The sequence below is a fragment of the Hymenobacter sp. genome (assembly GCF_035709525.1).
In the GTDB taxonomy this organism is placed as follows: Bacteria; Bacteroidota; Bacteroidia; order Cytophagales; family Hymenobacteraceae; genus Hymenobacter.
The window spans coordinates 1-57,671 of the sequence record NZ_DASTEP010000027.1 but is presented as its reverse complement, the minus strand read 5'-3'; the positions used below and the strand labels follow the sequence as shown (position 1 = coordinate 57,671).

The 57,671-nt window shown below is 62.7% G+C and carries 42 protein-coding genes (1 of these 42 running past the window's edge); 22 read left to right on the top strand and 20 right to left on the bottom strand.

Features of this window, described 5'->3' with window-relative positions:
- The 4 genes from VFO93_RS02570 to VFO93_RS02555 form a co-directional block, all read left to right on the top strand.
- Positions 1-357, top strand: the 3' end of a protein-coding gene (locus VFO93_RS02570; RefSeq protein WP_325132749.1) for a PAS domain S-box protein. 3,249 nt of this gene lie to the left of the window's left edge; only the last 357 of its 3,606 coding nucleotides appear in the window; the start codon falls outside the window, past its left edge; the stop codon is at positions 355-357.
- Between the two features lie 201 nt (positions 358-558).
- Positions 559-747, top strand: coding sequence for a hypothetical protein (locus VFO93_RS02565; protein ID WP_325132748.1), 189 nt, complete (start codon positions 559-561; stop codon positions 745-747).
- A gap of 154 nt (positions 748-901) precedes the next feature.
- Entirely contained in the window at positions 902-6,286 is a 5,385-nt protein-coding gene (locus VFO93_RS02560) for a hypothetical protein (RefSeq protein ID WP_325132747.1), read from the top strand.
- 65 nt (positions 6,287-6,351) lie between these two features.
- Positions 6,352-7,431: an MraY family glycosyltransferase gene (locus VFO93_RS02555; protein WP_325132746.1), complete on the top strand. Its 1,080-nt coding sequence runs from the start codon at positions 6,352-6,354 to the stop codon at positions 7,429-7,431.
- A 100-nt stretch (positions 7,432-7,531) separates the two neighbouring features.
- On the opposite strand, the gene VFO93_RS02550 is transcribed toward VFO93_RS02555, so the two are convergent.
- Complete coding sequence (locus VFO93_RS02550; protein WP_325132745.1) at positions 7,532-7,882, bottom strand: DNA-directed RNA polymerase subunit alpha C-terminal domain-containing protein; 351 nt, start codon at positions 7,880-7,882, stop codon at positions 7,532-7,534.
- Positions 7,883-8,387: 505 nt separating this feature from the next.
- On the opposite strand from VFO93_RS02550, the gene VFO93_RS02545 reads away from it, so the two are divergent.
- From VFO93_RS02545 to VFO93_RS02510, 8 genes are all read left to right on the top strand, one after another.
- The gene (locus VFO93_RS02545; RefSeq protein WP_325132744.1) at positions 8,388-10,631 is read left to right on the top strand and encodes a tail fiber domain-containing protein; all 2,244 of its coding nucleotides are present in this window, start codon (positions 8,388-8,390) and stop codon (positions 10,629-10,631) included.
- An 80-nt stretch (positions 10,632-10,711) separates the two neighbouring features.
- Positions 10,712-12,202, top strand: a complete 1,491-nt coding sequence (locus VFO93_RS02540) for a T9SS type A sorting domain-containing protein (RefSeq protein WP_325132743.1) — start codon at positions 10,712-10,714, stop codon at positions 12,200-12,202.
- A 410-nt stretch (positions 12,203-12,612) separates the two neighbouring features.
- On the top strand, positions 12,613-14,292 hold the full coding sequence (locus tag VFO93_RS02535; RefSeq protein WP_325132742.1) for a family 43 glycosylhydrolase: 1,680 nt from the start codon (positions 12,613-12,615) through the stop codon (positions 14,290-14,292).
- Between the two features lie 183 nt (positions 14,293-14,475).
- On the top strand, positions 14,476-15,528 hold the full coding sequence (locus tag VFO93_RS02530; RefSeq protein WP_325132760.1) for an aldose epimerase family protein: 1,053 nt from the start codon (positions 14,476-14,478) through the stop codon (positions 15,526-15,528).
- Between the two features lie 132 nt (positions 15,529-15,660).
- Complete coding sequence (locus tag VFO93_RS02525) at positions 15,661-17,385, top strand: ribulokinase (RefSeq protein WP_325132741.1); 1,725 nt, start codon at positions 15,661-15,663, stop codon at positions 17,383-17,385.
- Entirely contained in the window at positions 17,386-18,084 is a 699-nt protein-coding gene (locus VFO93_RS02520; protein WP_325132740.1) for an L-ribulose-5-phosphate 4-epimerase, read from the top strand.
- Positions 18,085-18,168: 84 nt separating this feature from the next.
- A complete protein-coding gene (araA, locus tag VFO93_RS02515; RefSeq protein ID WP_325132738.1) occupies positions 18,169-19,656 on the top strand; it encodes an L-arabinose isomerase in 1,488 nt (495 codons plus the stop codon).
- Between the two features lie 198 nt (positions 19,657-19,854).
- Positions 19,855-21,912: an alpha-L-arabinofuranosidase C-terminal domain-containing protein gene (locus tag VFO93_RS02510; RefSeq protein ID WP_325132737.1), complete on the top strand. Its 2,058-nt coding sequence runs from the start codon at positions 19,855-19,857 to the stop codon at positions 21,910-21,912.
- A 77-nt stretch (positions 21,913-21,989) separates the two neighbouring features.
- Here the strand turns inward: VFO93_RS02510 and VFO93_RS02505 are convergent, their stop codons facing one another.
- On the bottom strand, positions 21,990-22,988 hold the full coding sequence (locus VFO93_RS02505) for a glycoside hydrolase family 43 protein (protein ID WP_325132736.1): 999 nt from the start codon (positions 22,986-22,988) through the stop codon (positions 21,990-21,992).
- 39 nt (positions 22,989-23,027) lie between these two features.
- Complete coding sequence (locus tag VFO93_RS02500) at positions 23,028-24,023, bottom strand: arabinan endo-1,5-alpha-L-arabinosidase (RefSeq protein WP_325132735.1); 996 nt, start codon at positions 24,021-24,023, stop codon at positions 23,028-23,030.
- A gap of 376 nt (positions 24,024-24,399) precedes the next feature.
- On the opposite strand from VFO93_RS02500, the gene VFO93_RS02495 reads away from it, so the two are divergent.
- The 3 genes from VFO93_RS02495 to VFO93_RS02485 all read left to right on the top strand — a co-directional run bounded on the left by VFO93_RS02495 (position 24,400) and on the right by VFO93_RS02485 (position 29,404).
- Entirely contained in the window at positions 24,400-25,479 is a 1,080-nt protein-coding gene (locus VFO93_RS02495; RefSeq protein ID WP_325132734.1) for a LacI family DNA-binding transcriptional regulator, read from the top strand.
- 469 nt (positions 25,480-25,948) lie between these two features.
- Positions 25,949-28,411, top strand: coding sequence for an outer membrane beta-barrel protein (locus VFO93_RS02490; protein WP_325132733.1), 2,463 nt, complete (start codon positions 25,949-25,951; stop codon positions 28,409-28,411).
- Positions 28,412-28,444: 33 nt separating this feature from the next.
- The gene (locus VFO93_RS02485) at positions 28,445-29,404 is read left to right on the top strand and encodes an ABC transporter ATP-binding protein (RefSeq protein ID WP_325132732.1); all 960 of its coding nucleotides are present in this window, start codon (positions 28,445-28,447) and stop codon (positions 29,402-29,404) included.
- 188 nt (positions 29,405-29,592) lie between these two features.
- Here the strand turns inward: VFO93_RS02485 and uvrB are convergent, their stop codons facing one another.
- The 4 genes from uvrB to VFO93_RS02465 form a co-directional block, all read right to left on the bottom strand.
- A complete protein-coding gene (gene uvrB, locus VFO93_RS02480; RefSeq protein ID WP_325132731.1) occupies positions 29,593-31,638 on the bottom strand; it encodes an excinuclease ABC subunit UvrB in 2,046 nt (681 codons plus the stop codon).
- A gap of 163 nt (positions 31,639-31,801) precedes the next feature.
- Positions 31,802-32,182: a DUF6970 domain-containing protein gene (locus VFO93_RS02475; protein WP_325132730.1), complete on the bottom strand. Its 381-nt coding sequence runs from the start codon at positions 32,180-32,182 to the stop codon at positions 31,802-31,804.
- A gap of 11 nt (positions 32,183-32,193) precedes the next feature.
- Positions 32,194-33,816, bottom strand: coding sequence for a hypothetical protein (locus VFO93_RS02470; RefSeq protein ID WP_325132729.1), 1,623 nt, complete (start codon positions 33,814-33,816; stop codon positions 32,194-32,196).
- Positions 33,817-33,830: 14 nt separating this feature from the next.
- Positions 33,831-34,469 carry a sigma-70 family RNA polymerase sigma factor gene (locus VFO93_RS02465; protein ID WP_325132728.1) on the bottom strand — a complete coding sequence of 213 codons (639 nt, stop codon included), beginning with the start codon at positions 34,467-34,469 and terminating at the stop codon, positions 33,831-33,833.
- Between the two features lie 349 nt (positions 34,470-34,818).
- Between VFO93_RS02465 and wrbA the strand changes: the two genes are divergently transcribed.
- Positions 34,819-35,433 (top strand): NAD(P)H:quinone oxidoreductase, encoded by a 615-nt coding sequence (gene wrbA, locus VFO93_RS02460; protein WP_325132726.1) that lies wholly within the window; start codon positions 34,819-34,821, stop codon positions 35,431-35,433.
- A 63-nt stretch (positions 35,434-35,496) separates the two neighbouring features.
- On the opposite strand, the gene VFO93_RS02455 is transcribed toward wrbA, so the two are convergent.
- Positions 35,497-36,243, bottom strand: coding sequence for a shikimate dehydrogenase (locus VFO93_RS02455; protein ID WP_325132725.1), 747 nt, complete (start codon positions 36,241-36,243; stop codon positions 35,497-35,499).
- A 48-nt stretch (positions 36,244-36,291) separates the two neighbouring features.
- Complete coding sequence (locus VFO93_RS02450; protein ID WP_325132724.1) at positions 36,292-36,966, bottom strand: DedA family protein; 675 nt, start codon at positions 36,964-36,966, stop codon at positions 36,292-36,294.
- 906 nt (positions 36,967-37,872) lie between these two features.
- Between VFO93_RS02450 and VFO93_RS02445 the strand changes: the two genes are divergently transcribed.
- A complete protein-coding gene (locus VFO93_RS02445) occupies positions 37,873-39,654 on the top strand; it encodes a T9SS type A sorting domain-containing protein (protein WP_325132723.1) in 1,782 nt (593 codons plus the stop codon).
- A 90-nt stretch (positions 39,655-39,744) separates the two neighbouring features.
- On the opposite strand, the gene VFO93_RS02440 is transcribed toward VFO93_RS02445, so the two are convergent.
- The 6 genes from VFO93_RS02440 to VFO93_RS02415 form a co-directional block, all read right to left on the bottom strand.
- Positions 39,745-40,575, bottom strand: coding sequence for a phosphosulfolactate synthase (locus VFO93_RS02440; RefSeq protein WP_325132722.1), 831 nt, complete (start codon positions 40,573-40,575; stop codon positions 39,745-39,747).
- A 148-nt stretch (positions 40,576-40,723) separates the two neighbouring features.
- Positions 40,724-42,121, bottom strand: coding sequence for a tetratricopeptide repeat protein (locus VFO93_RS02435; protein ID WP_325132721.1), 1,398 nt, complete (start codon positions 42,119-42,121; stop codon positions 40,724-40,726).
- A gap of 176 nt (positions 42,122-42,297) precedes the next feature.
- The gene (locus VFO93_RS02430; protein ID WP_325132720.1) at positions 42,298-43,299 is read right to left on the bottom strand and encodes an NAD-dependent epimerase/dehydratase family protein; all 1,002 of its coding nucleotides are present in this window, start codon (positions 43,297-43,299) and stop codon (positions 42,298-42,300) included.
- Positions 43,296-44,078, bottom strand: a complete 783-nt coding sequence (locus tag VFO93_RS02425) for a tyrosine-protein phosphatase (protein ID WP_325132719.1) — start codon at positions 44,076-44,078, stop codon at positions 43,296-43,298. The genes VFO93_RS02430 and VFO93_RS02425 overlap by 4 nt, the downstream gene beginning before the upstream one ends.
- 21 nt (positions 44,079-44,099) lie before the next feature.
- The gene (locus VFO93_RS02420; protein ID WP_325132718.1) at positions 44,100-46,607 is read right to left on the bottom strand and encodes a polysaccharide biosynthesis tyrosine autokinase; all 2,508 of its coding nucleotides are present in this window, start codon (positions 46,605-46,607) and stop codon (positions 44,100-44,102) included.
- 65 nt (positions 46,608-46,672) lie between these two features.
- Entirely contained in the window at positions 46,673-47,614 is a 942-nt protein-coding gene (locus VFO93_RS02415; RefSeq protein WP_325132717.1) for a polysaccharide biosynthesis/export family protein, read from the bottom strand.
- A 223-nt stretch (positions 47,615-47,837) separates the two neighbouring features.
- Between VFO93_RS02415 and VFO93_RS02410 the strand changes: the two genes are divergently transcribed.
- From VFO93_RS02410 to hpf, 4 genes are all read left to right on the top strand, one after another.
- The gene (locus VFO93_RS02410; protein WP_325132716.1) at positions 47,838-48,986 is read left to right on the top strand and encodes an acyl-CoA dehydrogenase family protein; all 1,149 of its coding nucleotides are present in this window, start codon (positions 47,838-47,840) and stop codon (positions 48,984-48,986) included.
- Between the two features lie 206 nt (positions 48,987-49,192).
- Complete coding sequence (gene rpsU, locus VFO93_RS02405) at positions 49,193-49,387, top strand: 30S ribosomal protein S21 (protein ID WP_325132715.1); 195 nt, start codon at positions 49,193-49,195, stop codon at positions 49,385-49,387.
- 96 nt (positions 49,388-49,483) lie between these two features.
- The gene (locus VFO93_RS02400; protein WP_325132714.1) at positions 49,484-50,428 is read left to right on the top strand and encodes a tyrosine-type recombinase/integrase; all 945 of its coding nucleotides are present in this window, start codon (positions 49,484-49,486) and stop codon (positions 50,426-50,428) included.
- Between the two features lie 34 nt (positions 50,429-50,462).
- Positions 50,463-50,765, top strand: coding sequence for a ribosome hibernation-promoting factor, HPF/YfiA family (hpf, locus tag VFO93_RS02395; protein ID WP_325132713.1), 303 nt, complete (start codon positions 50,463-50,465; stop codon positions 50,763-50,765).
- 94 nt (positions 50,766-50,859) lie between these two features.
- On the opposite strand, the gene metK is transcribed toward hpf, so the two are convergent.
- The 3 genes from metK to VFO93_RS02380 all read right to left on the bottom strand — a co-directional run bounded on the left by metK (position 50,860) and on the right by VFO93_RS02380 (position 54,171).
- A complete protein-coding gene (gene metK / locus VFO93_RS02390) occupies positions 50,860-52,122 on the bottom strand; it encodes a methionine adenosyltransferase (RefSeq protein ID WP_325132712.1) in 1,263 nt (420 codons plus the stop codon).
- 143 nt (positions 52,123-52,265) lie between these two features.
- Positions 52,266-53,468, bottom strand: coding sequence for a class I SAM-dependent methyltransferase (locus tag VFO93_RS02385; RefSeq protein ID WP_325132711.1), 1,203 nt, complete (start codon positions 53,466-53,468; stop codon positions 52,266-52,268).
- 166 nt (positions 53,469-53,634) lie between these two features.
- Positions 53,635-54,171 carry a hypothetical protein gene (locus tag VFO93_RS02380; protein WP_325132710.1) on the bottom strand — a complete coding sequence of 179 codons (537 nt, stop codon included), beginning with the start codon at positions 54,169-54,171 and terminating at the stop codon, positions 53,635-53,637.
- Positions 54,172-54,474: 303 nt separating this feature from the next.
- Here VFO93_RS02380 and ahcY point away from each other — a divergent pair, with 303 nt between their 5' ends.
- Positions 54,475-55,794, top strand: coding sequence for an adenosylhomocysteinase (gene ahcY, locus VFO93_RS02375; protein WP_325132709.1), 1,320 nt, complete (start codon positions 54,475-54,477; stop codon positions 55,792-55,794).
- Between the two features lie 184 nt (positions 55,795-55,978).
- Here the strand turns inward: ahcY and VFO93_RS02370 are convergent, their stop codons facing one another.
- Together VFO93_RS02370 and VFO93_RS02365 are read right to left on the bottom strand one after the other, a co-directional pair.
- On the bottom strand, positions 55,979-56,482 hold the full coding sequence (locus VFO93_RS02370; protein WP_325132708.1) for a hypothetical protein: 504 nt from the start codon (positions 56,480-56,482) through the stop codon (positions 55,979-55,981).
- A gap of 47 nt (positions 56,483-56,529) precedes the next feature.
- A complete protein-coding gene (locus VFO93_RS02365; RefSeq protein ID WP_325132707.1) occupies positions 56,530-57,591 on the bottom strand; it encodes an LLM class flavin-dependent oxidoreductase in 1,062 nt (353 codons plus the stop codon).
- Positions 57,592-57,671 lie beyond the last annotated feature (80 nt).

The window sequence follows — 57,671 nt, the reverse complement described above, 5'->3', positions numbered from 1 at the left end:
GCCCTCTACAAGCTGGATATGCTGCTGGACACGGCCCGGGGCAACCAGAAATTCGTGGAGTCGATGCTCAAAACCTTTATCGATGGCACCTACAACGCCCTGCGCGACCTGGGCCGCGCCCTCGAAGTAGGCAACATGCAGGGCCTGCAAAACACGGCCCACAAGCTGCGCCCCAGCTTGCTGCACCTCCAGATTCAGCCCGCCGTGGCCATCATGGACCGCCTCGAAAACTGGGAGGGCCCCTACAGCTACGACGACTTGCAGCCCCTGGTAGAAGCCGCCGACCGCCTGCTGCGCCAGGTGCTGGCCGACATGAGCACCGAGCTGCAAGCCCTGCGCCAGGCCCCGGCGCAGTAGCGCGCCGCCCGGCCGCTCCATTTTTCAGAGCGCTACTCTGAAAAAGAGACGTTAGCTAATGTGTTGATTTGTGTAGTTATCTTGTAATAAGGTTGTTATATAATGGAAGGGCGATTGGTACGCCGCTGGCATGGGCAGGCAAAACTCCCGTTTATGCTCCCAACGCTACCAACCCTACCTACCCCGCCAGCACCCGCTAAGGTGCCTTCCACGAAGGCCTGGCTGCTGCTGCTCGGCCTGCTGACCACGCTGCTGGCGGCCAGCCACCAATTGCGGCCGGCGGCCGGTGGGCCGGCCGTGCTGGCCGGCCACCGGCTGGCGCCTGCCCCGCGCCACCCCGCGCCCCGCCCCGAGGCGGCGGTCATTTTCACGGCCAGCGCCTCGCTGTGAGGCCCGCCCCAAAGGGCTGGCTATAAGCCAAATACGACTACCGTGGCCAGCCTGCCCGCAGCCGGCGCACCGGCTGCCGGCGGGCTAGCCACGCCTGGCCGCGCGGCCTTGCGCGCGAGAAGAGGGTAGGCTTTATTTAAGTACGCTTATTGTTATGCTAATTACTTGTATTAAAACTATTTGTGGGCGGGGGCAGGCAGCCCGCTGGGGCTTGCTGCTGGCTTTGCTGGCCGCTGGCCCCGCCGCCCGCGCCGCCGACTACTACTGGGTGGGCGGCAGCGGGCAGTGGGACGACCTGGCGCACTGGGCCCGCCGCAGCGGCGGGCCCGCCACCTACACCCAGGTGCCGCAAAGCACCGACGACGTGCACTTCGACGCCAACTCTTTCACGGCCAGCAACCAGACCGTGAGCATCGGGGCCACCGTGACCTGCCACGACATGAGCTGGGCCGGGGCCGGGCAGCCGCCCGGCGGCCCCGCCTTGAGCGGGCCGCGCCTGGTGGGCAGCGGCACGGTAGAAATAAACGGCGACCTGCGCCTGACCGCCGGCCTGGGCCGGCAAGACGTCAACTTCCGGCTGCTGGCCACCTCGGGCGGGCACGAGCTCGATTTGCAGGCGGTGCCCATTAATGGCTGGCTAAGCTTTGAGAGCGAGGCCGGGGCCTGGGCTTTCGTGAGCGACGTGAATCTGGTGCAGTACGGGGCCACGCCCAGCCTACTGCTGGCGGCGGGCAGCGTCGATTTTGGCAGCGCCACGGTATCGTGCTTTGGGGTGCGCAGCACCGGCAGCCGGGTGCGCGACATTTACTTGAACGCCGCTACCTTCAACCTGCTGGCCCCGGTGAATACCTGGGAGGTAGCCGGCTCCAACCTGACGCTGGAGGCGGGCACCAGCACCTTGCGCGTGGGCACCACCGCCCGCAGCACGGCCAATGCCTACACCTTCAGCAGCACCGCCCAAACCTACAACACCGTAGAAATAGCGGCCGGGGCAAGCGCCACGCTGGGCGTGGCCGGCTCTACCTTCAACAACCTCACCATCAAAGGCACGGCGGCGCTTACCAGCCCGGCCACCATCACGGGCACGCTGGCCGTGGGGGCCGAGGCCGTGCTGCGCGCCGCCGCCGGCCAAACGCTGATGCTGGGCTCGCGGGCGGTGCTGGCCTTGGGCGGCAGCTGCGCCGGCCTGGCGCACTTGCAGTCGAGTGTGCCGGGGCAGGCGGCCGTGTTGCAGCGAGCCGGCAGCTGGAGCAGCACCGTAGTCGCCCACGCGGCGGTGCAGGACATCACCTTTAGCGGGGGCGGCAGCGTGCGCGCCAACAACTCGCTCAATCGGGGCAACACCCAGAACGTTACGTTTACGGCCTTGCCCGTGAGCGACTTGTACTGGGTAGGCGGCAGCGGCAGCTGGCACGATGCCACCCACTGGGCCAGCAGCAGCGGCGGCGCGCCCACCGGTAGCGGCTGCCTGCCCACGCTGGCCACCAACGTGTACTTCGACGCCAACTCCTTCGGCGCGGCCGGGCAGGTAGTAACCCTGGACGGCCCCAACGCCTTTTGCCGCGACATGAGCTGGGCCGGAGCCAACGCGCCCGTGCTAAGCCAGGCCGCTACCGACGTGGGCCAGAAGCAGCTCGGCATCGGGGGGGCGCTGGCGCTGACTGCCAGCATGACCGTGGCCACCAAGGCCGACCTGGTGTTCTACGGCCGCGAGGCGGGCAGCCCGGCGGCCACCGTGGCCACGGCCGGGCAGGCGCTGCTCGGCAACGTATACTTCCGCGCGCCTGGCAGCACCTACACCCTGCTCGACGCCCTGACGCTGGCTCCTGGCGCTACCTCGCCCAACGGCCGGCTCTACGTAGAGGCCGGCACGTTCAATACCAACAGCCAGCCCATCCGGGCGCAGGGCTTCACGAGCGGCTACGCGGCCACGGGCTCGGTCTTTACGGCGGGCAGCAGCGCCGGCGGCCCGGCGAGCGCGGCCGCCGTGCGCGTGCAGCTGGGCAGCAGCCTCGTGACCTTGACGCCCGCCTCGGGCGCGAGCGACGTGGGCGTGCGCACCACCTACACCTGGGACGTGGCGGCGGGCGTAGCCCTGGAGGCGGGCACCAGCACCATCAGCATCAACTCCAACTCGACCCGCAACCAGCCGGCCTTTTTCCGGGCGGGTTTAGGGTTGGTTTACAACGTAGTAGCCTTTACCGACCCGGCGGCGGGCTCGCTGCCCACCGTCATTTCGGGCGGGGGCACGGTGGCTACTTTTAATCAGCTGCGTTTTGCGGGCTCGGCCAACGTGAGCGCCAGCAACGCTTTTATGCAGCAGCTGAGCATGGCGGCGGGCCGGGTGTATAATTTCTACAATTCGAGCCAGTACCTTGACACCAACGCCCAGCTCGTGGCCAGCGGCGACTGCTCGGGCTATGTCACCATCAACGGCGGCACGGGCACGGCCCGCGTCACGTTCAGCAAGCCGGCCGGGGGCGCGGCCAACCAGCCCGTGGCCTACGCGGCGCTGCGCAACGTCACCTTCGCGGGCGGCAGCCAGTGGGCGGCCACCCAAAGCTTCGACAACGGCGGCAACTCGGGTATCACGTTCAGCAACCCGCCCGTGCCGCGCACCCTCTACTGGGTAGACAACGGCGGCCGCTGGAGCGACCCCAGGCACTGGGCCCTGAGCAGCGGCGGCGCGGCCGGCATCTGCGTGCCCAATCAGCTTGATAACGTGGTATTTGATGAGCAGTCATTTGCCCAAGCCGGCCAAGTAGTGGTGCAGGATGCCGCGCTGGCCACCTGCCGCAGCCTAAGCTGGGCCGCCGCCACCAACGCGCCTACTTTTAGTGGCGCGGCGGCCAACCGGCTGGCCATCTACGGCTCCCTCACCTGGAGCCCCACCATGAGCCAGCAGCTGCTAGGCGAAACACTGCTGCTGGGCAGCGGCACGCTCACCAGCGCCGGGCAGCCCTTCGGCGGGGCGCTCACCATCAATGCCCCCGGCGCTACCATCGACCTGGCCGATGCCGTGCAGCAGCCGCGCACTGGTGGGGGCGGCCTTACCCTCACGGCGGGCGCGCTGCTCACCCACGACCAGCCCTTGCTGCTGCGCAGCCTGGCCAGCGCCCCGCTCGACGGGGTGGCCTCGCCGCCCGGCCGCACACTCCAGCTCGGGGCGTCGCAGGTCGAAATTACGGCCGGGGCGTGGGGCCTCAGCCAGCCGGCTTCGCTGGCGTTTGACGCGGGCACGTCCACTATTTTGCTGAGCACCGGGGCGGCTTTTAATGGCAACGGCTTTGCCTACAACGTGGTGCAAACGGGCGCGGGCGCTACCCACACGGTAGGCGGCAGCGGCAGCACGTTTGCCAGCTTGCAGCTGGCCGGCGTGAACTACGTAACGGGCAGCAACACTATCACCCAGCAATTGACGCTGGCCCCGGGCTCAACCTATCAGTTTGGGGCGGGCACTACTACCACCTTCGCGGCCGGGGCCACGGTGCAGGCCAATGGCACGGGGGCCAAAGTCATTACCCTGCAAAGCACCGTGAATGGCCAGTCTTTTGCCTGGAGCAAGCCCGCGGGCACGGTGTGCGCCAGCTACATCTACCTGCGCGACAGCCAGGCCCAGGGCGGGGCTTACTTCGAGGCCGGCCAGAATGCTAATAACCAGGGCAACACCACCGGCTGGAGCTTTGCCTCGCTGCCGCAGGCCGCCTACGCCAGCCAGCAGGTGTGCCCGCGGCTGGGCGCGCACCCGCTGCGCTTCACGTTTGCGGGGCTCGACCGCCTCAGCCAGCAGCCCACCACGCTGGCGGCGGCGCAGTTTCCGCTCACGGTAGTGCTCAAAAACCTGACCGCCGGCACCACCGAAACCCTGACAGTGCCCAGCGCCACCTACGACTACCAGGTGCCCACTAGCACGGGCACCACCCAATACCAGGTGCTGAGCGTGGCCACCAACAACGCCAGCTGCACGCCGCTCACCAACACCGGGCCGTTTCCGGTAATAACCGACGCGCCGCTGAGCGGCCCGGCCGGACAGTGGACCGGCCAGGGGGCCACCGCCAGCTGGCTCGACTGCCAGAACTGGGCCAGCGGCACCGTGCCCGACAGCGTAACCGACGTAACCATCGGCCCCGGCCCGGTGCCGCCCGTGCTCGATGCGGCCGGTGCCACTGTGGGCACCCTGCGCCTGGGGCCCGGCAGCCAGCTCACGCTGGGCCGCGCCGCCGAGCTGGCCGTGAGCGGCGACTGGCTGAACACCGGCGGCACGGCCCTCGTGGACGCCGGCAGCCAGGTAGCCTTCGTGGGCAGTGCCGCGCAGGTGGTAGCCAATGGCAGCTTTGGTCGGGTGGTGGTGAACAACCCCGCTGGCCTCACCCTGCAAGGCGATGCTACCTCTGCCACCAGCCTCACCCTCAAGGCGGGCGTGGTGAGCACCGGCAGCGCCAAGTGGGTGCACCTCAACCCGACCGGCAGCAGCCTCGGCACCAGCGGCGGCTACGTGGCGGGCACGCTGCGGCGCTACCTGGCCCCCGGCGGCACCGATGCCTACGCCTTTCCGGTGGGCAACGGCCCGCAGTACGCCCGCCTCGATGTGCTCGGTAGCCAGCTGGCCGGCGTGGCTTATATCGATGCCAGCTTTGGCCCCAAAACCGACCCCGACACCGGGCTCAATTGCCGCGACACGAACCCCAGCGCCCTGCACTACGTGGGCGTGCACCCGGCCGGCCGCTGGCTGCTGCTGCCCGATGCCCAGCCCACGGGCGGCACCTACGCCGTGCGCGCCTACCTCGACTCGTTTGATAACCTAACCGACAACTTGTTCGGCATTCTCAAGCGCCCCGAAACCAGCGCCAGCGCGGCCGACTGGAGCACCGGCGGCGGCACCCTGAGCGCCGCCAACGGCGATGGCCGCCGCGTAACCCACGGCTACGCCCTGCGCACCGGGCTCAGCAGCTTCAGTCAGTTTGCCATCGGCCGGGCCGAAGATGCGGGGCCGCTGCCCGTCACGCTGGTTTCGTTTGGGGCCGTGGCCCAGGGCGAGGGCGCGCTCCTGAGCTGGGCCACGGCCCAGGAAAGCGGCATCAGCGCCTACGAAATCGAGCGCAGCCCCGACGGCCGCGCGTTTCAGCGGGTGGGGCAGGTGCCCGCCCAGGGCGGGGCCCGCGGCAGCTACCGCTACTACGACCCGGTGGGCGCGCCGCTGCCGGGCGGCCCGCCCGCCTACTACCGGCTGCGCGTGCTGGAGCCCGGCAAGCCGGCTTTTTACAGCGCGGTGGCGGCCATCCGGGGCGCGGGTGCGGCGGGGCTGGTGGCCTGGCCCACCGTCTTCTCGGCCGAGCTGCACCTCGATGGCAGCAGCCTGGGCGAAGACCTGTTGCGCGCCGAGCTGCTCGATGCCCAGGGCCGGGTAGTGCGGGCGCAGGCGCTGCCGGCGGGCAGCCGTGCGGCCACGCTCAGCGGCCAGGGCCTGGCGGCGGGCCTCTACCTGCTGCGCGTGCACACGGCCACCCAGCGCTGCCAGCAGCGCGTGGTGCGCGAGTAGCAACCGGGCGCTGGCATTCAAGAAAAAACAACTATTATTTTACTTATCAGCTAATTACCTATACTATGTACGCCATTTCTACCGGCGGCTTGCAGCTGCTGCTGGCCGCGCTCTGGGCCTTGCTCATTTCGTTGTTTGCCGTGCCCTCCATCATCTACGTGGCGCACCACCGCAACTTGTTCGACGCGCCCAACGGCCGCTCGGTGCACACGCAACCCACGCCGCGCCTGGGCGGCGTGGCGGTGCTGGCGGGCTTTTTGTCGGCCCTCACCATCTTCGCCCCGCTGGCGGGCGGCGTGCAATACCTGCTGGCGGGTTGCCTGCTGCTCTTTTTCGTGGGCCTCAAAGACGACCTCGTGACCGTGTCGGTGGCCAAGAAGTTTGTGGGCCAGCTGCTGGCCAGCGGCGTGGTGATGCTGATGGCCGACGTGCGCCTCACGAGCTTGCAGGGTTTGCTGGGCATCGGCACGCTGCCGCTGGGCGTGAGCTACGGCCTCACCTTTTTGGTTATCGTGGGCATTACCAATGCCATCAACCTCATCGACGGGCTCGACGGGCTGGCGGGCACACTCGTGCTCCTCAGCAGCGGCACGCTGGGGTACTACCTCTACCAGTACGGCGGCGAAAGCGCGGGCAGCTACGCCTTCGCGGCGGTGTGCCTGATGGGCGGCATCGTGGGCTTTCTGCGCTACAACTTCCACAAGGCCAATATCTTCATGGGCGATACCGGCTCGCTGGTGTGCGGCTTTATCGTGGCGGTGCTGGCCATCAAGTTTGTGGAGCTCGGCAACGGCCCCGCGCAGCCGCTGGGTAGTGCCACGCCGGCAGTGGCCCTGGCCATCCTGTTCGTGCCCCTCTTCGATACTAGCCGCGTGTTTTTGGTGCGCATTCTGGCCGGCAAGTCGCCCTTTGCCCCCGACAAAAACCACGTGCATCACCGCGTGCTGGCGCTGGGCTTTTCACAAATCGGCACGGTGCTGCTGCTCGGGCTGCTCAATGCGGCCGTTACCGGGCTCGTTATTGCCTACGCTCACCTCGGCAGCCTGGTGCTCATCGGCGGGCTCGCGGCGCTGGGCGTCGGCCTCAGCCTGCTGCTGGAGGCCGCGCAGAGCCGGGCAGTTCGCCGGCAGCTGGCCGCCGCCTAGCGCGCCCCCGCTACTTGCTTTTGCATAAAAAAGAGCCTTTAGCGGTGTGCTAAAGGCTCTTTTTTATGGATTGGCGGCTAGTGTCTGCCGCCTGGGCTGGCTAGAGCGGAGCACCCAGCGCCGCCCGGTAGGCGGTTATCTCCTGCTGCGCTTTGGGGCCGAGGTTGCGCAGCCATTTCAAGTCGTGCAAGGTCAGCCGGCACAATTGCCCGATGGTGGTGATGCGGCTCTTAAGCAGCGCGTTATAGGTTTTGGTCGATAGCCGGGCGGTGGCCAGGGGCGCGTCGGCGGCGCTGGCCGGGGCCGGCCGGTGGGTGCTGGTGGCCACAAACCGGGCCGGGACCGGCAGGGTAGGGGGCAGCGTGCCCGTGCGGCGGCCAGCCGCCGGCCCGGCAAATGGCTCGTTGAGCTCGGCCGAAGGCAGGGAGGAAAGTAGTTGGAGCGGGCGCATGGGGCAGGAGTAAAATGGCAGCGGGAAGGGCGGGGAACTTGCAAGGCAGTGCCCTTCCCAACAGGCCAGGGGCGCTGCAAGCGTAGTGCCAGTGCGTTGCCGTTATTCAAAAATCTTATAATGAGTACTTTAATCCTATAAACAATCCGAAAGCCGGACGGAGCCTCCAGTAAGTAGAAAAACTGCGCTGCGCCGCCGCGCCCCCAGCCGCGCCCACCGGCCAGCAGCGGGTGGCTCCAGATACTGGACAAGCATTCCGGCATCTGGAGGCAAAAACAGAAGAAAAATGATTTGTAAGAAACTGGTAGCTAAAAATTTATAAAAAACGCTATTAGTTGGCACAAGCCTGGTAAAGCGTGGCGCAAGCCAGTGCCTGCTGCCGGGCCGCCCCGTGGCGGAGCACCCATACGCCGGGCGAAGCAGGCTGCTACTTCTAGCGACACTATCATCATATTTTTTTCAAACAATTAAGAGTAAGGCTCTTGTAAGAAATTTTTATCCTTTTATGAAAAACGCTACTAAACTTTTCTTGTTGACGTTGGGGCTCGGGGCAATGGCGCACCATTCGGCACACGCGCAGCTGGGCGTGGGCACGGGCACTACCGCCCCCCGCACTATGCTCGATGTGAATGGGGCCATTTCGGTAACCGAAACCACGGCGGCCGTGAGCGCCAACGCAGCTACTATTCCCACGGGCTTTGGCCTGGTGCGTCTCACGGGCTCGCCCACGGCGGCGGTGGCCCTCACCACGGCCGCCACGCCGGCCCCGGTGGCGGGGCAGCACCTGGTGGTGGTGAACCCCACCGCGCAGCCGGCTACCCTGGCCGGCCAGTCCATCGCGGCCGGGCAGGCGCTGGCCTTCGTGTACGCCAACGGCGGCTGGGTAGCCACGGCCGGCAAGGCTGATTTTTACGCCGCCGACGGCACCCTGACCGGCGACCGCGCCGTGGCGATGGGCGCCAGCAACCTGCTCTTCAACGCCACCACCGGCTACGTGGGCCTGAACGGCAATACGCCCGGCACCTACCGGGTAGAGCTGCAAAACGCCAACCCCGGCACGGGCGCCAACACCCGCCTGGGGCTGAACAACGACATCGGCAACGCCTTTCTGTTCCTCAACTCGAGCACGCGCACGGCCGATGGTGGCGTGAACGCGCTGACGCTGCGCAACAACATCGGCGACCTGCGCCTGCAAAGCCAGGGCGGCGCGGGCCTTACCGTGGCCGCTAACACGGGCACGCTCACGGCCAGCAGCCTGGTAGGCATGGGCACGCGCTCGGTGATAGCCGACGCCAGCGGCGTGCTCAGCGCCGTGTTCCCGACCACCGCCAACACGCCCAACCTCTACACCGCCGACGGCAGCCTGACGGCCGGCCGCAACGTGGCAATGGGAGCTAATAACCTAAGCTTTAGCTCGACCACCGGCCGCACGGCGTTCGTAGGCAACGGCAATACGGTGCAGGGCATCGACCTGGCCAATGCCAGCCCCGGCGCCAACGCGCACACCCGTCTCAGCCTGGGCAACGACGCGGGCTCGGCTTTTCTGTACCTCAACTCGAGCGCCCGCGCCGATGGTGTGAACGGTCCTAATGCCCTGACGCTGCGCAACGATGTGGGCGACCTGCGCCTGCAAAGCAAGGGCGGTGCGGGCCTCACGGTAGCCGCCACCACGGGCCTGGCCACGCTCAGCAGCGGCCTCATCATCGACAACAGCGACTCCAACAACGGCACGCTCACGGCCGGCAATGCTAGCAACGGCTACATCACCTTTGGCCTGGGTAGCGGCGAGGCCATCGGCTCGACGCGCACCGTGGGCGGAACCAACCGCCTGGGTCTGGACTTCTACAGCGGCTTTATCAAGCGCATGAGCATCGCACAGGGCGGTAACATCGGCATCGGTACCACCGCGCCCGCCTACCCGCTCGATGTGGCTGCCGTGGGTGGCACGCTGAACGGCACGTATGCCTTCTACGCCCTTAATACGGTCACCAACCTCACCAATACCGGCATTGCCGCCAACACTGGGAGCGTGTCCATCCGGTCGGCGGGTCGCATCGCGGCCCCCGAGTTCAACGCCCTCTCCGATGCCCGCCTCAAAAACGTGACTGGCCTCTCGGATAACAAGCGCGACCTGGGCTTGCTCAAGCAGATTGAAGTAACCGACTACCAGATGAAAGACAAGGCGCAGTACGGCAACCGCGCCTTCAAGAAAGTAATCGCCCAGCAGGTAGAAAAAGTATATCCGCTGGCCGTGAACAAAGGCACCGGCTACGTGCCCACCATCTACAGCACCAGCACCGTAGCCCCGGCCGCCGGCGGCCAAAGCGTGGTAACGCTGGTAGCGCCCCACCGCCTGCAAGTGGGCGACAAGGTGCGGATGATAGGTGAAAAGAACGGCACCGTCGAAACCACGGTAACGGCCGTGGCCGACGCCCGCAGCTTCGCGGTGGCCCTGCCCCAGCCCGAAACCAAGCTCTTCGTATTTGGCCCCGAGGTGAAAGACCTGCGCACCGTTGACTACGAAGCCTTGTCGATGCTCAACGTGAGCGCCACCCAGGAGCTGGCCAAGCAGGTAGAAGCCCTGCAAGCTGCCAATGCCCAGCTGGCCGCCACCAACGCCGGCCTCAAAGCCAGCCTCGACGAGAAGGCCTCGGCCAGCACGCTCGGCGAGATGCAGGCCGCCCTGCAAGCCCTGCGCACCGAAGTACAAGCCCTGAAAGGTGCCGGCATCACGGCCAGCACCAAGTAGGCGCGCCGGCCACCGCCCGGCCCGGTGCCGGGCGGTGGCCCTGCGTGTAGTTTGCTCACTATGTACTAGCTAGCTATTTTATGAAGCCTTTTTATTTTCTTACGCGGGCGCGCTGCTGGCCCGGCCTGGCAGTACTGGGTTTGGGTTTGGCCGCCGGCCACGCCGGCCGGGCCCAGGCCACGCTCACCAACCCGGCGGGCGGCGTTTTCAACCAAACCGGTAGCCTTTATAACACCGGCACGGTGCGCAACGCGGGCACCTACCAGCCCACCAGCGGCACGCTACTGGTGGCGGGCGGCGACTTTATCAACACCGGCGCCATCGGCACGGGCGCGGCCACGGTGCGGCTCGTCGAAGGCAACGCCACCACCAGCCACGTGCTGGCGCTGGGCGAGGCGGCGCTGCCCAACCTCGACCTCGACGTGCCCGCCGGCACTACCCTCACCAGCGGCGGCACCGTGCTCGGCACCCTCACGCTGCGCAGCGGCCACCTGCTCGGCGCTGCCAGCTCGGTGCTGACGCTGGGGCCAGCCGCTACCATCGTGGGCGAAACCGACGCGCACTACATCAAGGGCCGGGTGGCCCAGGTGCGTAGCCTCAGCGGCAGCCAGCCCGTGGACATGGGCGGCCTCGGCGTGGCCGTCGACCCCGCCGGCAGCACCTTTCCGCTCACCGTGGAGCGCCGGGCGGGGCTAACCCAGGCGGGCGTCAGCTACGGAGCCAACCCCAGCATGCCCACCCAGCACGGCATCGACCGCGTGTGGGCCCTGAGCAGCACCACGACCAGCCTGGCCACGCCCGCCGTGCTCACCCTGAGCTGGCTGCCGGCCGACGACCACGGCCTGTCCTTCGCGGGCACCAACGCCCAGGTGTGGCGCTCCGACGACGGCGGCGCGAGCTGGACTACGCACGGCCCCGCGCAAAGCGGCGCCGCCCGCTCAGTATCAGTCGAAACCACCCAGCTCAACGCCCTCTACACCGTGAGCTCCAGCGCCGCGCCGCTGCCGGTGCAGCTCACCAGCTTCGTGGCCCGGCTGCAAAGCTCTGAGGCAGTGGCCCTGAGCTGGAACACAGCTTCGGAGCTCAATACCGACCACTTCGAAATCGAGCGCAGCCTCGATGGCCAGCACTTTGCGCAGCTAAGCCAGGTAGCGGCCCAGGGCACCAGCACCACGGCCCACACCTACGCCTACCGCGATGCCGCCCTGCCCGGCGGCGTGCCCACGCTCTACTACCGCCTGCGCACCGTCGACCACGATAAGTCGGCCGCCTACAGCCCGGTGCGGACGGTGGCCGTGCCCGGCCGGGCGGCCGAGTTCAGCCTGAGCGTAGCGCCCAACCCGGCCGCCGCCGGCACTTCGGCCAGCCTGTGGGTAGCCAGCCCGGCCCCGGCCGCCGGCACGCTCACCGTCCTCAACGCCCTGGGGCAGGTAGTGGGCACCCGCCGCGCCACCCTGCTCGAAGGCAGCCAGCACCTGCCGCTCGATATGCAGCACCTGCCCGCCGGCGTGTACACTCTGCGCCTACAGGCCCACGGCCGCACGGCCACGGCCAAGCTGCTGGTGCACTAGCAGCTTGGCCGCCCGGGCCGCCCAACGCTCCCCGACGGAAAACCTTAGCCAGCCGGCTGGGGCGCTCCGCCGGGGAGTTTTGCTTTTGGCTGCCTCACCACCTGGGTTTGCCGGCCTGCGGTGCCTGCCCCCACCGCGCCCGTGGCCTGGGGCTGAGGGCGCTGGCCGGGCGGTGAGGTAGCGGGGTGGGTGCCGGGCGCAGCCGGTATTTTTTGCTGTTTCGTAAAATCCTGATTAATATTGCTCACTTGTTTTTGGCCCGCCTATTTATCGCCGTGCGCTAAGCTTGAAGGAAATCTTCCCCGGCTTGCCCCATCGGCGCTTTTTTAGGCAGTTTCGCACAATCGATTGTGTAGAAGCTGCGGGCTTACCTGGTTTGCACGTTCCTTCTTTCCCCACCCACCACTACTATGCTGAACCCGATACTACGGCGCACCCACTGGCTGCTGGGGCTAGTGCTACTGCTCAGCGCGCTGGCCCCCCGCGCGTACGCCCTGCAAGGCCTGATTGGCGTGCACGACCCCTCGACCATTGTAAAGAGCGGCAACACCTACTGGGTATTTGCCACCGGGCAGGGCATCTACAGCATGTCTTCGACCGACCTCGTGAACTGGACGCCCGGCCCGCGGGCCGTATTTATGAACAACGCCTACCCGAGCTGGATAAACGCCAAAGTGCCTGGCTTCGCGGGCAATTTTTGGGCGCCCGAGTGCCGGTTTATGAATGGCAAGTACTACCTCTACTACTCGTGCTCGACGTTTGGCTCGCAGGTATCGACCATCGGGCTGGCCACCAACGTGACGCTTGACCCGACCTCGCCCAGCTACCAGTGGGTGGATGAAGGCGAGGTTATCTCGACTACCACCAGCAGTACCGTCAACGCCATTGACCCGGCCATCTTCGGCGATGCCAGCAACAACCTGTGGCTGGCGTATGGGTCGTACTTCGGCGGCATTCGCATCACGCAGCTGAGCGCCACCACCGGCAAGGTGCTGAACGCCAGCACGCAGTATGCCGTGGCCAACGGTGGGGTAGAGGCCGCCTACGTGAGCTACCACAACGGCTACTACTACCTGTTTGTGAACCGGGGCACCTGCTGCCAGGGCACCAACAGCACCTACCACGTGCAGGTGGGCCGCTCGGCCACGCCCACCGGCCCCTACCTCGACCAAAGCGGCGTGGACTTGAACAGCAGCGGCGGCACGCTGCTGCTGGGGGGCGCGGGCCGCTTTGTCGGGCCGGGGCACGCAGGTATTTTCTCCGAAAACGGCGTTACTTATTTCAGCCACCACTACTACGATGGCTACGACAACGGCGCGCCCAAGCTGGGCCTGGCCAAGCTGACCTGGGGCCCCCTGGGCTGGCCCACCGTGAGCCGCGACTGGCTGGCGGCCGGCCGCTACACCATCAAAAACCAACTCAGCAACCTGGTGTGGGATGCCTGGGGCTGCACCGGCGTGGCCGGCCAGCAGGTGGCGCAGGGCACGCCCTCGGGCCTCACCTGCCAGCAGTGGGACCTGACGCTGGTGGGCAACGGCTATTACCAAATCACGAATGCGCTGGGCGGCCTGGCGGCCGACGCGACCGGCTGCCTGCCCGATGCGGGCACCAAAATCCAGCTCTGGCCCACCAATGGCCTGGTGTGCCAGCAGTTTATAGCCGAGCGGGCCAGCGATGGCAGCATCGTGTTTGCCGCGGCCAACGGCAACCGCGTGGTGGAAGTGCCCAATGCCTCGACCACGCCCGGCCAGCAGCTGGGGCTGTGGGACTACAATGGCTGCAACTGCCAGCGCTGGCTGCCGGCCCTGGTGGGGGGCGCGCTGGCGGTGGCCCCGGCCCGGCAATTGGCCGGCGTCAGCATCTACCCGGTGCCCTCGGCGGGCAGCTTCACGGTAGAGCTGGGCAGCCTGGCCGGCGCGGGGCCAACCGTAGTGCACGTGTATAACTTGCGGGGCCAGCCGGTGCACGAGCAGCAGTTTGGCCCGCAGCAAGCCAAGCTGGCCGTTGAGGCTGGGCTCGGCGCGGGCATCTACCTGGTGCGCGTGAGCCGCGCGGCGGGCACGTTTAGCCAAAAAGTAAGTGTGCTCTAATTCGTCTTTTTCTATTTTTTCATGCCCACCTCTCCCCGTTTTGCACTGCTGGCCACCGGCCTGGGTGCCACGCTGCTGCTGGCCAGCTGCGATTCTAAACCCACCACCAGCCAGGACACGGCGGCTACTACCTCCTCGGCCCCAGCCGACTCGGCCGCCGCTGGCACCAACGCATCATCTGCCATGCCCACCTCCACCTCCTTCGGCAAAACCGCCGATGGCCAAGAAATTCAGCTCTTCACCCTCACCAATGCCAAGGGCATGAAGGCCACCATCAGTACCTACGGTGGCACGCTCACCAGCCTGCTCGTGCCCGATAAGGACGGAAAAGTGAGCGACGTAGTGCTGGGCTTTGACAAGGCCGAAGGCTACCTCAGCCCCGAGTTCCGCAAGTCGAACCCCTACTTCGGCGCGCTGATTGGGCGTTACGGCAACCGCATCGCCAAGGGCAAGTTCACGGTTGATGGCAAGGAGTACCAGGTGGGCGTGAACAACAACGGCAACTCGCTGCACGGCGGCAAGCTAGGTTTTGACCAGAAAATCTGGACCGCCAAGCCCGGCTCTGACAGCGACGGCCAGACCCTGACGCTGACCTACCTGAGCAAGGACGGCGAGGAAGGCTACCCCGGCAACCTCAACGTGACGGTGACCTATACCCTCACCAACGACAACGCCCTCAAAATCGACTACGCCGCCACTACTGATAAGGCGACGCCCGTCAACCTCACCAACCACGCCTACTTCAACCTGGCCCTAGGTCAGAGCAAAGACGTGCTGGCGCACCAAGTTACCATTCCGGCCGACCGCTACACCGTGGTGAACGACCAGCTCATTCCGACCGGCGAGTTGAAGCCGGTGAAGGGCACGCCGTTCGACTTTACCACGCCCCACGCCATTGGCGAACGCATTGCGCAGGTGCCCGGCGGCTACGACCACAACTGGGTTTTGAACCAAGCCACCGGCGAGCACAGCGCGGCTACCGTGTACGAGCCCACCACCGGCCGCACCATGGAAGTAACCACCGACGAGCCCGGCGTGCAGTTTTACACCGGCAACTTCCTGGATGGCACGCTGAAAGGCAAGGATGGCGTGGTGTACGGCAAGCACGCCGGCTTCTGCCTCGAGACCCAGCACTTCCCCGACTCGCCCAACCAGCAGGCGTTCCCGAGCACCGTGCTGAAGCCGGGCGAAACCTACCACACCACCACCAGCTACACGTTTGGGGTGCGGAAGTAATCTGTCTGTCATGCTGACGAAGGAAGCATCTTTTCACGCTAGGTTAAGCTAGCTGTGCAAACCGGATGAGATGCTTCCTTCGTCAGCATGACAAACGCTATTAATACAACTATCAATATTAATTAACCACTCGTGCCAGAACAAACCGCCTCCCCGGCCTACGTTATCGGCCTCGACTACGGCACCGACTCGGCCCGCGCTTTGCTCGTGGATGCCCGCACCGGCGCCGAAATCGCGCAGGCCGTGCACTACTACCCGCGCTGGAAGCAGGGCCAGTACTGCAACCCCGCCAAAAACCGCTTTCGCCAGCACCCACTCGACCACCTCGAAAGCCTCGAGGCTACGGTGAGCGAGGTAGCCAAGAAGGTGCCCGCCGAGCAAATCCTGGGGCTCGCCATCGACACCACCGGCAGCACGCCGGGCCCCGTGAACGAGCAGGGCCAGTTGCTGGGCATGCTGCCCGAATTTGCCGAAAACCCCAACGCGCTGTTCGTGTTGTGGAAAGACCACACCGCGCTGGCCGAGGCCGCCGAAATCAACCACAAAGCCCGCAATTGGGGCGGCGAGGACTACACCAAGTACGAAGGCGGCATCTACTCGTCGGAGTGGTTTTGGGCGAAAATCATGCACATCGTGCGCGAGGATGAGGCCGTAGCCAAAGCCGCCTACTCCTGGATGGAGCATTGCGACTGGCTCACGCTGACGCTCACCGGCCAGCCGCTGGCCGAGTTTAAGCGCAGCCGCTGCGCCGCCGGCCACAAGGCCCTGTGGCACGCTAGCTGGGGCGGCCTGCCCCCCGAGGAGTTTCTCACGCACCTCGAACCTAAGCTGGCCGGTTTACGCAATCGATTATTCTCGGAAACGTACACAGCCGATGAAGTAGCCGGGCACCTTTCCGAAGAATGGGCGCAGCGCCTAGGTCTGACTACCAATACGGTAATTGCCGTAGGCTCGTTCGATGCCCACGCCGGCGCAGTGGCGGGCGAGATAGAATCCTATTCGATGGTGAAGGTGATGGGCACCAGCACCTGCGACATCGTAGTAGCTCCCACCGCCGAGGTGGGTGACCACTTGGTGGCTGGTATCTGCGGCCAGGTTGATGGCTCGGTTATCCCCGGCATGCTGGGTCTAGAGGCTGGGCAGTCGGCTTTCGGCGACTTGCTGGCCTGGTTCCGCCAGATGCTGGAGTGGCCCCTAGGTGCCGTACAGTCGAAGGTGCTGACCGCTGAGCAGCAAGCCGCTTACCGCCAGGAAGTGAGCGATAACCTTATCGTGCAGCTTACCAAAGCCGCCGCCGCCGTAGACCCCGCCGAAAGCCACGTGCTGGCCCTCGACTGGGTAAACGGCCGCCGCACGCCCGACGCCAACCAAGCCCTAAAAGGTGCCTTGACGGGCCTCACGATGGGTACTTCGGCGCCGCAGGTGTTCCGCGCGCTGGTCGAAGCTATCTGCTACGGCTCGAAGCAGATTGTGGAGCGCTTCGAGAGCGAAGGCATTCCGATTAAACAAGTGATTGGCATTGGCGGCGTGGCCAAAAAGTCGGCCTTTGTGATGCAGACGCTGGCCGACGTGCTCGACCGCCCCATCAAGATTGCCGTGTCGGAGCAGGCGCCGGCCCTCGGGGCCGCTATGTACGCGGCCGTGGCCGCGGGCATCTACCCCGATGTGCTGGCCTCGCAGAAGGCCCTAGGTAGCGGTTTTGCCGAAACCTACACCCCCAACCCCGAGAGCGTGGCCCAGTACGCCACCCGCTACGCGCAGTACCAGGCGCTGGGCAAGTTCGTGGAAAGCGTGACGGATAGCCACGCCGAAGAGCCGGTAATGGAACCCGAAACCCCCGCCATCACCACCGCTTAAATGAGCCAGTTTCAAGACCTAAAGCAGGCCTGCTACGAGGCCAACATGCAGCTACCGGCCCTCGGGCTGGTGCTCTTCACCTTCGGCAATGCCAGCGTGGTAGACCGCGAGAAAAGCGTGTTCGCCATCAAGCCCAGCGGGGTGCCCTACGCCACACTGAAGCCCGAGGATATCGTCATTGTGGACTTCGACAACAATGTGGTCGAAGGCACCAAGCGGCCTTCGTCGGACACAAAAACCCACGCGCTGCTCTTCAAGGAGTGGACGAATATTGGCGGTATCGTGCACACGCACAGCACCTACGCCACGGCCTGGGCGCAGGCGCAGCTCGATATTCCCATCCTGGGCACCACCCACGCTGACCACCTCACCGCCGACGTGCCCTGCGCGCCGCCCATGAGCGATGAGCTCATCGCGGGCGACTACGAGCACCAGACCGGCTGGCAAATCATCAACGAGTTTGAGAAGCGCGGCCTTTCGCCCGCCGAAGTCGAGATGATACTTGTGGGCAACCACGCGCCCTTCACTTGGGGCAAGACCGTGGAGAAAGCCGTGTACCACAGCGCGGTGCTGGAAGAAGTGGCGCGGCTGGCCTACCTCAGCTGCACCTTGAAGCCGGGCGTGGCGCGGCTGAAGGATGCTTTGATTAAAAAACACTACGAGCGCAAGCACGGCGCTAATTCTTACTACGGGCAGTAGGGTTGTTGCGCGGACTTTGTAGTCCGCGTTTCCACTGCTCATCCCAAAACTCATACGCGGACTACAAAGTCCGCGCAACATACCATGATTGACATTTCAAATTACGAAGCCTGGTTTATCACTGGCTCGCAGCACCTCTACGGCCCCGAAACCCTGGAAGAAGTGGCCCGCCACTCGCAGGAAATCGCCCAGGAGCTGGGCACCAAGCTGCCCATCAATATCGTGTATAAGCCGGTACTCACCGGCCCGCAGGAGATTTACAAGCTGATGCAGGAGGCCAACAACACGCCTAACTGCGTGGGCCTGATTGCCTGGATGCACACCTTCTCGCCGGCCAAAATGTGGATTAACGGCCTGAAAATCCTGCAAAAGCCGCTGGCCCACCTGCACACGCAGTACAACCGCGACATTCCGTGGGATGCCATCGACATGGACTTTATGAACACCAACCAGTCGGCGCACGGCGACCGCGAGTTTGGGTTCATCGGCTCGCGCATGCGCCTGAGCCGCAAGGTGATTGTGGGCCACTGGCAGAGCGAGGACGTGCGCGAGCGCCTCAGCATCTGGAGCCGCGTGGCTAGCGCCTGGGCCGACTGGCAGGGCGCGAAATTCGTGCGCTTCGGCGACAACATGCGCTACGTGGCCGTAACCGAAGGCGACAAAGTAGAAGCCGAAATCAAGTTTGGCTACGAGGTGAACACCTACGGCATCGGCGACCTGGTGGCCGAGGTAAACGCCGTGACCGACGAGCAGATTGCCGGCTTAGTAGCCACCTACGAGCAGGAGTACGACCTGGGCGACAACCTGAAGGAAGGCGGCGAGAAGCGCGAAAGCCTGCGCGACGCGGCCCGCATCGAGTTGGGCATGCGCAAGTTCCTGACCGACCGCAACGCCAAGGGCTTCACCGATACCTTCGAAGACCTGCACGGCATGAAGCAGCTGCCCGGCATCGCCACGCAGCGCCTGATGGCCGACGGCTACGGCTTCGGCGGCGAGGGCGACTGGAAGACTTCGGCCCTGGTGCGCGCCATGAAAGTGATGGGCGCCGGCCTGCCCGGCGGCAACTCGTTTATGGAAGATTACACCTACCACTTCGCCCCCGGCAACGAGCAAGTCCTAGGTTCGCACATGCTCGAAATCTGCCCCACCATCGCCGAAGGCAAGGTGCGCGCCGAGATTCACCCCCTAGGTATTGGTGGCAAGGAAGACCCGGTGCGCCTGGTGTTCAACTGCCCCGCCGGCCCAGCCCTCAACGCGACCATCGTGGACATGGGTAACCGTTTCCGCATGATTGTGAACACCGTAGAGGCCGTGGCCCCCGAGCAAGACCTGCCCAAGCTGCCCGTAGCCCGCGTGCTTTGGAAAGTACACCCCGACATGAAAACCGGCCTCGCCGCCTGGATTCTGGCCGGCGGCGCCCACCACACCGGCTACAGCCAAAACCTGACCAGCGAGTACCTAGAGGACTTCGCCGAGATGGCGGGTATTGAGTTCCTGGTTATCGACGAGGACACCAAGCTGCGCACGTTCAAGAATGAGCTGCGCTTTAACGAGGTCGCCTTCAAGGGCTAACATATAGCAGCTTGAGGCTTGCTAACGTGGCGCCTCACCCCTAGCCCCTCTCCGAAAAGGAGAGGGGGAACTAGTGCTAGTTTTAGTCTAGAACTAGAGACTAGTTCCCCTCTCCTTTTCGGAGAGGGGCTAGGGGTGAGGCGCCCGCGTTTGGGCAATATTCCAACTTCATTCTTACCCACCCACTTACCCACTTTTATGCGTTCCACTACCCGCCTCCCCGCCCTGGGCCTGGCGCTGCTCGGCACCCTCGGGGCCAGCGCGCAGTCGGCGGCCCCGGCCAGCCTCACGGTGCAGGTCAACAAGCCCGGCGCGGCCGTCAATAAGAATATGTACGGCCTGTTTTTCGAGGATATCAACTTCGCGGCCGACGGGGGCTTGTACCCCGAGTTGGTGAAGAACAAGTCCTTTGAAATCAACCCCGGCCTCATTGGCTGGCGGGCCTTGCAGGGCGCGGCCAACCTCGACGCCTACGCCGTGCGCAACGAGCAGGGCATCAGCCAGAACAACGCGCACTACCTGCGGCTGACTACCCGCAACGGGGCAGGCGGCGAGGCCGGCATCGAAAACGAAGGCTTCCGGGGCATGGGCGTGAAGGACGGCGGCGAGTACACGCTTTCGTTTTACGCCCGGCGCGGGGCGGGCGATATCAACGGCCTCACGGCCAGCTTGGTAGGCCAGCGGGGCGAAAGCCTGGGCCAGGTAGCGGTGAGTGGCTTCACCAATGAGTGGAAGAAGTACACGGCCGTGGTAAAAGCCACCGGCACCCAGAATAAAGCTCACCTCAAGCTCGTGCTCACCGGCACCGGCACGGTAGATTTGGACGTGGTGTCGCTCTATCCGAAAGACACCTGGAACAAGCGGCCCAACGGCCTGCGCACCGACTTGGTGCAGCTGCTCAAGGACATGAAACCGGGTTTCCTGCGCTTCCCGGGCGGCTGCATCGTGGAGGGGCGCACGCTGTCGGAGCGCTACCAGTGGAAGGAAACCATCGGCGACGTGGCAGCCCGCCTGCCCATGATAAACCGCTGGAACATGGAATTCCGGCACCGCTCGACGCCTGATTACTACCAGTCATTCGGGCTGGGCTTCTTCGAGTACTTCCAGCTTTCGGAAGACATCGGGGCCGAGCCGCTGCCGATTCTGAACGTGGGCATGGCCTGCCAGTACAACTCGGGCGAACTGGCTCCGATGGGCAGCGCCAGCACCAAAGGCGGCCCCAACGCCGGCACCGCGCCCCACGACCACGCCACCGACGACCCGTCGCTGGACGTGTTCATTCAGGATGCACTCGACCTCATTGAGTTTGCCAACGGGCCAGCTACCTCGCCCTGGGGCGCCAAGCGCGCCGCGATGGGCCACCCCGCGCCTTTCAACCTCAAGATGATAGGCGTGGGCAACGAGCAGTGGGGCCCGCAGTACCTGGAGCGCTACATCCCGTTTGCCAAGGCGGTGAAGGCCAAATACCCCGGCATCGACCTGGTGAGCAGCGCCGGCCCCAGCCCCGACGGCGAGCTATTCGACACCGCCAGCAAGCGCCTCGGCGAGCTCAAGGCCGACTACATCGACGAGCACTACTACGCCAAGGCCGACTGGTTTCGCCAAAACGTGGGCCGCTACGACAAGTACGCCCGCGGCGGCCCCAAAATCTTCGCCGGGGAATACGCCGCGCAGAGTGTGAACACGGGTAGCGAAAACAACAAAAACACCTGGGACTGCGCTATTTCGGAAGCTGCTTTCATGACCGGCCTCGAGCGCAATGCCGACGTGGTGGGCATGGCCAGCTACGCCCCGCTCTTCGCCAACGTGGACGCCTGGCAGTGGACGCCCGACCTCATTTGGTTTGACAACCTGAACTCCTACGGCTCGCCGAGCTACTACGTGCAGCAGCTCTACAGCCTCAACAAAGGCACCAAAGTGCTGCCCGTAACCATGCCCGGCGGGGCCAAAAATGGGGCCGATAACCTCTTTGCCAGCGCCGTGGCCGACGAGCCCACCGGCGAGGTGGTGGTGAAGCTGGTGAACTACTCGGCCACGCCGCGTCCCGTCAGCATCAGCCTGGCCGGGGCCAAGGGCCTCGGCAAAACCGGCCGCGCCCAAACCCTGGCCAGCGCCGACCTGCAAACCCAGAACAGCCTGAAAGAGCCCAAAAAGCTCGCGCCGCAGGAAGCCACTTTCGCCGTGAAAGGCTCAACCCTAAGCTATACGCTGGCCCCGTACTCGTTTACGGTGTTGCGCGTGGCGGGCAAGCGCTAAAGCCCGCCAAGCCCACTAAAAAAAGGGAGCCAGCAGTCGCTGGCTCCCTTTTTTTGGCTTTCGGTAAGCCCGGAAAACTACTTGGCGGCCTGCACGCCTTCGGTCGTCATGCGCACGCGCTGCATGGTGCCGTCTTTGTTATAGTTCAGATAATCAATGCACACCGAGCGGCGGTAGCTACTGCCCTTCTCGTTCATGCCGCCGTTGTGGTAGATGAAGTACGACTTGCCCTTGAAGTCAATGATGGCCTGGTGGTTAGTATTCGAGTTGCCGGCGATTTCATTGAGCAAACCCTTGTATTCCCACGGCCCGTCGAGGCTGCGGCTCATGGCGTAAGCTATTTTTTCGGGAAACTCGGTGGCGTAGCTCAGGTAGTACCAGCCGTTGCGCTCGTGTACCCACGGCGCTTCGGTGAAGCGCGGCAAGCCCTGCACAGTCTGGATGGGGCCGTCGAGCTCGGTCATGTTAGGCTTGAGTTTGGCGTAGTAGCAGGCCGTATTGCCCCAAAATAGGTAGGCCTGGCCGCTTTTATCAATGATAACCGTGGGGTCGATGTCATCCCAGCTGATACCGGTGGCCTTGGTCATGTCGTTGGTAATGAGCGCCGAGCCCCGCGCATCCTTAAACGGCCCAGTAGGATTATCGGCCACCGCCACCCCGATGGATTTGCCCCGGATGGTGCCGTGCTCTACGGCCACGTACCAGTAAAACTTGCCGTTGCGCGCTATCACCTGCGAGGCCCAGGCATCATCCTTGGCCCAGGCAAAATCGCTGACTTTCAGCGGCACCGGGTGCTCGGTCCAGTTCACCATGTCCTTCGACGAAAAGCACAGCCACTCGTGCATCTCGTAGCGCTCCTGCGGGGCCGGGGCCACGTCGTGGCCGGTGTAGAGGTACACCGTGCCGCCCTGCACCATGGCGGCCGGGTCGGCGGTGTACTTGGTTTTGATGATGGGATTGCCGCCCGCAGCGGGAGTAGGAGCGGCCGTTTGGGCCAGCGCCGGGCTGGCGGCCAGCAGCAGGCCCGTGAGGCAGGCCGAGGCAGGTAGCAAAAAGGAGAGCAGGTTGCGTAGCATGTAAAACTGAAAAATGGGATGGGAAAAAGTGAGAAAAGCTTACTTGGCCGCCGCCACGCGCGGCCAGCCGTCGGCGCTCCAGGCCAGGGGCTCGATGCGCAGCTTGGGGCGGCCGTTGTCGTGGCCGTCGTAGCCGTGAAACACCAGGTAGTCAACGCTATCGAACGTGGCCACGGCGTTGTGGCCCACGCCAAACCAGTTGGCATCACCCTGCAAAACCAGCGTGCCGCCGCCTTTTTCCATCGGCATGCCCGCTTGGTCGAGGTAGGGGCCGGTGACGGTGCGCGCCCGGCCCACCATCATTTTGTAGGTGCTTTGCGGGCCCCGGCAGCAGTAGTCGAACGACACGAAGAGGTAGTAAAACCCATTGCGCCGGAAGATAAACGGCCCCTCGATGGCCTCCTCGCCGGGCAGCGAGTCGGCGGGGGCGGCGTGGGGGCGGCGGGCCAGCGTGCGCCACTGCTGCGGCTCGGCCGGGCCGGTGAGGTCGGGCCGCAGCTGCACCAGCTTGATGCCATTCCAGAACGAGCCAAACGTGAGCCAGGGCGTGCCCTGGTCGTCGCGCACCAGGTTGGGGTCGATGGCGTTCCACATATCGCGCCCGGGCACCGACTCGATTACCGCGCCGTGGTCAACCCATTTGTAGTCGGGCGACTTGCTATCCAGAGTCTTAGTAGTAGCCAGGCCGATGGCCGAGCGGTTTTTGCCGAAGGTCGAAATCGAGTAAAACAGGCTGTACTGCCCATTGGCAAACGAGATGTCGGGTGCCCAGACGTGCCCTTTGAAGCCCGGCACGGCGCGCACGGCCCAGGCAGGCGGCGCGGCAAACACGGGCGGCTCGGGCTTCCACGCTTGGCGGTCTTTTGATGACCACACCGTGACGCCGTTGCCGGTGCCGAAGAGGTAGTACGTGCCGTTTTGGCGCGTCAGCACGGGGTCGTGAATGGGAATGGCGGGCGGCGCGGTTTGGGCCCGGCCTGGCAGGCTGCTGGCCAGCATGGCCAGGAAAAGAAATTTTTGCGCAACAGTTGCCATGCTGTTTAGATTATCGATTGTGTAACGTGGCGCTAACTTACGCCCGCTAATGCAATAACATCCCATTGTTAGCAAGGTGTATTTAGCAAAATTATTGAAGACTGTTGGCCATTTGTTGCACGATGTTGGCATACATGGCACAAACGTTTGTGTTTCTGTGCATATAAGTTTCCCCTCGATAGCCTTTAATGCTGCTCAATAATAAGTTGTGTAGCAGGCTTATTATCGCAGCTGGCTGGCTAACTTGGCCCACGGCAGGCCCTGAAACCGGCCGATAGGTGGCAGGGTTACAAGCTCTTCGTTTTCCTTCGGAGGGGCGCTAAATTTGTAGGGCAGGTCTGGTCGGTTTTCGCTTTGCCGGCTGCTATTCTACCCTATGAGTCTCCGCAAAAAGCAGTTGCCGGCCGGCCCGCCCGCCGCCGTATCGATGGCCGACCTGGCCCGCGAGCTCGGCGTATCGATGACGACCATCTCGCGCGCGCTGAGCGACCACCACAGCATTGGGGCGGCTACCAAGCAGCGGGTGCTGAAGCTCGCCAAAAAGCTCAACTACCAGCCCAACCACCTGGCCGCCGCCCTGCGCAAAGGCCAGAGCCGCCTGCTTGGCGTAGTGGTGCCGTACATCGAAGGCAAGTTCTTTCCTTCTGTTATTCAGGGTATTGAGCAAGCCGCCAGCCGCGCGGGCTTCAGCGTCATCGTGTGCCAGTCGCACGAAGACGTGCAACTGGAGCGCCGCAACGTGGAAACGCTGCTGCACGCGCAGGTGGCGGGCGTGCTGGTGTCGCTGGCCCGCAACACCCAGCAGTATCAGCACTTCGACAAGGTGCGGAGCCGGGGCATTCCGCTGGTGTTTTTCGACCGCATTCCGCCTACCGGGCTCGTAAACTCGGTGGTGCTCGACGACCACGCCGGGGCCTACCAGGCCACGCGCCACCTGCTGGAGCAGGGCTGCCGCCGCATCGCGCACCTAGCCGGGCCGCAGCACCTCAACATCTACCAGCAGCGCCGCCAAGGCTACCTCGATGCGCTGGCCACCTACGGTCTGGCCCCTGATGATGAGCTGCTGAACTACTCCGACATGACGCTGGAAGACGGCGCCCAGGCCATGCGCCAGTGGCTGGCCTTGCCCCAGCCGCCCGACAGCGTATTCGGAGCTGGCGACTCGGTGATTCTGGGTGCCCTGCAAGTGCTTAAAAGCCAGGGTATGCGCGTGCCGCAGGACGTGGCGCTGGCCGGCTTCAGCAACGAAGGCTTCACGGCCATTACCGAGCCGCAGCTCACTTCCGTGGACCAGCGCTGCGAAGAAATGGGTGAGGCCGTGGTGCGGCTGTTTCTGGAGCTGTCGGCCGCGCCCGAAGCCACGTTTATGCAGCGCCAGGTGGTGTTGCAGCCCGAGCTGTTCATCCGGGGCTCGTCGCAGCAAGGGGTGGCGCTACCGGTGGCTACCGTAGCCTAGATAACAGGCTGCTACCGTCGTAGGCAAACTGCCGGCCGGCCCGGTAAGGTGCTTGGTGAAGGGCAGGCCGGGTTATTTTTTTGAAGGGTAGAAGAGGCTGGCGCGGGCGGTAGCACTTGCCTGGTGCCGACCGTACCAGCGCTTGGCTGGCACCAGCTAGCTCGGTCGAATGGCATTGGTTAGTAGCGCGCTCGCCGGCCCAACGGTTTAGCCTCGGCCAAGTCGTTTTAGCAAAAGCCAAAGGCCGAAGGCAACAGTACGATAGAATCGCTAGTGCGGAGCTTAATAATTGCACTGCGCGCAAATGGGCTTTGAACTTAGGGGAGCGCTGCTGCACCTTTACGTGTTGCTACCTCAACTAAGGTAATTAGCCAGTAGAGAAACGGTGTGTAAGAGCTTTTTACCAGGCTAATGGGGGCGCAAGCAGCGGGAGAAGAAACCCGCAATGACCTGAGTTATGCCTGCCTATATGCCCAATTCTACCCTGTACTATATAAATTTTACGGTTTTAAGACGCGACTGGCGGCGGCTGGCGGGCGGCTGCCTGGCGCTGCTGCCGCTGGCCGCCCAAGCCCAGCAAGCCGCCGTGAGCGGCACCGTGTCCACTGCCGCTGGTGCCCCGCAGGAGTACGTGACCGTGACGCTGCACCGGGCCGCCGATTCGGCCGCCGTGAAAACCGAATACACCAACCGCCAGGGCTATTACCAGCTGCAAGCCGGGGCAGGGGGGCGCTACCTGGTGTCGGCGCAGCAGGTGGGGTTTCAGCGCTACTGGAGTGCGCCGTTTGAGCTGCCCGCCGCTGGGCTGGCGCTGCCGGCCATTGGGCTGGTGCCCGGTGCCACGGCGCTGCAAGGCGTGACCGTGACGGGCCGCCGGCCGCTGTACGAGCGCCTGGCCGACCGCACCGTGGTGAACGTGGCCGACAGCCCGCTGAGCGCCGGCGCAAGCACGCTGGAGGTGCTGGGCCGCGCCCCCGGTGTGACGCAGGATGCCAACGACAACCTGCGCCTGCGGGGCCGCGACGGCCTGCTGGTGTACCTCGATGGCAAGCGCGTGCCCCTCACCGGGCAGGACCTGGCCGACTACCTGCGCGCCCTGCCCGCCGAGCAGATTCAGTCTATCGAGCTGATAGCCAACCCGCCCGCCCGCTACGATGCGCAGGGCACGGCTGGCGTTATCGACATCAAGCTCAAGAAAGACCAGCGCCTGGGTTTGAACGGTAGCGCCAATGCCAGCTACGGGCGCGGGGTGTATGGTAAGCTGGTGGGCGGTGCCTCGCTCAACTACCGCCGCAAAAACCTGAACCTCTACGGCACCTACGCCTACACCAACCGCCGCGATTTTACACGCTTTAACTTCGACCGGCAGTTTGCCGCGTCGGGGCGCATGCCGAAGGGCAGCAGCCAGCAGTTTACCGAGCAGCTTACGTACCTGCGCACGCACAGCGCCAAGGCCGGGCTCGACCTGAATTTGTCGAAGCGCACGCTGCTGGGGTTTTCGGCCACGGGCCTGCTGAGTTACAGCACGGTGAACACGAGCAGCGAGGCACGGTTTTTTGACGAGCAGAGCGTGCTCAATGGCCACTACACCTCGCGCGCGCCGCAGCAGGTGCGCCGGCCCAATGGCTCACTCAACCTAAATTTGCGCCACGCGTTTGCCGACTCGGCCACGGCCAGCATTCTCAGCGCCGACCTCGACTATGCCCGCTACCACACCGAGCGGCTGCTCGAACTGTACGGCTACTACGAGGTGCCCACGCAGTACAGCGCGCTGCTCACCGGCGACCAGCGCAATGACCTGTCCATCGGCACGGCGCGGCTCGACTACAGCCGGCCGCTGCCCCACCGCCTGCACCTTGATGCTGGTGCCAAAGTGACCCAGGTGGTATCGACCAGCAGCGCGCTGCTTGCCTACGACACCGGGAGCGGCCTGACGCCGCTGCCCGATTTGTCGTACCCATTTCGCTACCGCGAAAACGTGAACGCCGTGTACCTGGACTTGCACAAAGCCACCGCTCGCACCACGCTGCAAGCTGGCCTGCGCGCCGAGCAAACCCGGACGCTGGCCGAGGCCTCGGGCCAGACCCTGAGCGAGCGGCGCTACTGGCAGCTGTTTCCGAGCCTGCTGGTGCAGCACACGCTCAGCAAAGCCAACGCACTGGCTTTGAGCGTAGCCCGGCGTATCGACCGCCCCAGCTACGGCCTGGTAAACCCGCTGCGCCTCTACCTCGACCCTACCTCGTACACCTCGGGCAACCCCGCCCTGCTGCCCCAAACCAGCTTCAACACCGAGCTGACGCACACCTACCAGGGCAAGTTTAGCACCGCCCTGGCGTATGCCTACACCGACCAGCCCTACGTGCAGGTGGTGCAGCCGACCGAAACTAGCCGCTCGGTGGTGAACCGCTTTACGAACCTGCGCGCCCTGCATTTCTACTCCCTTAGCTTGACTGCCCCGCTGGAAATAGCCGCCTGGTGGAGCTTGTATACCAATGCGATAGTCTACTACAGCCGCTACCAGGGCGAGCTCAACGGCACGGCCCTCGACCGGGGCCGGGCTGCCTTCAACCTCACGGCCAAAAACACCCTGACCCTGCCCGGCGGCTGGACGGCCGAGGTGAGCGGCCTCTACGAATCGTGGGAGGTAGTGGGCTACCAGCTCACCCGCGACCGGGGCCAGCTGGCCATCGGCCTGCAAAAAAGCCTGTGGCGCAACCAAGGCACGCTGCGCCTGAGCGTAGCCGACGTGCTGTACACCACGCCCATCCGGGGCACGTCGACCTACGACAACTTCACCGAAACCTTCTATCAGCGCAAAGACCAGCGCGTGGCCACGGCCGCGCTCACCTACCGCTTTGGCAACACCAAAGTGGCCGCCGCCCGCAAGCGCGCCGCCGGGGCCGACGATGAGCTGCGCCGCGCCGGGCAGTAGCCGGGGCCGCAGCCGCTTGCGTAAGCCTTTTATATGGATTTAGTAACCGTTTCCAACGTCAGCCTCGTCGAGCAGGGCGTCACCATCATCGCGCCCCTCAGCTTTGCGCAGCGCCAGGGCCAGCGGCTGGCCCTGGCCGGGGCCAGCGGGGCCGGCAAAAGCACGCTACTCCAGCTGGTGGCCGGGCTGGCGCAGCCCACTACGGGCGAAATCCGCATTGGCGGGGCGCGGGTGCGCGGGCCGCACGAGGTGCTGGTGCCGGGCCACCCCGGCGTGGCCTACCTGTCGCAAAAGTCTGACCTGCCGCACTCGCTGCGCGTGGAGCAGGTGCTGCGCTACGCCAGCCGCCGCCCCGCCGCCGAGGCGCAGGCGTTGTACGAGCTCTGCCGCATCGCGCACTTGCTGGGCCGGCGCACCGACCAGCTTTCGGGCGGCGAGCAGCAGCGCGTGGCCATGGCCCGGCTGCTGCTGGGTGCGCCGCGCCTGCTCTTGCTCGACGAGCCGTTCTCGAACCTTGACCGCGCCCACAAGCGCACCATGCAGGCCATTATTGAGGAAGTAGGTACGCGCCTGGGTATCACCTGCCTGCTCGTGTCGCACGATGCCACCGACGTGCTGCCCTGGGCCGACGAGATACTGGTGCTGCGCCGCGGCGAGCTGGTGCAGCGCGGCACGCCCCAAGCACTCTACTACCAGCCCGCCAACGAGTATGTGGCCGCCCTCTTCGGCGACTACAACCTGCTGCGTGGCCCCGCCGCGCAGCGCCTTGCGCCCGCGCCCCTCGCCCCCGGTGCCGCGCTACTGCTGCGCCCCGAGCAAGTACACATTGGCCCCAGCGGCGGCGAAGGGCTGCCCGGCACCGTGCGGGCCGTGCGGTTTATGGGCAGCTACTACGAGGTCGAAATTGAGCTGGCCGATAGCGTGGTGCGGGCGCGCACCAGCACGGCGGCCTTCGCGCCCGGCGCGGCGGTAGCAGTGGCTGCTACTCAATAATTTCCTCGGATTTGATTCTATGGCGATATGGCTTTTCGGGTAGTAATATATCTGTTAGTCAGATTTTTGGTAATATTTGTTGTGAAAAATAAGCCAAAAAGCGGCGGCACCAACTAATAGGCACCGCCGCTTTTCGGCTTGAGCTACTCTGCTACTTGTGCAGCTGCTAGCATTCGGCCGCTTCGCGGCTACTCCCGCTTGCCCTTCAGGGCCTGCTTGAGCGCGCCGAGCTCGTCGCGCAGCTTGGCGGCCGTCAGGAAGTCCAGGTCTTTGGCGGCGGCCTCCATCTGCTTTTCGGTGGTTTTGATGAGCTTTTCGAGCTCGGCGCGGTTCATCATCGCCACTACCGGCTCGGCGGCCATGGCCAGGGCGGCGTCGCCGGTGGCGTAGGGCGCGGCCGGGGCCTGGCTTTCGGCAATGCGGTAGTCGGCCAGGTCGGTTTGGCCCATAATCTGGGCGTGGCTTTTGCGCACGGTTTTGGGCGTGATGCCGTGCTCCTCGTTGTAAGCCATCTGGGTGGCGCGGCGGCGGTTGGTTTCGTCCATCGCGCGCTGCATCGAGCCCGTTACGCGGTCGGCGTAGAGAATAACCTTGCCGCGCTCGTTGCGCGCCGCCCGGCCCATGGTCTGAATCAGCGAGCGCTGGTCGCGCAGGAAGCCTTCTTTATCAGCATCCAGAATGGCTACCAAACTCACCTCCGGCAAGTCCAGCCCTTCGCGCAGCAGGTTTACGCCGATGAGTACATCAACCTCGCCCAGCCGCAGGCGGCGCAGAATCTCCACGCGGTCAAGCGTCTTCACGTCCGAGTGAATGTATTCGACCTTGATGCCCAGGCGCTCCATGTACTTGCTCAACTCCTCGGCCATGCGCTTGGTGAGCGTGGTCACGAGCACGCGGTCACCTTCCTTCACGCGGTTGTCGACCTCGTCGAGCAGGTCGTCAATCTGGTTGATGCTGGGCCGCAGGTCAATTTCGGGGTCGAGCAAACCCGTGGGGCGGATAATCTGCTCTACTACCACGCCGTTGGCCTGGGTCAGCTCATAGTCGGCCGGCGTGGCGCTCACGAACACTGCCTGCCGGTACATGCTCTCAAACTCGTTGAAGGTCAGCGGTCTATTATCAAACGCCGACGGTAGCCGGAAACCGTACTCGATAAGGGCCGTTTTGCGCGAGCGGTCGCCGCCCCACATGGCCCGGATTTGTGGAATGGTGGCGTGGCTTTCATCGACTACCAACAGGTAGTCGTCGGGGAAGTAGTCGAGCAGGCAGAACGGCCGCGAGCCCGGCTCGCGCCGGTCGAAATAGCGCGAGTAGTTCTCGATGCCCGAGCAGTAGCCCAGCTCGCGTATCATTTCCAGGTCGAACTCGGTGCGCTCCTGAATGCGGCGCGCCTCCACGTCGCGGCCCTCCTTCTCGAAGTACTTGTGCTGGGCCATCATGTCGTCCTGAATCTCGTGGATGGCGGTGTTCAGCGTTTCCTTACCCGTCACGAAGAGGTTGGCGGGGTAGAGGGTCGCGCTTTTCTCGTCGCTCAGCTTTTTGCCGCTGGCCGGGTCGATTTTCTGCACCGCCTCTATCTCGTCGCCAAAAAAGAAAATGCGGTACGCAAAGTCGGCGTAGGCCGGAAACACGTCCACGGTGTCGCCCTTCACCCGAAACGAGCCGCGCGTAAACTCCATCTCGGTACGCGAGTACAGAATCTGCACGAACTGGTAGAGCAAATTATTGCGCGACACGCGCAGGCCGGGCGCCAGGAAAATGACGTTTTTGCCGAATTCCTCGGGGTTGCCGATGCCATAGATGCACGACACCGAGGCCACTACCACCACGTCGCGCCGCCCGCTGAGCAGGGTAGAGGTCGTGTGCAGCCGCAGCTTCTCGATTTCTTCGTTAATGGCTAAGTCCTTCTCAATGAATACGTCGGAGCTGGCGATATAGGCCTCGGGCTGGTAGTAGTCGTAGTAGCTGATGTAGTACTCGACGGCATTGTTGGGGAAAAACGCCTTGAACTCGCCGTAGAGCTGGGCGGCCAGCGTCTTGTTGTGGCACAGCACCAGGGCCGGCTTGCCGGTTTCGGCAATCACGTTGGCCATCGTGAAGGTTTTGCCGGTGCCCGTGGCCCCGAGCAGCACCTGCGCCGGCTCGCCCGTGTTCACGCCCTGCACGAGCTGGGCAATGGCGGCGGGCTGGTCGCCGGTGGGCTTAAATTCAGAAGTAAGCTGGTACGTAGACATAAAACGGGCGCAGTCGGCCGGGAAAAGGCCAGCTAACTTAACCCGGAACGGGCAGCTTGGGTTTCTTAGGATGTAAGAAAGTAAGGGAATGAAAAAGGTGCGAAAGTGATAGAGTGAGGAAGTAAATTACTAAGACGCCTTACTCATCCACTCATTCACTTCACTAGCGCGGGTCGCGCCACACCAGTTTCTTATCGGTAGCCTTCTCGTTGAAATCCGGGCACTGTCCGTCGCCCCGGCCCGTGAAGCCGCCGCTGGGCGCGCACAGCGGCCGCAGGCAGGCGTCATACACGGTGTTGTACTGGTCGCAGCAATCGGCCGATACGAGGTAGACCTTCTGGCCTTGGTACTTGTACTCCCATATTTCATAGGAGGGGCTGGCCTTGGGCTGGGCTTGCAGCTCGGCTATCTTGGCCTTGATGCCCTCGGGCGGGCAGGGCGTGGCGGCCGCCTGGGTTTGGGCGGCGGCTTTATTTTGGGCCGGGCACCGGGTAGCCAGCAGCGGCAGCGCACCCAGCCAGGCCAGATAAACCAAGCGTTTCATCAGCAATCAGCTTAATACTTGGCGGGCACCGGCCGGAGGCCTCCCCCAAACTCGAAGCCCGCTTCCAGGCCTACGCTGTAGGGGCGCTGCTGTTGCAGGAAGCTGCGGTCGGTTTCGGCATTCAGCGACTGCACGCCGGCCTCGGCGGTGGGGCCCACGTTCAGGCCCCAGCCCTGGCCGGCGGGGCGGTAGCGCACCCCGGCGCTGCCGCGCAGTATGGCCGTGAAGCGGCGGTAGGGCGAGCTGGCCGAAAACGCCGAGTAGGTGCGCGTGGCTTCGGAGTTGCCGGCTACCTCGCCGCGCACGCTCAGCAGCGCGCTCACAATGGCTCCGATGCGCCCATAGAACGATACCCCGGCTTTGGCCTGGTTGTCGTATTGCAGCTCAAAGGGCACGCCCACCGAGCGGTAGCGGAACGACGATTCTTGCAGCTCGCGCGAAACGGGCGGCGCAATGCTACCCACGCTGGGCGTGGCGCTGTAGCTGGTGGGGTCGGCTACCTGCTGGCCGGTAAATGCCGCCGACGTGGCCGAATAGGCCGTTTGCTGCGCTACCTCCACGCCTGTGCCCAGCGACCAGTGCCCGCCCAGCCAGCGCGTGGCCCGCAGCGTGAGGCGCTGGCCCAGGCCGGGCCGCAGGTTGGCGCGGTACTCGGCAGCGGCGGCCCGCGTCAGGCTCACCGTGTTGAGGCCCAGCGCCGAGTTGTAGTCGCTGCCGCTGCGGCTAAAGTCGATATTGGGCTGAAAGGCCGTGATGGCATATTCGGCCCCATAGCGCCAGCGCCGCAGCTGCGTGGGCGCAGGCGGCAGCTCCTTGGCCACCAGCTCGGCGGGCGGGCCGGCGGGCGCAGCCAAGGCCAGGCTCGCCAGGCGGGTTGCCAGCGCGGCTTCGCCCGAGCGGCCGTTTACTTCGGTAGCAGTCAGGGTCTGGCTGAGGCCGGCCGGTGCCGGCTGCTCATCGCTCGCGTAGCTGCCGGTGCGGTAGCTAAAAGGCAAGCCAGTAGCCGTTTCAGCTGAAGGCGAAGTAGAAGTTGCGGCAATAGCGTAGGCGTTGGGTGAGGAAAAAGTAAGCGCACGCGAGGCTCCGGCCCCGTAGGCCTGGGCACCGGCTGCGCGCCCGGCTTGGCCGCTGGCCACAAGCCCGGTGCCAGCGACTGGCTGGCCTACGTGGCTCGGTGCCAGCGAGCGGTAGGCTGCTGGCTGCCCAGTGAGTTGACCGCCCACTACCGGGCGGCCAGTAGCTGCCAGCTGCCCGGTAGCACCGGCAGTAGTGGCGTTTGCGTTGAGAACTGCCGCTTCAGTTGCTGCGCCGCTTGGGTGTGGGCTCACGGCCCCGGCCACGGCGCGGCGGGCCGCGTCGGTGCGGGCGTTGGCGCTGGCCAGGGTAGCGGTAGCCTGTTGCTGGCTGTGCCACCAGCCGCCCCCGGCCAGGGTAGCCAGCAGCAGGCTGGCCGCCATGCCCCAGCGGTGCACCAGCAGGCGGCGGCGGTATTTTTCGTTTTGGGCTAGTAGCAGGCTATTGTCGATATGCTCCCACACGGCGGGGCGCGGCGGCACGGCGGCCGCCTCGCTTTCCAGCAAGTGGTGGCGAAATAAATCTTCGAGGCTGCCCTTGGGCGGCGGTTGCGAGTGCATAGTAGAAGTGTAATTTAAGATAGCGGCCGCGCCTGCCCCGACAGGCGCGCTAATTTGGTTTGGAGCACTACCCGCGCCCGGGCGTACTGCGACTTGCTGGTGCCTTCCGAGATTTCCAGCATCTCGCCTATTTCCTTGTGCGTGTAGCCCTCGATGGCATAGAGGTTAAACACCATGCGGTAGCGCGGGGCCAGCTCCTGCACCACGGCCAGCAGCTCGCCGTAGGTGTAGTTGCTGAAAGTAAACTCCTCGCTGGCCAGCGTTTCGGGGTAGTCGCCGTCGCTCACGGCCACCAGCGGGGCGTTGCGGCGGTGCTGGCGCAGGGCCGCGTTTATCATTACCCGCCGTATCCAGAACTCCAGCGGGCACTCGCGCCGAAAGCTGCCCAGCGTGCGAAACACCGTCACGAAGCCTTCTTGCAGTACGTCCTCGGCCTCAAACGTGGTTTGGGCGTAGCGCAAACACACGGCCATCATGCGGGCGGCGTACTTCTCATACAGCTGTTTTTGAGCCAGCTGCTGGCCGTGCAGGCAGCCATCGATGAGCTCGTCTTCGGTGGGCACGGCGCGGGCCGCCGGGCGGCTCGCGGTAAGGCTGCCCGAGCGCGCGGGCAGGTCTTGGCCAAACGAAGCGGGCCAGGCAAGGGCACTCATAGCTGGCACCGGGCCCGGCCGGTAGGTAGGCAGTTCGACATAAAAGGCAACGCGACGAAAAAGGAAAAATAGCGGGCAAACATCCTATCGCACAAATCCAACTGCCATTAAGAAGCTATTGCCCGCCTAAGTGTTGCATAGGTGAAGTCAAAAAAGCAGTTATAAAATTAACAGGTTGTCAATAAGTCGCTTGTATTGCATAAGTCGTTTTTAATCGAGTAATGTAGCTACATATAATGTGGATACATGGGTTGTTTGTTACTTTTAGCTCGTCCAGCTGAAAACAGCAGCCAAGCGCGGCCGTACACAGCTGGCAAGTTTTACTTTTTTTCCTTCTCATTTCTCATTCATGAAGACCCTCGTTCTGTTTTACTCCACCTATGGCCACGTGTGGCACCTGGCCGAAGCCATAGCCGAAGGTGCCCGCGAAATAGCTGGCAACGACGTAGTAGTGAAGCGCGTGCCCGAAACACTACCCAAGGAAGTGCTTGATAAAACCGGGGCTACGGGCGCGCAGGCGGCCTTTGCCCACGTGCCCGTGGCCACGCCCGACGAGCTGGCCGACTACGACGCCATCATCTTCGGCACGCCCACGCGCTATGGCAACCTCTGTGGCCAGATGCAGGCCTTCATGGACAGCACCGGCGGCCTGTGGGCCAAGGGCGCGCTGGTGGGTAAGGTAGGTGGGGCTTTCGTGAGCACCGCCACCCAGCACGGCGGCCAGGAAGAAACCCTGCGCGCCTTCCACACCGAGCTGCTGCACCACGGCTTCGTCATCGTGGGCTTGCCCTACGCCTGGCAGGGCCAGATGGGCCACACCGAAGTAACCGGCGGCACGCCCTACGGCGCCAGCACGGTAGCTGGTGGCCAGGGCGAGCGCCAGCCCAGCGCCAACGAGCTCGAAGGTGCCCGTTTCCAGGGCCGCCACACGGCCGACATTGCCAAGAAGGTGTCGGGTAAGTAGTTCGATTAATTGGGGTAATGGGAGTAATCAAACAATCTTGATTATTCCCATTACCCCAATTACTTAATTATTCCCATTCCAAATGGCCCACGCGGCTTCGGCTTGCCGCTCCAGCATGTCGAAGCCGTTTTTGGTATGGGCCCCTGTTTCGCGGGCCTGCCGCAGGAATAGCGTTTCGCGGGGGTTATACACTAGGTCGTAGACGTAATGCTGCGGCGTGAGTGCCGCGTAGGGCAGGGGCGGGCAGGCCGCCACGTTGGGGTAGGTGCCCAGCGGCGTGGTATTGATGATGAGCGGGTGCGCGGCCAGTACCTCCGGCGTGAGGTCGGCGTAGGTGAGGTGAGGCCCCATGATATCGCGCGAAACCAGCCAGTAGGCAATGCCCAGCTCGCGCAAAGCCACGGCCACGGCCTTGGCCGCGCCACCGGTGCCCAGCACCAGCGCCCGCCCCCCCGCCGCCGGCGTGGGGTAGAAGGTGCGCAGCGACTCGCGAAAGCCTACATAATCAGTATTGTGGCCAATAAGCCGGCCATCGGCCTGAATCTCAATTACGTTGACGGCCCCAACGCGGGCAGCCGACGAGGCCACGTCGTGCAGGTAGGGCCACACCTGCTCTTTGTAGGGAATCGTGACGTTGAGGCCGGCCAGGTCGGGGTGCCGGGCCAGCAGGCCAGGCAGCTCGCTCGCGGCGGCCAGCTCAAACAGCTCGTAGCGGTAGTCGTCCAGCCCCAGCTGGTAGAACTTCTGGGTGAAATAAGTCTGGGAAAAAGAATGCGCCAGCGAGCGCCCCACAAGCCCGAAAGTGCGCATAAGTCGGCCGAAATAAAGCGTAAAGCAAAAAAGAAGCGCCCCAAGTGGCTACGCCGCCGGCCGGCGGCCCGCCGCCAGCTTGCCCCGGATGAACTGCCACAGCGGCGGCAGCACCGAGAATAGCACTATGCCGTAAATAACGACCGTGAAGTTGTTTTTCACCCACGGAATCGACCCCAGAAAGTACCCGGCGAGCGTGAGCGAAATCACCCATAGCAACGCTCCTACGATGCTGTAAGACACGAAGGTGCGGTACGTCATGGTGCCCACGCCGGCCACGAAAGGCGCGAACGTGCGCACGATTGGTACGAAACGTGCCATGATGATGGTCTGGCCGCCGTGCTTGGCATAAAATGCCTGCGTTTGCTCCAGATACTTCCGCTTCAGCAGCTTGAAATCTTCCCGGAAAACGCGCGGCCCGAGGTAGTCGCCGATAAAATAATTGAGATTATCGCCCAGAAAAGCTGCCAGCAACAGCAGCGGAATCAAATAGAAAAGGTTCAGTAGTGGCTGCCCGGTTTCGGGGTTGGGCTGGGCCGCCAGCGCGCCGGCCACGAAAAGCAGCGAATCGCCGGGCAGGAAGGGGAAAACGACTACCCCCGTTTCGGTGAAAATAATGAGAAATAACAGCAGATAAGTCAGGTTGCCATACTCATGCACTACGTCGACAAGGGTTTTGTCGAGGTGAAGAATGAGGTCGAAGAAGTGCTTGATAAGCTCCATGCGAAGAAGTAAGTGAAGCTACAAAGTAAGGGCCGGGCTATTTAGCGCGATAGCAATACGCCGGGATAAGCGTATTAACTAACTAATAAACTCGTCTTTGCAGAAGGCTAAATGAATGAGAAGTGGTAGGATGAAAGCGGTATAAAGTAGGACGGCTATAATATATCTCCCTTCGATTTAAAATAATTTTAATTATTATAATGCTTATAAGCAGATACTTGTGTGGGTTAAGGCTGAGTTAGGTGCACCTTTCTAAATCAATGGCATTTTTTTAAGAACCTTAATCTACTTTTTTATAGCGCCGTATACGCCCCAACACTCGCTCTTTTTTCTGAAAAAAACCGCAAGTATTACCTCCACCTTCTTTTCTACATGAACACATTAACTACCTCCACCCGAAAGCCTGGTGCCGCGCTACTGCTGCTGCTCATGGCTTTCCTGTTGCGCGGCATGTCGGCCCAGGCGCAAGTAGCCGCTTTCACCGACGATGACATCGCGCTGCAAATCCAAAACAGCGGGGGCACGCTACAGCCCGCCGTAAACTACGCGGGCTCGCGCAACAACTTTCCTTACAGAAGATATACCCGGCTAGGCCAGGCAGGGGCAACTACCGCAGTAGCACCTCCTCAATTAGGTACGTTCGACCTTAACGGAACCAGCGCACTCCTGTTAAAAACGTCTTCTATACAGGGTTCTATTACCAGTGATAGCACTACGTTGGATGCTGCAATGTTTAGCTACCGTGTTTATCCGGTATCGAACACTACCAATAAACCGGCCTATACGAATGTTGCCTTCTCGCCAGTTCAAACTGTAACGGGATTTACCGGCAACAATACTATTAATGTCGACTTGCTAGGCGGCCTTACCAGTGGCGGTCGATACATAATAGAAGTTCGTTATTCGGTGACCATTACGCGCACCACTTTCGATGGCAGTGGGACTAAGTATACTGATACGAAAACCATCTATGACCTCAGCGGGGGGAATGACTATTTCTACGCCGAGTTTTATGTGACGCCGCCGCCCACCACAGCCCCAGGCGGCACTACGGTGTGGCAGAGCACCAACACCGGTACCAACGGTACCAACTGGTTTTCGGCAGCCAACTGGGATAACGGCGTACCCAACGCGCAGGCTGACGCGGTTATTCCGGAAAATACTACGGGCTCCAACATCGTTTTCCCGATTCTTAATAACCGCAGCGTAAACTATGCTGTGCGCAACCTAACGTTGAATGGCACTACCAATTCGGGCCGTGCCCAGTTGACTATTCAGGGAGCCGTGTTGCATGTATATGGTAATATCTCGCAGAGAAGCGGTGGCCTCGTAGGCTCGGTAACTGACCGGCCGGGCGTAGCTGACTCGACGGCCAACTCAACGCTGATACTGGCGGGTGGCAACCAATACATTACGGGCCGGCTGTTCGTGCCCGATATCATTGTGGCAGGCTCAGGCGTTAAATCGGTAGCCAACACGCTGGCGCCCACCAACACCATCTCGCTACGGCCCAAGTCAGTAACTACCGGGGTTATCATTCAGACTGCCGCCGACCCCAACGGCACAAATACTTATCAGTTTGATACGTCGGGCATCTCAGCCATCAACCTTGGCACTACGGGGGCTATTAACACGACTCCGGGTAGCAATGAAACGAACGTGTCGTATATCAAAGGCATCGTTATCGCGACTGGACCGCTGGCTGCGGGCAGCACCACTCGGTTTGGCAATATCGGGCTGGAGTTTACTTCCAACCATCCGGCCACGCAGGTTATTGTGCAGCGCATCGTCGGCGACCCGTTGCTGGGCCCCACGAACACGGGCGCTCAGCAGCCCAAGCCCATCAAGCGGCAGTACTTCATTTCGGGTGACGATAACAGCAACTCGTCCAGCACGGCTGGCTCGACCAACCGCATCGTGTTTCGCTACCTCGATTCTTCTGACGAGCTGAATGGCATCGCAGAAAGCAACCTGATGTTGTTTAGCACGACCACCGGCGCAGCACCATACATGCCGTATGCAAGCACGCTGGACACCAACGCCAACACCGTAACGCAGGCCGATGTGCCGTCGCAGCCCAGCTACTACCTCACGCTCGGCGACCGCACCAACCCGCTGCCCGTGACGCTGGTAAGCTTCACGGCCGCCCGCAGCGGCGAAAACGCGCAGCTCGCCTGGGCTACGGCGTCAGAGAAAAACAACCGCGGTTTCGAGGTGCAGGTATCGGCCGATGGCAAAACCTTCCGCACGCTGAGCTTTGTGGCCAGCAAAGGCAGCAACAGCAGCACCAACCTCGACTACAAGTACACCGATACCGAAGCTGGCAAGGCTGGCTTGCGCTACTACCGCCTGCGTCAGGTTGACTTCGACGGCACCGACTCGTACTCGCCGGTACGGGCCGTGAGCTTCGACGGGGCCGGCGCGCTGGCCGCCGAGCTGAACGTGTACCCCAACCCGGTAACGGGTAGCGACGCTCGCCTGTTCATCCAAACGGCCGAAGTAGGCAACGCCCACCTCCGTATTACCGACCTGATGGGCCGCACGATTATCGACCAGACCATCGTCACCGCCAACGGTAGCACCGAGGCCAAACTCACCGCTCTCGACAACGTCAAGAGCGGCACTTATCTGGCGCAGCTTACGCTGCCCTCGGGCCAGGTAAAGACCCTCAAAGTGCAGAAGCAGTAGCCCACGCTACCTGCCGCAAACAGAAAAGCCGGCTCCCCACGCGGGGAGCCGGCTTTTTTATTATTGCTGGCTTAAAAATAATGCCGGCTGCTAGCCGCGCGGCATCGAGGTGCCGGGTTTGCCCGACTTGGCCTCGGGCAAGAACATGGGGTCGACGGCATCCATGTCCAGGAAGTGCGAGAACGTGTCGCCGCGCAAGCCCAGGCGAATGGTTTCGAGGCTCACGATTTCGTTGGGCGCGATGTTACCTAGGTTCACGTTGGCCCCCAGCAGCTTGATAAACCACACCTGCTGCGCCTTCTGCGGCGCTTCCCAGATGATGCGCTCCGACGGAATTTTGGTCAGAATCTCCTCGACCAGGCCCGAGCGCACCTCGCCGGTGCTGCGAAACAAGCCCACGTTGCCGCCCTCGCGGGCCTCGCCGATTACCTTCATGGCGCCAGCGTCGAGCTCGGCCTGCATCTGCGAAATCCACTTGTAGGGCGGAATAATCTTCTCGGCGTCTTTCGAGCCTACCTCGCTCAGCACGCGCACCGACTTGCTGAGCTCGCGAATAAACTCGCATTTGCGGTCGTGCGCCAGGTCAATGCTGCCGTCCGACACCTCGGCGTATTCCAGCCCGAACGAGTCGAGCAGGCGGCGGTAGTCGTCGAACTGATTGCGGATGATGAACGCCTCGAACAGCGTGCCGCCCAGGTACACCGGCAGGCCGGCCGCGCGGTACACTTCCAGCTTGCGCTTGAGGTTGGGCGTCACGTAGGAGGTAGCCCAGCCCAGCTTCACGATGTCGGCATACGGCGCGCCCACCTCCAGAAAGTCTTCTACTTCCCGAATGCTCAGGCCCTTGTCCATCATCATGGTGTAGCCCTGCTCACGGGGTTTTTGCGTGCGCTCGGGCAGCTGCGATAACGAGTAGTTCATCAAGTTTAGTAAGAAATGACGTGGTGCTCAGTAGTAAGCCTAAGTAGCCCTAACCGCAGAGCGCCGACTTGGTTTTCAGCAATAAGAAAGCCGCCTGCTCGGCGAGCAGGCGGCCACAAAAATACACCGGCGCTAAAACCTGCCCGCGCTACGGGCGAAACTGGTCGATGAGCCGGCGCAGGGCGGGCTGGTTTTCGAGCTCCGGGAAGTAGTCGAACAGTAGCACGTGCTGCTCATAATTGAGCGTGAGGGCCGTTTCCAGCTCCTGGTAGGCCTCGCGCAGGCGGCCGGCGGCCAGCAGGTAGGCGCAGTACATGTAGTGAAAATGCGCCTCGTGCGGGTGCAGCCCCACGGCGTGGCTGATGAGGTCGATGGCTTCCTCGTAGTGCCCCTGCTCGTAGAGAATGGCGCTCCAGCTTACCCAGCCGGTAGCGTCGTCGGGGGCTACCTGGGTGGCTTTTTCGTAGGCTTCGAGCGCGCTCACCACGTTGCCGAGCTGGTTTTCGGCCGCGCCCAGGGCCGTCCAGTACTCGCCGCTTTCGCCGTAGAGCTCCACGGCCTTGCGGAAGTAATGCAGCGCCTCAAACGGCCGCTCCTGCTCTTGCAGCAGCACGCCCTGCCCAAACCACGCCTCGTCCATGTTAGGGTTGATGTCGAGCGCTTTGCGGTAGTAGAGTCGGGCTTGCTCCCAGTTGCGCAGCTTTTCGTAGCACTCGCCGATGTTGCACAACGCCTCGTCAGTAGGCTCGCCGGCGGGGTGGCTCAGCTCAAATTCGGCGATGGCCTTTTCGTACTGCTGCTGGCACACGTAGGTGTCGGCCAGCCAGTGGTGGGCGTCGTGAAAGTCGCCGTCGATGACGATGGCGTAGTCGAAGGCCGCTGCCGCTTGGTCGTACTTTTCGCGGCGGTAGTAGTACTGGCCCAGGTTGTACCAGGCCACGGCCGAGTAGGGGTCGTCGTCGGTGAAGCGCTGAAAAAACTCTTCGTGCTCGGGCAGGCGGTGGCTTACTTCCAGGCAGTTGAGCAGCTCTTGCACGGTCGCCTCGTTGTCGGGGTGCAGGCGCAGGCTGTGCTTGTAGTGACGGGCCGCGCTCTTGTATTTCTGCCAGCTCTGGTAGGCCAGGCCCAGGTTGAAGTGAATGTCCTCGCGGTCAGGATTGGTAGCCAGGGCCGCCTGAAAAAAGCGCACGGCTTCTTCAAACTCGCCGCGCTGCGTGGCGATGATGCCGCGCGTCACGGCCACGTCAGCGTTGTCGGGGTCGAGGCTGGCCACGTTGGCAATCTGGCGCTCGGCCTCGTTGTAGTCGCCGCGCATGGCCGAAATCTGGGCGCGGTCGATAAGCAGCTCAGTCGAAAACGGATATTGACCTAGCGCCAACTCACAAGCCTGCTGGGCTTTGTCGAAGGCCGCGCTGGTAACGTAGTGGTCGATGATAATCTCAAACTCTTCCAGGTCGAAAAAGGCCGCCTCGTCGTGCGCCACCATGCGCTCGTAGCGCCGCACCGTATTCTGAGCCGCCCGGGGGTCTTCAAATGATTCGTTCATGCGCATAAAAACACGATATAAATACGGATTAGGCTAACAATTTAACGATGCCGGGCCGGTTTGGCAATACGCGCAAAAAGTCCGCTGAATGGCGCTTGCCGACAAGTAGTGTAACCCAGCTGGTTAATTGTTTTCCAACCCGCGATTTGCTAAGATACAACCGCCTGCGGGCCGCGTCAGTTCGTTTTGAGCTCCTGCGCCACCCAGGCAATGGTTTCGGTTAGCGGCCGGAAACCTAAGCCCGTGGCCTGCTGGGCTTTGCGGGCGTCGTACTCGATGCGCTGCCGCCCGGCCCGCGCTGTGTCGCGGGTGATGAGCGGGCGCGCGCCCGTGAGCAGCGACCGCCCGTGCTCGAGCCGCCAGATAATCTCGGCTGCCCAGTCGGGCACGGCCACCGTGGGCGGCCGCCGCCCCAGCGCCTGCGCCACCTGCGCCAGAAAATCGCCCAGCAGGCAGGCCCCGCCGTTGAGGATGTAGCGCTCGGCGGTGGGGCGGGGCGGCAGCTCCAGCGTCAGGCGCAGCAGGTGGGCCACCACGTCGCGCACGTCCACGAAGTTGAGCAGGCCGCGGGTATAGAAGCGGTGCTCGTCGTGGGCGTAGCGCAGCAGGCGGGTGCTACTGCGGTGCCAGTCGCCGGGCCCCAGCACCACCGAGGGGTTCACGATGATGGCCGACAGGCCCTCGGCCGCGCCGCGCCACACCTCCAGCTCGGCCAGGTACTTGCTGGTGGCGTAGGCCGGGTGGCTGGCACCCAGGTCCCAGGTCGCGGTTTCGTCAACGAGCCGCACGGCGGCAGGGTCTTGCGCTTCTTCGGGTGCGGCGGGCGGCGGCCCCAGCGCGGCTACCGACGACACGTAGCCCAGCCGGATGCCGGGCCGCGCCAGGCAGGCATCGACCACGGCCGCCGTGCCTTCCACGTTCACTTGCAGCAGGGCGTCCTCGTCCTGCGGGGCGTAGGACACCAGGCCGGCGCAGTGAAACACGTGCGTCACGTCGGGCGAAATAACCGAGGCCAGCAGGGTAGCATCGAGCAGGTCGCCGGCTACCCAGTCTACGCCGGGCGCGGCGGCCGTGGGCACCGGCCCCCGGTGCAGGGCGCGCACCTCCAGCCCGCGCGCCCGCAGCTCGCGCAGCAAAAAGGAGCCAATCAGGCCCGTGCCCCCGGTCACGAAAATCATAAGGTGCTGTTGAGCAAGGGTAACGCCATCAGCTTCTGAAAGTAAGAAGAGCTGACGGTTTTGCCGGCCAGCGCGGCCGTGTGGCGCAGGTGGTGGGTGTCGGTGCCCACAAAGTCGATGAGCCGCTCGTCAATCAGCTGCTCGGCCACGCGGCGGGCGGCGGGCGAGTAGTAGCCCGCCAATGAGTTAAGGTTGAGCTGCAACAGCACGCCATACTCTTCGCGCAGCTTGCGCACCTCGGCCAGCCGGCCGTAGAAGTAGGTGTAGCGCTCGGGGTGGGCCAGCACCGGCTGGTAGCCCGCCGCCTTCAGCCCAAATATTGTGGCTTGCAGGTTGAAAGGCTCGTTCATGTACGAGGTTTCGAAGAGCAAATAGCGGCGCTCGCCCCCGAAGGTCAGCAGCTCGGTGCCCGCCTCCAGCTTCTGGCCCAGCCACTCGTCGAGGTAGTACTCGGCGGCGCACTCCAGCTGCACATCATCGAGGCCGGCGGCGGCGGCGGCCGTGCGTAGCTCATCTAGCGCTGCCCGAATTCCCTCGGGCGTGTTCTTGTAAAAGTCGCCCATCACGTGGGGCGTCATCACCAGCTTGCGAAAGCCCAGCTCACGCAGCTCGCGCAGCAGTTCCAGGCTGTGGGCCACGGTTTCGGCCCCGTCGTCGAGGCCCGGCAGCAGGTGCGAGTGCATGTCGGTGTGCAGGCCGCCAAACGGTGGCCCCTGCTGGGCCGCCCGGCCCCCGGTAGCGCCGCCGCTACCCCACAATCGCTGCCAAAAACCGGCCATACGTACCTGTTGCTTCGCTGCTTAGCTGAAAATATTCTTGATTTTTTGCCCCAGCGTCTGCGGCTTGGTCGGCTCCTCGTAGTAGCCCATGCCGTAGCTGCCGTAGCCATACCCGTAGCCGTAGCCATAGCCGTAGCCATACCCGTAGCCGGTGTTGGCCTTGGCATCATTGAGGATGGTGCAGAGCTTGGTAAACTGATTGTTGCTCATCAGGCGGTTCAGGTTTTTGAGGAACGCCTTGCGCGAGTAGTTGGCGCGCGCGATGTAAATCGGCACGTCGGCCTTGCGCATGATGAGAATGCCATCGGTGACGAGGCCCACCGGTGGCGTATCAATCAGAATAACGTCGTAACTGCGGTGCAGCTCGGCCAGCAGCTGGTCGAAGCGCGGGTGCAGAATGAGTTCTGATGGGTTGGGTGGGGTAGGGCCGGCCGAGATGAAGTCGAGCGACTCGATGCTGGTGCGCTGCACACACTCGGCCACCGTGTGCCGCTCGATAAGGATGGTGCTGATGCCGCGCACGTTTTCGGCCCCGAACGCCAGGTTCACCTTCGGCTTGCGCATGTCCAGGTCGAGGATAATGACGCGCTGGCCCGACAAGGCAATGATGCCGCCCAGGTTGACGGCCACGAAGGTTTTGCCTTCGCCCGAAATGGTAGACGTAATCGAAATAATCCGCTTCTTGTTGGCCGGGCTGATAAAGTCGAGGTTGGTGCGAATCGAGCGGATGGCCTCCGACACTGACGACTTGGGATTCTTATCCACTACCAGCCGCGATACTTCCAGCTTTTCCTTGTCGTAGGTCGGAATGATGCCCAGCACTGATGCCCGCGTATTGCGCTCCAGCTCCTGCACACTTGTTATCGTGTTGTGCATCAGGTAGCGTGTGGCTATCAGCCCCAGCCCCAGCGCCAGCCCGCCCGCCAGCCCAATGGCATACACTAGCAGGCGTACCGGCGAGATGGGCTCGGCCGGTGGGTAGGCCGGCGACAAAATCGAAAAGTCGGCCGTAGTGCCCGCCTGCTGAATGCTGAAATCGAGCTTGCGGTTGAGCAATTGCTGGTAGGTGTTGGCGTACAAATCCAGGGGCCGCTTGATGCGCTCCTGCTGGGTAGCCAGCTCGGGCATGGCCATCAGGCGGTTGTTGAGCTCAGAAGTCTGCCGGGCCAGGCGGGCCAGCTGCTGTTGTAGCAGGTCGCGGTCGCGGCCAAGCTGGCGCTCCAGTGCCGTCCGGGTTTCCTGGATGCTGATTTGCGCTTTTTGTACGGCCAGGGTCTTGTCTGTTTGGGAAAGTAGCGTGAGGCGTAAAGCCCGCTGCTGCCCATCCAGGTCATTGAGCAGGGGCATAAGCAGCGGGTCGTTAAGTTCGGCCAGTCCCGGTAGGTTGTCACTTACCCTTTCGTTTTCGGAGCGCGTGAGCTGGCCCCGCGCTACCACCGTCTGCACCTGGTCAAGCAGGCGCAGGTTTTGCTCTAGCTTTTCGCGCGATAGCTGGAGTTCCTCGAGGCGCTCCTTCAGCGTGCCCACGTCGGCTTTCACGTCGTAGCTTTTGCTGCGGCGCACGAAGTTCTGCTGGTCGTCCTCAGCCACGCGCAGCCGGCGGTCGTTTTCGGCGATAATGCGGTTGATGTAGCTCAGCGTCGAGTCGGTGCTTTGCTTTTTGCTGGCCAGCTTTTCCTGCAAGTACACCGAATCGATGTTGTTGACGATGTGGGCCGCCTTGGCCGCATTGTTGTCGGCAAACGATATTTCGATGGTATTGGCGTTAGGGTTAACTACCTTCACTTCCAGGTTGCGGTCGAGGTAGCTGTTGATAGCGCCATCGTTGAGAATCGTGAAGCTATAGGGAGGCTCGTCGCCCGCTGGCAGTGGCCGGCCGGGCACGGCTTCCAGCCGCAGCTCGGCCCCCGGAAGTTTCACCCACTCGCCCAGGGCGTAGTTACCCGTTAGTTCCTGACCGCGCGCTTTCACACTGAGCTGGTAGCGGCCAGCGGTGGGGAAGCTAACCTGAAACTTCAGCCCGTACAGGCTGGGGTCGCTTACCTTGTGCTGCACGCGGAAAGGAGCGGCGTTGTAGAGCTCATTCTCCAGCACCGTGCCCTGCACGTAGTAGTTGACATCAAGCGCCAGCCGCTTTTTAAGGTTTGTGTAAGTCAGGTTTGACTTAATCAGCTCGACCTCACCGGCCAGTTGCTGGCCCGGACCCGCAGTTTCCTGCTTAAGGGCCCCGATGCCTATTTTCTGCGCCTCCGAGCGCTCGTCGAGCTTGAGCAGCGAAGCGGCCTTGTACACCGGCTTGGTATAGCGCAAAAACAACCACGAGCCCGTGACCCCAAGCGCGATAAGCAGCACCACCCACAGCAAGCTGCGCCGCGCTACCAGCACCAGCGTAGCCGTGTCGAAGCCACCGCCCAGCTCTTCGTCTTCGGCAGCCTGGGCAGCGCCCGAGGCGGGTGGTAGCTGGCTTGCGCCTTCCCCGTTGGCGCGGCGGATAAGTTCTTCTAGCTCGGCGTTCTCGCTTAATGCCATACAATATAGATGCTTACGTGTAGCGGATAGGGCCAGTGAATAAAGGGCGGCACAAAAATAATTTCTTACCTATTCTGGCGGGCAATGGTGATAATGGTAAAGACAATGCTAACTGCACTAAGCAGGGTGGCCCCTGCCGCAAATGCCGGCGTAGCGTCGGTGAGGCCTTCGAGGAAGCGGCGGCGCACCGGCTCGATGTACACAATATCGTTGGGCTCCATCTGCAGATTGGCGCGCCGCATGCCAGCGATAGTACTGAGGTCGACCTGCTCGACCTGTGGGTTTTTTAAATCGCCCCGAATAATGCGAATAGTAGACGTTTTGCCGCCGTAGCGATAAATGCCATTGCCGCCGCCCGCCGTGCCTTCCAGCCCTCCTGCTAACGCCAGAACCTCCAAAAGATTCATATTGTCATTAGCTAAGGGAATCACTTGGCCGCCCGGCGAGCCCAGCACCACTACGCGGTTGTTGGTAACGCGCGTCTGGATAAACGGCTCGCGGTAGTAGGGGCTGTACTGCACTTGCAGCAGGCTGTCGGCCTGGTGCAGCGTGAGGCCGCTCACTCGCACCTGGCCCACCACGGGCAGCGCGGCGGTGCCATCGGCCTGCACCAGTATTTCAAGGCCCGAGGCGCTGGAGTTGGCCCCGGCGCGCGAGACAGTGCGGCTGGTGGAAGTAGCGCTGGTGCGCGGCGATAGGCTGGGTACCTGCCCGGCCGGGGCTCCCGCGCCCAGCTCACCGTTGGGGTCGATAATGCGCTCTCCTTTGTTAGTATAGATGCGCAAATCCAGAAAATCGTTGGGCTGAATGCGGTAGTTGCGGTCGGTGCGGTTCACGGCTACGCGCAGCTTGGCCGTGTCGAGGCGGTTGCCATTCTCATCCGTCAGCCGGAACAAAACGCGCTGATTATAATAGCGGTTGGACGCGCACGAAGAAAACAAAAGCAGCACCGGCAGGCACAAAACCAGGCAGCGGAGCAAGGCCGTGCGGACGAGGAGAGAGTTCAACAGCGTAAGAATGAAGCCAGCGGGTGCCTCTTTTTGCGGCTGGCAGAGACCTAAAAAGTCTCAAAAGTAACTTATATAAAGTAGCCTTTCCAATTTCACGGATAGCGCCCGCCCGACCAGCTGACTTCGCTTCGGCTTTTGGAAGGTATTTTTGTTTAGCAAAAACCCTGCTAGGCAAGGTTGCGCTTCATACTCTCCTCACCCTACCCACCCAAATTTCTTTATGGAAGCTACCGTAGCGACCGAAAACCAAGCCATGATAGCGCAGATGGTGCGCGACTTTGGCCAGCAGCACATCAAGCCCCACATGATGCGCTGGGACGAATCCCAGGAGTTTCCGCGCGATGTATTTCGCCAGCTCGGCGAGCTCGGCCTCATGGGCGTGCTCGTGCCGCAGGAGTACGGCGGCTCGGGCTTCGGCTACCAGGAGTACGTGACGGCCATCGCCGAGCTCGCCAAAATCGACGGTAGCATCGGCCTCAGCATGGCGGCCCACAACTCGCTTTGCACCGGCCACATCCTCCAGCACGCTTCCGAAGCGCAGAAGCACAAGTACCTGCCGCGCCTCGCCTCGGGCGAGTGGATAGGCGCCTGGGGCCTCACCGAGCCCAATACGGGCTCCGACGCCGGCAACATGCGCACCACCGCTGTGCTCGATGAGAGCGGCGAATATTACGTGCTCAACGGGGCCAAGAACTTCATTACCCACGGCAAAAGCGGCGACGTGGCCGTGGTCATCGCCCGTACCGGCGAGGTCGGCGACTCGCACGGCATGACGGCCTTCATCATCGAGCGCAACACGCCCGGCTTCGCGGCCGGCCGAAAGGAAGACAAGCTTGGCATGCGCGCCTCCGAGACGACCGAGCTCATTTTTACCGACTGCAAAGTGCCCGTCGAAAACGTGATTGGCAAGGTCGGCGACGGCTTCGTGCAGTCGTTGAAAGTGCTTGATGGTGGGCGTATCAGCATCGCGGCGCTCAGCCTGGGCATTGCGCAGGGTGCCTACGAGGCGGCGCTGCAATACTCCAAGGAGCGCCACCAGTTCAACCAGCCCATCAGCAATTTCCAGGGCATCGCCTTCAAGCTGGCCGACATGGCCACCGAAATCGAGGCTGCCAGCCTGCTCACCTACCGCGCCGCCGCCCTCAAAGACCAAGGCCAGAACGTGAACCGCGAGTCGGCGATGGCCAAGCTCTACGCCTCCGAGGTGTCGGTGCGCGTGGCCAACGAAGGCGTGCAAATCTTCGGCGGCTACGGCTACACCAAAGACTACCCCGCCGAGAAATACTACCGCGACGCCAAGCTCTGCACCATCGGCGAGGGCACCAGCGAGATTCAGAAACTGGTTATTGCAAGAGCATTGTTGAAGTGATAAATGGGTAGTACAGGTTCAATGGAGTATTTCAAGACCACGGCACGGGGGCTTGAGTTAGCACACCGTTTGAGCTACCTTGGAAATAGCGAGGAGTGACTATGACTAGCCCTGTACTACCCGCCACTTAATTGAACTTGCAGAATTAAAGACGATTGGTTATCTTTGCGGCCCGTTTGCCCTGAAAAGACTCCTTACCTCTCGATATGATTATCGTTCAAATCAAAGACAACGAAACCGTTGACCGTGCGCTGAAGCGCTTCAAGAAGAAATTCGAGCGCACCGGCGTTCTGAAAGAGCTGCGTCGCCGCACGTTCTTCCAGAAGCCCAGCATCACCAAGCGTAAGCTGAAGCAAAAGGCTGTTTACAAGCTCGCTACCTACGGTACTGACAGCGAATAGCCGCTAGGCTGCACGCTTTTTAGTGGCTTTGGAAAGCCCGCCCCGCTGCCTTGCGCACGGGGCGGGCTTTTCGCGTTGTAGTGGTTTTGCCGGTAATTGAAAATTTCTGCTACCTTGCGCCCGGCCCGCCAGTCGGGCTTTTTGCTGCCTGGTTTTATGGAGGAGTTTCTGGATTTTTTGCGCTACGAAAAGCGCTTCAGCCCGCACACGGTCACGTCGTACCAAACCGACTTGTCGCAGTTTGCCGCCTTTCTGAAGCAGGAATACGAGCTGACCGAGCCGGCCCAGGCCACGCACCCGCTCATCCGCGACTGGGTAGTGAGCCTGATGGGCCAGAACCTCGACCCGCGCACCGTAAACCGCAAAGTGGCCTGCCTGCGCTCGTACTACAAGTTTTTGCTGCGGCTGCGCCACATCGAGGCCAACCCGATGCTACGCATCAAGGCCCCTAAAATGGCCAAGAAGCTGCCCGAGTTCGTGCCTGAGGAGTCGCTGAACCGGCTGCTCAACTCCTTCGAGTTTGAACCCACCTTTGCCGGCGCGCGCGACCAGCTGGTGCTCGAAACACTCTACGGCACCGGCATTCGCCTTTCCGAACTGCTGGGCATCACCGATGCCGACGTGGACGCCAACGCCCGCACCGTGCGCGTGACGGGCAAGGGCAACAAGCAGCGCGTGGTGCCCCTCAACCCCTCGCTGCTGCTGGTGCTGGAGAAGTACCGCACGGCCCGCGCTGCCGAGTTTGGCCCCCGCGCCGCCAGCGGCCCGCTGCTACGCACCGATAAGGGCGAGCCGCTCTACGAAAAGCTGGTGTACCGCACCGTCAAGAAATACCTGAGCCAGGTTTCGACTTCGGCGGCGCACCAGCATCCGCACGCGCTGCGCCATGCCTTTGCTACTCATTTACTTGGCAAAGGCGCCGACCTCAACGCTATTAAAGAATTGCTCGGGCACGCTAGCTTAGCGGCCACGCAGGTGTACACGCACTTGTCCGTTGACCGGCTAAAATCCGTATTCGAACAAGCTCACCCCCGAGCGTAAAAGTTTACTGTTTCCCACTCAACTTCTTTTGCCCATGAAAGTGCAAGTGCAATCGGTGCATTTTGACGCCGACCAAAAACTGCTCGACTTTATTCAGCACCGCCTCGATAAACTCGACCACTTCTACGACCGCATCACCGACGGCGAGGTTATTATGCGCCTCAACAACAAAGACGGCATCGCCAACAAGACGGTCGAAATCAAGCTGATGGTGCCGGGCAGCACCCTCTTCAGCACCGAAGACGCCGCTTCGTTTGAGGCCGCTGCCGACGCCGCCGTAGAAGCCCTGAAGCGCCAGATTTCGAAGTACAAAGAGAAGCAATTGAACCTGCACTAGTGCCACTTGCGCGGACTTTATAATCCGTGCAATATAAAAAAAGCCCCGGTAGCCAATTGACTACCGGGGCTTTTCTGTAATTAAACTTCGCCGCTTACAGCGCGAACGCAGCTTTGATTTTATCGACGTAATCGAGTTTTTCCCAAGTAAACGTCTCGAAGGTCTTTTCTTCGCCGTTCTCCATTTTCACCGTCACGGTGCCGGGCTGGCGGCCCATGTGGCCGTAGGCGGCCGTTTGGCCGAAGATGGGGTTGCGCAGGCCCAGGCGCTCCACGATGGCGTAGGGGCGCAGGTCGAACAGCTCGTTTACTTTGGTAGCGATTTCGCCGTCGGTCAGGGGCTGGCCGTTGGTGCCCAGGGCTTTGGTAGTGCCGTAGGTGGTCACGTAGAGACCCACCGGCTTGGCTACGCCGATGGCGTAGGCCACTTGCACCAGCGCCTGCTCGGCCACGCCGGCGGCCACCAGGTTTTTGGCGATGTGGCGGGTAGCGTAGGCTGCCGAGCGGTCTACCTTGCTCGAATCCTTACCCGAGAAGGCGCCGCCACCGTGCGCGCCCTTGCCGCCGTAGGTGTCCACGATGATTTTGCGGCCGGTGAGGCCTGAGTCGCCGTGCGGGCCACCGATAACGAACTTGCCCGTGGGGTTAATGTGGTGTGTGATGCTATCGGTAAACAGCGCCTGAATTTCGGGGCTCAGCTTGGCTTTTACGCGGGGAATGAGGATGTTAACGATGTCCTCCTTGATGCGGGCCAGCATCACTTCTTCCGAGGCGTCGAAGTCGTCGTGCTGGGTGCTGATGACGATGGTTTCGATGGCCTCGGGGTGGTGGTCGTCGGAGTAGCGGATGGTTACCTGGCTCTTAGCATCGGGGCGCAGGTAGGTCATTTCCTCGCCCACCTTGCGGATGGTAGCCAGCTCCTGCAACAGGCTGTGTGATAAGTCCAAGGCCAGCGGCATAAAGTTGTCGGTTTCGCTGGTGGCGTAGCCGAACATCATGCCTTGGTCGCCGGCACCCTGCTCTTCGGGGGCCTGGCGCACCACGCCCTGGTTGATGTCGGGCGACTGCTCGTGCAGCCGGTTCATCACCTCGCAGGTGTCGGCGTTGAAGAGGTATTCGGGCTTGTTGTAGCCGATGCGCCGAATCGTGTCGCGGATAATTGCCTCAGCTTCAACGTGCGCGGTAGACTTGATTTCGCCGGCCACGAGCGCAAAATCCGTCGTGACGAGGGTTTCGCAGGCTACTTTGGCACTGGGGTCCTGGCGCAAATACTCATCGAGGATGGCGTCGGAAATCTGGTCGGCAACTTTATCGGGGTGGCCTTCCGAAACCGACTCGGAAGTGAACAGATACGGCATGAGAGAAAGTTAGTCAAACAACAAGAACGCCCGCCCAGCCAGGCAGCGGCGCGGGCGGGCGAAAGACAAAAGTAATGATTAATAGGTAGTGGTAAGTAGTTGCCGCCCGCCAAATCAGAGCCAGCGGCTTTTCCAGTTGCCCACTACCCGGCCAGCGCCGCTTTCTCGCACACCAGCACCACCAGCCGCCCCCGCAAATCGGTAGTAGCAAACAAATAAATGTCGCCGCCCTCACGAATGCCCGTGCGCCGCCGGAAATCTGCCACCGACTCGGGAAAATTGCGCGTCGTGACGTGTGCCCGGCCCTCCGGCCCGAGGTGGCTTTTCAAAGTCGGCCCGTCGGCCTTCTCAGTGGCCAGAATGCGGAAAATGCGCCCTGGAAAATCGGCCCGCAGTTCGCTGCTGGTATACAGATGGCTGTGCTGCTGCAACTTGAGTAGCTCAAAGGCCGAGCCGATGCTCTTAAAAGCGCCAGCTTTGAGAATCGCCGCGTTGGGCTCGTAGAGGTACTGCTGCGCCTCGGCGTAGCGGGGTACGGCGCGGGCCTCGCGGGCGCGGTTCACGCGGAAATCCTGCTGCGTGCCGTCGCGGCGCAGGTTCACGGCCAGGCGCTCGGGGTCTACGGCGGGCTCCTGGCCCAGTTCGTAGAGCACTTCCTTCACCTCATTGTCAACAGCAATCACCCACAGGCGGCGCACGTGCCTGAGCTCCTGAATGGCCAACTCGATGTCGAGCATGGGCGAGGTCTTGAGCAAGATGCGCGGCGCATGGCGCAGCAGCAGCGGCATCAGTTTGGGCACGTCGGGCTCGCAGTCGGCCAGCCGGAAGGTCTTGCCGCCGCGCTGGTCGCGCCGGGCCGGGTCCAGAAACAACCAGTCGAACTGCGCGCCGCTGCTTTTCAGAAACGAAACCGCGTCGCTGGCGTGCACGGCCACGTTCGTGATGCCAAGCTGGGTTAGGTTATGCGCCACTACCTGCGATAGCTGCGCGTCGCGCTCCACGTAGTCAACTTGCTCGACCACCGCCGCGAAGTGCGCCGAGTCGGCCCCGAAGCCACCCGTGAGGTCGGCCAGCCGGGCAGCCCCGGCCACCAGCGCCGCCTTGTAGGTGGCGGTGCGCTCGGAGGAGGCCTGCTCGACTGAGAGCGCGGGCGGAAAAATCAAATCCTGGTTGTCGGCCCAGGCGGGCAGCTTCACGCGGGCTTTCTGGCGGGCCTGAATCTGGCGCACCAACTCGGGCACGGGTAGGTGGGGGTGGCGGCGGGCCTGCAACGCTAGGTGGGCAGGGTCGTCGTGCAGGTGGGCGGCCACGTAGCGCCGGGCCGCCTCGGGTAAGGGAAACTCCATTGTGCGCTAGTTAACGCAAAAAACACCGAACTGGTGCGCCGAGCCAGGTGATAGCCGTTGAACAGCGTAGAGACGCAATATTTTGCGTCTGGCGTTAGGATGCATTCGAATGCGTTACCTGACGCAAGACGCAAAATATTGCGTCTCTACTCCGCTCCAGATAATTCTAAAGCTGCCAGCGCAGCCCTAGCGTGGGCGCGCCCTGCGCCGTGGCCCCGAGGCCCACGCCGGCCGGCCGCAGCCGCTGCCACAGCGCGCCGTGCCGGGTAGCAGTCCCGTCAGTGTTGTAGGTATCAACGGCTTGCTTGAGGTAGTCGTTGGTGCGGCGATTGATGAAGAGCGTAGCGACCAAACTAACGGCCGCCGCCCCAATGGCTACCTGCTGCGTACCGTTGAAATACTGCGCGTCGCCGTGCCCAAAGACCTGCGAGCCATACACAATCACCGAGCCCAGCAGCACGCCCCGGTCAATTAGGTACAGCGTTTTCTGGCGGCTGTATTTGTCGAGCTCTGCCAATGCCGTGGGGCTGGTTTTGAGATACGGCCGCAGCTTCTGCCCAAAAAAGCCGGCACTCTGGTAGTTGTCCTCGCCGGTCTGGCCGGGCGGCAGAAAGAAAAAATTGCGCTGCGCGCCGTACTGGCCGCGTTCTAGGTCTTCGGGCGAGAGGCGGATGGTAGTAGGCTTGCTTTGAGCCAGACCCACGGAAACACTCCCGGCAGTAGCTAGGCCTAATAGGAGAAAAAAGCGATAAGCCCGCGAAAATTCAATCATAACTTAGTTAATAGTAATAAAATTCTAAGAGATACACTAAGTTAAGCGTAGCCGCCGATTTCGGTGCGTTGGCCTGCCTGAAGCTTGATTTGTGTGGGTCGGAAAGCACCGATTTTGGTTGGCGCGGCGAGCGCTGAGAAGCCGCCGGGCTGGTGCACTACTCGCTCACCCAAAACCTTTACGCGAACCAGTATCTTTGTACTCATTCTCACAGCTAACTAATTACTGACCGTCATGGTAGAAACCAAGCCCACGACTTACGTGCCCTTCAAAGTGAAGGACATGAGCCTGGCCGAGTGGGGCCGCAAAGAAATTCGCCTGGCCGAGGCCGAAATGCCCGGCCTGATGTCGCTGCGCACCGAGTTTGGCCCGAGCAAGCCGCTGGCGGGTGCCCGCATTGCCGGCTGCCTGCACATGACCATCCAAACGGCCGTGCTCATCGAAACCCTCATCGAGCTGGGGGCTGACGTTACGTGGTCGTCGTGCAACATCTTCTCGACCCAGGACCACGCCGCTGCGGCCATCGCTGCCGCCGGCATCCCGGTGTATGCCTGGAAGGGCATGAACGAGGAAGAATTCAACTGGTGCATCGAGCAGACGCTGTTTTTCGGCGAGGAGCGCCAGCCGCTCAACATGATTCTGGACGACGGCGGCGACCTCACCAACATGGTGCTCGACCAGTTCCCGGAGTTGGCCGCCGGCATCCGAGGCATCTCGGAAGAAACCACGACCGGCGTGCTACGCCTCATCGAGCGCGTGAAGCTGGGCACGCTGCCCATGCCCGCCTTCAACATCAACGACTCGGTAACGAAGTCAAAGTTTGACAACAAGTACGGCTGCAAAGAGTCGGCTGTAGACGCCATTCGCCGGGCTACCGACGTGATGATGGCCGGCAAAGTAGCCGTAGTAGCCGGCTACGGCGACGTAGGCAAAGGCACCGCCGCCTCGCTGCGCGGCGCTGGTGCCCGCGTTATCGTAACCGAAATCGACCCGATTTGCGCCCTGCAAGCCGCGATGGACAGCTACGAGGTGAAGAAAATGGAGAACGCCATCCCGCGCGCCGACATCGTCATCACTACCACCGGCAACTGCGACATCATCCGCGAAGAGCATTTCCGTGCCCTCAAGGACAAAGCGATTGTCTGCAATATCGGCCACTTCGATGATGAAATCGATATGGCGTGGCTCAACAAAAACTACGGCCACACCAAAGACACGGTGAAACCGCAGGTAGACATCTACAACATTGATGGCAAAGAGGTTATCATCCTGGCCGAAGGCCGCTTGGTAAACCTGGGCTGCGCTACCGGCCACCCGTCGTTCGTGATGTCGAACTCGTTTACCAACCAAACGCTGGCCCAGCTGGAGTTGTGGGCGCACGCCGACAAGTACGAAAACCAAGTGTACACGCTGCCCAAGCACCTCGATGAGAAGGTAGCACGCCTGCACCTCGCCAAAATCGGCGTGGAGCTAGACGAGCTGACGCCCAAACAGGCCGACTACATCAAGGTGCCGGTTGAGGGGCCGTTCAAGTCGGACCTATACCGCTACTAGACCGCAGATTCAAACGGATTTGTCGGATTTAACGGATACGCCCGCTGCGCGGGCTGACTACCTATCTTGTTTCCGCTTGACCATTGCTTGGTAGTTGAATAGAAAAGGCCACCCATTTGGGTGGCCTTTTCTATTAGTCAAATTCGCCTGCAAAAGCCGACAAATCCGCAGGTCAGATAAATGGCTAAATGGAGTTTTTTATGGGTATAAGACCCGTGAAGTCAGTTGTCTGGTGGAATACGGGCACGCCTAATAAATTCCAGCTGTGTGTTAAAACGGCGCTGTAGCGCAGCTGGGAACCACGTTGCTCCAGCCGTCCGGTAACCGGTTGCCAGGTGTGGCCCAGCCAGAAGCCGGATACAAAGGCATAGAGCCCGCGCGGCCGAACGAGGCCATTTTGCTGGTGGTACTCGGCCAGTAGGTTCAGGTTGTTGCTGCCGCCGAGAGACACGAGTTTCAGCGTGCTGGCATTGCCTAGCGGCGCATCTTTGGGAATGCTCGGCAGCAGGTTTTCATTGCCTGGAAGAGAACTGGTGGGCTTACCGGCGATGATAGTAAGCCCGACCACAAAGAAAACGGTGGCTGGCCAACCCATATGCTGCTTTACAAGCTTTGCCGCCCGAAAAAAGAGGTAAACCAACCCAATAAACAGCCCCGCGTTAAGGGCAGACCAGAGCAAGTTTTGCATCGTAAGCGGGCGGAGAAGGTTGAGCATTAATACAGTGAGCGGCACTATCAGCTTACGGCCGCAGTAGCGAGAGGTTGAACGCCCAGCGCCGCCCGCACCGCCGGGGCTACTTGCGTGCCAAACAGCTCCACCGAGCGGCGCACCTGCTCGTGCGGCATGCCTTCCAGCATCAGCTGGCCCAGGAAGCGGCTGTTGCCGAACAGCTTATCGAGGTAGAGTAGCTTGTCGATGATGTCCTGAACGCTACCCACGAAGAGCGGCCCCTGCGGCCCGCACAGGTAGTCAAACTGCGCCCGCGACATGGGCGGCCAGCCGCGCTCGCGCCCGATGCGGTTCATGGTGAGCGAGTAGGCCGGAAAAAACTCGTCGGCCGCCTGCCTAGCGGTTTCGGCCACGTGGAAGTGGCAATTCAAAGCCAGCGGCAGGACTGCCGCGTCGTGCCCAGCCTCCTGCGCCGAGCGGCGGTAGAGGTCGGCAAAGGCCACGTAGCGCGCTGGCTCGCCGCCCAGAATGGCAATCGTGAGCGGCAGCCCCAGCTGCCCGGCCCGCACCGCCGAGGCAGGCGTGCCGCCCACCCCAATCCAGATGGGCAGCTTGGCCTGCAAGGGGCGCGGGTACACGCCCAGGTTTTTGATGGGGGCGCGGTGCTTGCCCTGCCAGGTTATTTTCTCGCTTTCGTTGAGCTTGAGCAGCAGATGCAGCTTCTCCACAAACAGCGCGTCGTAGTCGTTCAGGTTTTGCCCAAACAGCGGAAACGACTCGGTGAATGAGCCACGCCCGGCGATAATCTCGGCCCGGCCGCCCGAAATCAAATCTACAGTGCTGAAATTCTGGAACGTCCGCACCGGGTCGGTGGAGCTGAGCACCGTGACGGCGCTGCTGAGGCGGATGCGCTGGGTGGTGCTGGCAATGGCCCCGAGCACTACCTCGGGGGCCGACACGAGGTAGTCGGCCCGGTGGTGCTCGCCAATGGCCACCACGTCGAGGCCGCTGGCGTCGGCAGTTTGGGCCAGGGCCAGCAGCTCCTGCATACGCTGGGCCGCGATGCGGTCGCCGCCCGCCACGTGGGCCGGCGCTACTTCGCTAAATGAGCCAATTCCTAATTCCATGAGCGTAGGTTATTGATATAATTGGTGTTGCGTCATTGTTTGTCGACCGTCATACTGAGCGGAGCGCAGCGGAGTCGAAG

Excerpts from the sequence above, each read along its gene's own strand:
- araA (WP_325132738.1), top strand. The coding sequence starts at position 18,169 with ATGATTGACATTTCAAATTACGAAGCCTGGTTTATCACTGGCTCGCAG.
- VFO93_RS02430 (WP_325132720.1), bottom strand. The coding sequence starts at position 43,299 with ATGATTTTCGTGACCGGGGGCACGGGCCTGATTGGCTCCTTTTTGCTG.
- VFO93_RS02505 (WP_325132736.1), bottom strand. The coding sequence starts at position 22,988 with ATGCTACGCAACCTGCTCTCCTTTTTGCTACCTGCCTCGGCCTGCCTC.
- VFO93_RS02485 (WP_325132732.1), top strand. The coding sequence starts at position 28,445 with ATGGATTTAGTAACCGTTTCCAACGTCAGCCTCGTCGAGCAGGGCGTC.
- uvrB (WP_325132731.1), bottom strand. The coding sequence starts at position 31,638 with ATGTCTACGTACCAGCTTACTTCTGAATTTAAGCCCACCGGCGACCAG.
- VFO93_RS02385 (WP_325132711.1), bottom strand. The coding sequence starts at position 53,468 with ATGGAGTTTCCCTTACCCGAGGCGGCCCGGCGCTACGTGGCCGCCCAC.
- VFO93_RS02530 (WP_325132760.1), top strand. The coding sequence starts at position 14,476 with ATGCCCACCTCCACCTCCTTCGGCAAAACCGCCGATGGCCAAGAAATT.
- VFO93_RS02510 (WP_325132737.1), top strand. The coding sequence starts at position 19,855 with ATGCGTTCCACTACCCGCCTCCCCGCCCTGGGCCTGGCGCTGCTCGGC.
- VFO93_RS02365 (WP_325132707.1), bottom strand. The coding sequence starts at position 57,591 with ATGGAATTAGGAATTGGCTCATTTAGCGAAGTAGCGCCGGCCCACGTG.
- VFO93_RS02545 (WP_325132744.1), top strand. The coding sequence starts at position 8,388 with ATGAAAAACGCTACTAAACTTTTCTTGTTGACGTTGGGGCTCGGGGCA.
- VFO93_RS02455 (WP_325132725.1), bottom strand. The coding sequence starts at position 36,243 with ATGCGCACTTTCGGGCTTGTGGGGCGCTCGCTGGCGCATTCTTTTTCC.
- VFO93_RS02470 (WP_325132729.1), bottom strand. The coding sequence starts at position 33,816 with ATGCACTCGCAACCGCCGCCCAAGGGCAGCCTCGAAGATTTATTTCGC.
- VFO93_RS02410 (WP_325132716.1), top strand. The coding sequence starts at position 47,838 with ATGGAAGCTACCGTAGCGACCGAAAACCAAGCCATGATAGCGCAGATG.
- VFO93_RS02550 (WP_325132745.1), bottom strand. The coding sequence starts at position 7,882 with ATGCGCCCGCTCCAACTACTTTCCTCCCTGCCTTCGGCCGAGCTCAAC.
- VFO93_RS02560 (WP_325132747.1), top strand. The coding sequence starts at position 902 with ATGCTAATTACTTGTATTAAAACTATTTGTGGGCGGGGGCAGGCAGCC.
- VFO93_RS02520 (WP_325132740.1), top strand. The coding sequence starts at position 17,386 with ATGAGCCAGTTTCAAGACCTAAAGCAGGCCTGCTACGAGGCCAACATG.
- wrbA (WP_325132726.1), top strand. The coding sequence starts at position 34,819 with ATGAAGACCCTCGTTCTGTTTTACTCCACCTATGGCCACGTGTGGCAC.
- VFO93_RS02440 (WP_325132722.1), bottom strand. The coding sequence starts at position 40,575 with ATGAACTACTCGTTATCGCAGCTGCCCGAGCGCACGCAAAAACCCCGT.
- VFO93_RS02500 (WP_325132735.1), bottom strand. The coding sequence starts at position 24,023 with ATGGCAACTGTTGCGCAAAAATTTCTTTTCCTGGCCATGCTGGCCAGC.
- VFO93_RS02490 (WP_325132733.1), top strand. The coding sequence starts at position 25,949 with ATGCCCAATTCTACCCTGTACTATATAAATTTTACGGTTTTAAGACGC.
- rpsU (WP_325132715.1), top strand. The coding sequence starts at position 49,193 with ATGATTATCGTTCAAATCAAAGACAACGAAACCGTTGACCGTGCGCTG.
- VFO93_RS02555 (WP_325132746.1), top strand. The coding sequence starts at position 6,352 with ATGTACGCCATTTCTACCGGCGGCTTGCAGCTGCTGCTGGCCGCGCTC.
- VFO93_RS02420 (WP_325132718.1), bottom strand. The coding sequence starts at position 46,607 with ATGGCATTAAGCGAGAACGCCGAGCTAGAAGAACTTATCCGCCGCGCC.
- VFO93_RS02465 (WP_325132728.1), bottom strand. The coding sequence starts at position 34,469 with ATGAGTGCCCTTGCCTGGCCCGCTTCGTTTGGCCAAGACCTGCCCGCG.
- VFO93_RS02495 (WP_325132734.1), top strand. The coding sequence starts at position 24,400 with ATGAGTCTCCGCAAAAAGCAGTTGCCGGCCGGCCCGCCCGCCGCCGTA.
- VFO93_RS02370 (WP_325132708.1), bottom strand. The coding sequence starts at position 56,482 with ATGCAAAACTTGCTCTGGTCTGCCCTTAACGCGGGGCTGTTTATTGGG.
- hpf (WP_325132713.1), top strand. The coding sequence starts at position 50,463 with ATGAAAGTGCAAGTGCAATCGGTGCATTTTGACGCCGACCAAAAACTG.
- metK (WP_325132712.1), bottom strand. The coding sequence starts at position 52,122 with ATGCCGTATCTGTTCACTTCCGAGTCGGTTTCGGAAGGCCACCCCGAT.
- VFO93_RS02535 (WP_325132742.1), top strand. The coding sequence starts at position 12,613 with ATGCTGAACCCGATACTACGGCGCACCCACTGGCTGCTGGGGCTAGTG.
- VFO93_RS02450 (WP_325132724.1), bottom strand. The coding sequence starts at position 36,966 with ATGGAGCTTATCAAGCACTTCTTCGACCTCATTCTTCACCTCGACAAA.
- ahcY (WP_325132709.1), top strand. The coding sequence starts at position 54,475 with ATGGTAGAAACCAAGCCCACGACTTACGTGCCCTTCAAAGTGAAGGAC.
- VFO93_RS02540 (WP_325132743.1), top strand. The coding sequence starts at position 10,712 with ATGAAGCCTTTTTATTTTCTTACGCGGGCGCGCTGCTGGCCCGGCCTG.
- VFO93_RS02435 (WP_325132721.1), bottom strand. The coding sequence starts at position 42,121 with ATGAACGAATCATTTGAAGACCCCCGGGCGGCTCAGAATACGGTGCGG.
- VFO93_RS02475 (WP_325132730.1), bottom strand. The coding sequence starts at position 32,182 with ATGAAACGCTTGGTTTATCTGGCCTGGCTGGGTGCGCTGCCGCTGCTG.
- VFO93_RS02425 (WP_325132719.1), bottom strand. The coding sequence starts at position 44,078 with ATGGCCGGTTTTTGGCAGCGATTGTGGGGTAGCGGCGGCGCTACCGGG.